Origin of the sequence: Agrobacterium sp. ST15.13.013 (assembly GCF_027956525.1) — a bacterium.
GTDB lineage: Bacteria > Pseudomonadota > Alphaproteobacteria > Rhizobiales > Rhizobiaceae > Agrobacterium > Agrobacterium salinitolerans.
In genome coordinates this window covers 113,317-169,012 of the sequence record NZ_JAQKGP010000004.1, presented here as the reverse complement: position 1 = coordinate 169,012, position 55,696 = coordinate 113,317, and the positions used below count along the sequence as shown (strand labels likewise).

Sequence of the window (55,696 nt, the reverse complement as noted above, 5' to 3'; positions counted from 1 at the left end):
CCTGCTCACCTGCCGCAGCGAGGCGGAGATCTTCCGCCCGCATGCCAACCGTCACCGACCCTGAGGCAGGTGCGAAACCGTTGAGCGCAAAGAGCGACGGACCGATGGCGAGGCTATCACCATGCAACTCTGCGTTCAGCAGGTTCATGGCGGGAGAGCCGATGAAACTCGCAACGAAGGTCGAGGCAGGGGTGTGATAGACATCGAGCGGTGCGCCGATCTGTTCGATACGACCGCCATTCAACACCACAAGACGATCGGCCAGCGTCATCGCTTCCAGCTGATCGTGAGTGACATAAATCGAGGTGGTGCCGAGACGTTTTTGCAGGCGCTTGATTTCGCCCCGCATGGAAACGCGCAGCTTGGCGTCGAGATTGGACAGGGGCTCGTCGAACAGGAAGGCCGCCGGTTTGCGCACGATGGCGCGGCCCATGGCCACACGCTGCCGCTGGCCGCCGGACAGGGCGCGCGGCTTGCGGTCCAGATAGGGTTCAAGCTGCAGCATGCGCGCGGCTTCAGCCACACGCGCATCGATCTCCTCCTTCGGCGTCTTGCGGTTCTTCAAACCGTATTCCAGGTTCTGTCGCACCGACATATGCGGATAGAGCGCGTAGTTCTGAAACACCATGGCAATATCGCGGTCTGCCGGATCGGCCTGATTGACCACCCGGTCGCCGATCTTCACCGTGCCTTCGGAAATATCCTCAAGCCCAGCAACCATGCGCAGGAGCGTGGATTTGCCGCAGCCGGAGGGGCCGACCAGAACGATGAATTCACCGTCCCTGATGTCGATATCGACGTGATGCACGGCACGCACGCCGCCATGATAATCCTTGCAGACCTGACTGATGTCTATCGCGGCCATTTCGGTCTCCTTATTTATCGCTTTCGGTCAGGCCCTTTATGAACCAGCGCTGGAAAATGACGACGATCAGCACCGGCGGCAGCATGGCCAGCACGGCGAGCGCGAAAGCTTCGTTGTAATCGGGAATTTGCGAACCGACCCAGACCTGCAGGATCGACTTGATGCCGCGCATCAGGGTGAAGAAGCCCTCATCCGTCGTCATCAGCATGGGCCAGAGATACTGGTTCCAGCCATAAACGAACATGATGATGAAGATCGCCGCCATCATGGTGCGGGACAGCGGTATGAGAACGTCGATGAAGAATTTCACCGGACCCGCACCATCGATACGGGCAGCCTCCAGCAACTCCTCCGGCACCGATTTGAAGAATTGCCGGAAATAGAAGGTGCCCGTCGCCGAAGCGAGAAGCGGCACGATGAGGCCGGTATAGGAGTTCAAAAGGCCGAGTTTGCTCATCACCTCATAGGACGGCATGATGCGCACTTCGAGCGGCAGAAGCAGCGTGGTGAAGATGATCCAGAAGGCGAGCGTTGCGAACCGGAAGCGGAAATAGACGATCGCATAGGCCGCGGTCATCGACAGCACGATCTTGCCGACGGCAAAACCGATGCCGAGGATCAGCGAATTCAACACCATGTTGAGACCCGTGATCTGCCCGGTAAAGCCGCCCTTCTGGGTCAGGACCTTTTCATAAGTCTCGATGAAATTGTCGCCGGGAACCATCGTCAGACCACTGCGGTGAATTTCCGCAGCGGTATGCGTGGAGGTCATGAAGGCCACGATGACCGGCAATATCAAGAACAGCGCGCCGATGATCAGCACGAGATGATCGAGGGGCTTTGTCTTGTACATGGTCTTTTCCCTCAATTGTAATGGATGCGCTTTTCGATGAAGCGGAACTGGATGATGGTGAGAACGAAGACGACCAGCATCAGAATGACGGACTGGGCGGAAGACCCACCGATGTCATTGCCGCGGAAACCGTCCAGAAACACCTTGTAGACCAGCGTGATCGGATTATTGGCTGCCTTGTCCTTCACCATCACGTCGATGACGCCGAATGTGTCGAAGAGCGCATAGGTGATGTTGATGATCAGCAGGAAGAAGGCCGTGGGCGCCAGAAGCGGCATGATCACCGTCCAGAACCGTCGAAAACCCGAGCGGCAGTCGATGGCGGCGGCTTCCCGCACCGAAACCGGGACACCCTGAAGCCCCGAAAGGAAGAAGATGAAATTGTAAGGAATCTGCTTCCAGACCGCAACGACGATCATGGCGAAGGCCGTATCGAAATAATTGAGGCCGACCTTCATGTCCCAGCCGAGAAACGCGGCCATTTTGACGAAGGGGCCGATATGCTGGTCGAAAAACATCATGCCGATGAGACCGGCGACAGGCGGCGCGATGGCATAGACGGAAATCAGCAGTGTCTTGTATGTCGAGCTGCCGCGAATGACCGCATCCGCCTTGACGGCGAGCAGCAAGCCAAGCGCCAGCGAAAAGAAGGTGACCAGCACGGTGAATACAACCGTGAATTTGGCGATGCTGAGATATTCGGGGCTGAAGATCGCATCGGAATAGTTGGCAAATCCGACGAAGGAGGCGCCAAAACCGAACGGGTCTTCAATATAAAAGGACGAATGTATGGCCTGAACCGACGGCCAGTAGAAGAAGATGAAAATCACCGCAAGCTGCGGCGCCAGAAACAGGTAGGGCACGTAGGACGAGGAGAACTGCACGCGCTTCATGCCGGCGTCGGCAGGTTTTGCTGGCTTTGCAGCCTTTGCGGACCAGCCGGACAAAAACCGACGCGGTTGAGACGATGAATAGGCCACGCTTGCGCTTCCTTATCCAAGAGCGAGCCCCCTTCCGTGGGAAAGGAGGCTCGGCAATGGTCATTGGTTTCGTAAAGATCGATCAGCCGGCCGTCTTGGCGAAACGGGCGAGCAGGTCGTTGCCTTCCTTCTCGATGATGTCGAAGGCGTCCTTCGGCGTGACTTCGCCGGAGAAGATGCGGTTATATTCGCGTTCCATGACAGCGCGGATCTGCGGGTAGAAGCCGAGGCGGTAACCCTTGGACCATTCACCACCCGGCAGCGACAGCTGCTGAATACCGACTTCGGCGACCGGCTTTTCCTTGTAGTAGCCTTCAGCCTTCGCCTTTTCGTAAGCAGCCTTGGTGATGGCGACGTAACCGGTTGCCTTGTGGTAGAAGACCTGGATTTCCGGCGAGGTCAGGAACTGGAAGAAGTCGGCCACGCACTTGTTTTCGGCTTCAGACTTGCCCGACATCGCAAAGAGCGCAGCGCCACCGATGAAGGAGTTGGTGCCGGCGCCCTTGATGGAACCCCAGTAGGGAAGGAAGGTTGCCGAGAACGGCATGGTCGCCGTCTTCTGCAGGCCGCCGAACGAACCCGAAGAACCGATCCAGAAGGCGACCTTGCCTTCTTCGAACGGCTTCTGGTTGTCGTTCCAGCCGGCGCCGTAATAGGCGAACAGGCCCTTGTCCTTCCAGTCCTTCAGCTTGTCGAACATCATGACGAGGTTCGGGTCGGTAACCTTGAGCTTGGTGTCGGTGACGCTGTCGTAGCCGTTATTGTTGGTGGCGAACTGGATGTTGTTGCGGGAGAAGAAGTTTTCCGTGAACTGCCAGGTCAGCTGCGACTGGACGAGCGGAATATAGCCGGCTTCCTTAAGCTTCGGCGCCACCTGCTCGAACTCTTCCCAGGTCTTCGGCGCTTCGACGCCGGCCTTCTTCAGGGCTTCGTCGTTGACATACATGATGGGAGCGGAGGAGTTGAACGGCATGCCGACGAACTTGCCGTCAGCGGCAGCATAGAAATAACGAACGCCGTTGATGAAGGCGTCGCGGTCGAACTTGTAGCCAGCCTTGTTGATGAGGTCTTCGGCAGGAATGACAGCGCCCTTGGCGTTGATGATGGTGGCGGCACCAGCGTCAAAAACCTGGAGGATATTCGGCTGCTCGCCGGAGCGGAAAGCGGCGATGCCGCTGGCCAGGGCTTCTTCATAGGAGCCCTTGGAAACCGGCGTCAGCGCACATTCTTTCTGGGCTTCGTTGAACTTCTGGGCAACTTCGTTGATGACTTCGCCATTGCGGCCGCCCATGCCGTGCCACCAAGTGATGTTGGTCGCAGCCATGGAAGATGTTGCCGACATGCTGACGGCCACCGCGGCCATGGAAATCTTCTTCAACATTACTAAATCCTCTCCACCATTTATTGGGATGAGGATGCGAATAGAGGCGTTCCATGACGCCTCTTTGACAGTTCCGTGTCAGATTTATTACAGCGCGTACGGACAATCTCAGCCGGCTATACGATTTATGGGTCGGGCCGGATTTCCCACGACCGTTGCACCTGGCGGCACATCGCGCGTCACCACCGAACCGGCGCCGACAATTGCGCCGTCACCGATGGTGATACCGGCCAGAATGATCGCTCCGCCGCCAATCCAGACATCGCGGCCAATCGTGACGGGCTTTGCGATTTCAATCCCCTGCGCGCGCGGAACCGGGTCCAGATGGTGCTCCGCACAATAGATCTGCACGGCGGGACCAAGCATCGCGCCGTCGCCTATCGCGACCTTCGCAGAATCGAGAATTGTGCAGCCGGCATTGAGATAGACATTCCTGCCCAGCGTGACGTTGAGGCCGTAGGCGCAATGAAACGGCGCCTCGATAAATGCCCCTTCACCCGCAGAAGCAAAAAGGGCCCGCAGTAGCGGCCCGATGGCACCGCGCTCATCCGGCTGCATGGTATTGTGCTGGTGAACCGCCCGTCGCGCATGGCCGCGCAGCAAATCCAGTCCGGCATCCATGCAGTTGTACCATTCGCCCGCGGCCATCTTTTCCCGCTCGGTGGACATTGGCTTTCCCCTCCCTCTTAAAATGCGTCGATAAAGTGCTGCGGCAGGCGTCGTGGCAGAATGGCGACAATATCGAAGCGCAGTGAAAGACGGTCGGCATCCTTGCGACGGGAGAGCCAGAGATCGGCAGCCGCGCGGATGCGCTGTTGCGAATGGAAACCGACGGCATTCACCGCGCTCTCACCCGAAGCGCGCGCCTTGACCTCGATGATGGCAACGAGATTCTTCTTGCGGGCGATGAGATCGATTTCCCCCAGCCGGGTGCGATACCGAATGGCGAGGATGCGATATCCTTTCGCCAGCAGATAAAGTGCGGCCCAATATTCCGCGGTGTGGCCGCGCCGCTCGGCATTACGCCTTTTGTCCCTTTGCGCGTCAGCCGCCATTCCTGTCCTTCATATCCAGCAGCCGCTGATAAAGCTCCTTACGCGGCAGGCCCGTCAGCTTCGCCGCTTCACCGGCAGCCTTGGCGGTGGACATGGTCGAGACAAGATCTTTCAGGAGCTTCTCGACATCCTCGATATCGGGAATGTCGTCATAGGAGGGTGGCTCCACCAGCAGCACGATCTCGCCCTTCACCACACGATCCTCGTCATAATAATCGGCAAGCTCGCTGAGCGTGCCGCGCCGGAATTCCTCGAAAGTCTTGGTCAGTTCGCGGCACACCACGGCGCGCCGGTCGCGGCCAAGTACTTCCGACGCCACCTTGACGGTGGCGCCAATGCGGCGCGGCGATTCAAAAAAGATCAAAGTGGCGGGGATTTTCGCAAGTTCGGCAAAACGGTCGCGCTTGCCGCGATCCTTCACCGGTAGGAAACCCGCAAACAGAAATGCATCGCTCGGCATACCGGAACCAACAAGAGCGGCAAGCGGCGCCGATGCGCCCGGCACCGGCACGACGCGATGGCCTGCCTCAAGTGCCAACTGGCCAAGACGATAACCGGGATCGGAAACCAGCGGCGTTCCGGCGTCCGATACCAGCGCCACGGATTTTCCGGCCTCCAGCGCGGCAATGAGCTTCGGTCCCGCTTCATTGGCATTGTGTTCGTGATAGGCGAGCGGACGCGTGCGGATGCCATAACGCTCAAGCAGGATGCGGGTGACGCGGGTATCCTCGCAGGCGAGAACATCGGCCGAGGCCAGCGTTTCCAGCGCGCGGATGGTGATATCGCCGAGATTGCCGATGGGTGTGGCGACGAGATAAAGCGCCGGCTCCAGCGGCCGCGCAGGAACGGTGGCCGTGCCGATCCTGAATTCCTTCGCCGCCTGTCTGGCATCGCTGTTCGATATTTCCTGCGTCACACGGCTTCCAATCATTCTGGCCGACCCTTGCCGGCCGGTCGCTCCGGTTTTTTCCTTTATGGGCAATAGAAAACCGGCGAACAAGGTCCATCGGCGGTCCCAACCTGTGGATCATGTTGTATAGCAGTAAAATGAGCCGAGGCAGATGAACTCGGCTCTTGCATTTTCTGCAATAACTCTGCCATTTTGCCCGTCCACATTGTCCGGCCTTTGCCGGTGAAGACTCTTCTTGCCGATCCGGCGGTGGCCGGTTCGCAACGTTGAAAGCGGTAGCGTCCATGCGTATTACTCTTGAGCGGTCGAACCTTCTGAAATCGCTGAACCACGTCCACAGGGTCGTCGAGCGTCGCAACACGATCCCGATCCTGTCCAACGTTCTGCTGCGCGCCTCCGGCGCCAATCTGGACATGAAGGCGACCGACCTCGATCTCGAAATCACCGAAGCGACGCCGGCCATGGTGGAACAGGCGGGCGCCACAACCGTGCCGGCGCATCTGCTTTATGAAATCGTGCGCAAGCTGCCGGATGGTTCCGAAGTGCTTCTGGCCACCAACCCGGACGGCTCCTCGATGACGGTTGCCTCCGGCCGTTCGAAATTCTCGCTGCAATGCCTGCCGGAAGGGGACTTCCCCGATCTGACCGCCGGCACCTTCAGCCACACCTTCAAACTGAAGGCGACCGACCTGAAGATGCTGATCGACCGCACACAGTTTGCGATTTCGACCGAAGAGACGCGTTATTACCTCAACGGCATCTTCTTCCACACCATCGAGAGCAATGGCGATCTGAAGCTGCGCGCTGTCGCGACCGACGGTCACCGCCTGGCCCGCGCCGATGTGGATGCGCCGTCCGGCTCCGAAGGCATGCCGGGCATCATCATCCCGCGCAAGACCGTGGGCGAACTACAGAAGCTGATGGACAACCCTGAACTGGAAGTGACGGTTGAAGTATCGGATGCGAAAATCCGCCTGACAATCGGCTCTGTCGTTCTGACCTCGAAGCTGATCGACGGCACCTTTCCGGACTACCAGCGCGTGATCCCTACCGGCAACGACAAGGAAATGCGGGTCGATTGCCAGACCTTCGCGCAGGCTGTCGACCGCGTCTCGACCATTTCTTCCGAGCGCGGTCGCGCCGTGAAGCTCGCGCTCACCAACGGCCAGCTAACGCTGACCGTCAACAACCCGGATTCGGGCAGTGCGACGGAAGAAGTGGCTGTCGGTTACGACAATGATTCGATGGAAATCGGCTTCAACGCCAAGTATCTCCTCGACATCACCTCGCAGCTTTCCGGCGACGACGCGATTTTCCTGCTGGCAGACGCCGGCTCGCCGACGCTCGTACGCGACACCGCCGGCGACGACGCGCTTTACGTTTTGATGCCGATGCGCGTTTGAAACGGGAATTTTCCGCAAATTTCATCGAAAAGCCGGTGGAACGCTTCACCGGCTTTTCTTGATTCGGCATGACTTCTTAAGCCGTAGACGAATTTTTCCAGTTACGACATTTTGCCTTGTTTTTGCGCCAAATGGGATCAACATTGCGTAACAGTTTTTTGACAATGACCAAATGCATCTGAGGGAACTATGGCACTTAACCTGAAGCAACGGCTTGAACAGAAATTTGAGGAAGAAATCCGCTTTTTCAAAGGCATGGTCAGCCAGCCGAAAAAAGTCGGAGCCATTGTTCCGACATCGACAATCACGGCGAAAAAAATGGCGAGTGTCATCAATCCCCATTCCGGCCTGCCGGTTCTCGAACTCGGCCCGGGCACGGGCGTCATCACCAAGGCCATTCTGGCGCGCGGCATCAAGCCGGAGAACCTCACCGCCATCGAATATTCCACCGATTTCTACAATCAGCTGCTCAGGAGCTATCCGGGCGTCAATTTCGTCAATGGCGACGCCTTCGATCTCGATTCCACGCTTGGCGAACACGCGGGCCAGATGTTCGACAGCGTCATTTCCGCCGTACCGATGCTGAATTTTCCCATGGCCGCCCGTATCAAGCTTCTCGACGAATTGCTGAAGCGCGTCCCCCATGGCCGCCCCGTCGTGCAGATATCCTACGGTCCGATTTCCCCGATCGTCGCGCAGCCGCATCTCTATCACATCCGTCATTTCGATTTCATCGTGCGCAATATTCCGCCGGCGCAATTGTGGACCTACACGCGGGCCTGATAGTCGACAGAGCGCCGGAACCCGTCATTTCCAGGTCACGACGGATGGTTAGGGTATTGATTTGCCCTTTCCGCCGCCCTTGAGGACCGATTGCCATGCATGCGCTCTACATTACCCACCCGCAGGTCAAGATCGATCCGGCCGTTCCCGTTCCCGAATGGGGGCTTTCGGAAAGGGGTGCCGAGCGGACGCGCGAGGCAAGCCGCCTGCCCTGGGCACGGTCATTGCGCCACATCGTTTCCAGCGCCGAGACCAAGGCGATCGAAACCGCCCGCATCCTGGCTGAAGCCTCCGGGGCGGACGTGGACATCGTCGAGGCGATGCATGAAAACGACCGGTCCGCCACCGGCTTCCTGCCGTCGCCGGAATTCGAAAAGGCGGCGGACTGGTTCTTCGCCCATCCCGAAGAAAGTTTTCACGGCTGGGAGCGGGCAATCGATGCGCAGGCGCGGATCATGGGAGCCGTCAAGGCCATTCTCGACCGACACGACCCCCGGCAGCCCATCGCCTTTGTCGGCCATGGCGGTGTGGGCACGCTTCTGAAATGCCACATCGAGGGCCGCGGCATCAGCCGCGCCGAGGACCAGCCGCCGGGCGGCGGCAACCTTTTCCGCTTTTCCATCGCCGAATTTTCACTTGCAGCCTCGTCCCCCACATGCGACTGGACGGCAATGGAAACATGGCAGGGATAAGACAATGACCGCGCGCGAAAAACTCATCGTCGGGCTGGATGTTCCGACTGTGCAGCAGGCCGAAGACATCGTTTCGAAAATCGGCGACGAGGTTCTGTTCTACAAGATCGGTTATCAGCTGGTCTTCGCCGGCGGTCTCGAATTCGCGCGTGACCTTGTCCAGAGCGGCAAGAAGGTCTTTCTCGACATGAAGCTGCTCGATATCGACAATACCGTCGCCTCCGGTGTCGAAAACATCGCCCGCATGGGCATGTCGATGCTGACGCTGCACGCCTATCCGAAAGCGATGCGCGCTGCCGTCAAGGCCGCTGAAGGCTCCGGCCTTTGCCTGCTGGGCGTCACCGTGCTCACCTCGATGGACGACGTCGATCTCGCCGAGGCGGGTTATGCTTCTGACGCCCGTTCGCTGGTGCTGCGCCGGGCGGAGCAGGCACGCGAGGCGGGCATGGGCGGCATCGTCTGTTCGGCGGAAGAATCGACTGCCGTGCGCGAAATCCTCGGCCCAGACCTTGCCGTGGTCACCCCCGGCATTCGCCCAGCCGGCGCGGATATCGGCGATCAGAAGCGGGTGATGACGCCCTATGACGCCATCAAGGCCGGTTCGAGCCATCTGGTTGTCGCCCGCCCCATCGTCAGGGCGGAAGACCCGAAAGCGGCGGCCCGCGCCATTCTGGACGATATGCTGCGCGCCAGCTTTCCAGCCAATCAGTAACCGCAACCGGAGGAGATGAAATGGCAAAGGGATATTGGATCGCCCAGGTCGATGTACGCGACAGCGAGCGTTACAAGGACTATGTCTCCACAGCCAAGCCCGCCTTCGAGCGGTTCGGCGCCAATTTTCTGGCTCGCGGCGGTTCGGTGACGGAACTGGAAGGTAAGGCGCGTGCGCGCAACGTTGTCATCGAATTCCCGTCCGTCCAGCATGCGATTGACTGCTACAACTCTCCCGAATACCAGGCGGCGGCTAAAATCCGCCAGGAAGTGGCAGATGCGCAGATGATGATCGTCGAAGGAATTTGAGGACCGTCAACCGCATTTCCCAAACTAGCCTCAAGCCTTGCGACAACCGCTCTTCACGCGCGCGTAGCTTTGGGCTAAGAGACTGAAAAACGCTTTATCGACAGCTTCTGAGGAGCCTCCCATGACCTTGGCCAACCTTCCACCCCTCGTCACCGTTTTCGGCGGTTCGGGTTTTGTCGGGCGGCATGTCGTGCGGATACTTGCGAAGCGCGGTTACCGCATCCGCGTCGCCGTGCGCCGCCCGGATCTCGCCGGTTTCCTGCAGCCGCTCGGCAATGTCGGCCAGATTTCCTTCGCCCAGGCGAACCTGCGTTATCGCGATTCCATCGTCAAAGCCGTGGAAGACGCCGACCATGTGGTCAATTGCGTCGGCATCCTGACCGAAAGCGGTCGCAACACGTTTGACGCCGTACAGGAATTCGGCGCGAAAGCCATTGCTGAGGCGGCCCGCGACGCGGGTGCGACACTGACGCATATCTCCGCCATCGGCGCGGACGCCAATTCGCCGACCGGTTATGGCCGCACCAAGGGCCGCGCCGAGGCCGCCATTCATTCCGCCCTTCCTGACGCCGTGATCCTGCGCCCGTCGATCATATTTGGACCGGAAGACGATTTCTTCAACAAGTTCGCGAAGATGGCCCGCAGCATGCCGTTCCTGCCGCTGATCGGCGGCGGAAAAACCAGGTTCCAGCCTGTTTATGTCGAGGATGTCGCGGAAGCCGTCGCCCGTGGCGTCGATGGCAAGCTAAAGCCAGGCGCGATCTATGAACTCGGCGGTCAGGATGCCATGACGTTCCGTGACTGTCTCGAGGCGGTTCTTGCCGCGACCTACCGGCAGCGTCCTTTCGTCAACCTGCCTTTCGGCGTCGCGTCGATGATTGGCAAGATCGCTTCAATGGTACCTCTGATTGCGCCGCCGCTCACGCCCGATCAGGTAACCATGCTGAAAAAAGACAATGTCGTTTCCACTGACGCCGAAAAGAACGGCTTGACGCTGGAAGGTATCGGCATCACCCCTGTTCGCGTTGCATCGGTTCTGCCTTCCTACATGGTGCAATATCGCCCACACGGCCAGTTCTCCAATGCCGGAAAAGCGGCCTGAGGCCTGCCTTCAGCCTCATCGCTCATAAACGAAAGCGGGAGCCATTCCCGCTTTTTGTTTTTGCGCAATTCAATCGCAACCAAACCGCTATTCGCGCATTTTCCCCTCAACTGCAGGGGAGGTGTTGAATGAACTAAGGCTGCGTTGCAAAGCCGGGTAAAAGTTAACGGTCGTCCGGGCTCCACAGGCAAGCGTGGCACAAGCGCAACTGTGGAAAAGACTTCGCATTAACCCGGTATTCAACAAGCTGCTTTATTGATATTCGCCACATTCCAAACATATCCCGAACCCTCAATTCACACACGGCGGCATGATCCGCGCGAACGAACGTCTGAAAGGCAATCATAAAATGGGCAGATCTATCGCACTCTTTTTTGCGTGTGCGGCTTTGGTGGTTCTGGCGGGTTCTTTCATGGCGCCGGGAACGGTTGCAGCGGGCAAGAGCGGTTGCGCTCCAGCCTATGGCGTCGACCCCTGCGCAACGGCTTCGATCAGCACCAACTGATCGGACTTTAAAAGTTTCAAAGAAAAAGCGCCGCCGGTTCTCCGGGGCGCTTTTTTGTTCGTTGCGAGCGCAGATTATTGCCGCCGATGGCTCACCCCAGCACAAGAAGCGCGATCAGTCCCAGCGAACCGATGACGATGCGCCACCATGCGAAGGGTGCAAAGCCTCGCCGCGATACGAAATCCAGCAGAGAGCGAACGACGAAGAGGCCTGAGACAAAAGCGGCGATGAACCCCACGGCGATCAGCGCGCCGTCATCGAAGCTCAGCGCATCGCGGTTCTTGTAGAGATCGAGCGTGAAAGCACCGAGCATGGTCGGCATTGCCAGAAAGAACGAAAACTCGGCGGCGGAGCGCTTGTCCGTTCCCATCAGCAGCGATCCGACGATTGTGGCGCCAGACCGCGACGTGCCGGGAATCATCGCAAGGCATTGAAAGAGGCCGATCTTGAAGGCAAGCGACGGCGGATAATCCATGATGTCGGTATATTTCGGTTTCAGCGGCATACGATCAACCGCAAGCAGGATGACGCCGCCGACGATCAGCACCGCACAGATGAGCATCGGCGTTTCAAACAGCACGGTCTTGATGAAGTCATGCGCCAAAGCCCCGATGATCGCCGCCGGCAGGAAAGCGAGAGCAACGGCCAGCACGAAGCGGCGCGCTTTCGCGCTTGTCGGCAAAGCGAGCGCAATCGACACAAGCTTCTGAAAATAAACAAGGAGGATCGCAAGGATCGCACCAAGCTGAATAAGAACGGCAAAGGTGTTGCCGGGTGATTTGAAGCCTAGGAAATGCCCGGCCAGCAGCACATGCGCCGTTGAGGAGACGGGGATGAACTCCGTCAAACCCTCGATAATGCCCAGCAGAAGTGCGCTGATGATCGACTGGTCACCCATGAGATATCCTTCTTTTCAGGGGAAAGCGGCAATGGAAGGTAATAAAGCGCGACGCGTTCGACCGAACCGGTGCGACGCACTTTAAATTTTTGTTTTTATGCACGTCTTTGCCCCAAAACCGCTGCACACTTTTGGGAGACATGCCATAGCGTTAAACTTGTTTTAAAGTAGCCGAGTTCTTATAGCGTCTTGATGAAGCGAAACTGAAAAAGTTTTTCGGCAATGCCGATCATGACAACCAATCGTAAAAATTGAGTACCGATGCCAACTCTCTATCACTCTCCGATGTCGACCGCATCCCGGTTCGTTCGTCTGATCCTTGCGGAATACGGGTTCCAGACCGATCTCGTGGAGGAGCAGCCATGGGAAAGACGGCGAGAGTTTCTGGCGCTCAATCCTGCCGGTACCTTGCCGGTCTATCTGGACGACAATATGCGCTCGCTGAGCGGGCCCTATGTGCTTGCGGAATTTCTTGACGAAACGCACGGGGTTCTGAAGCGCGACCGTCGGCTTCTTGCCGAAGACCCGTTTCAGCGCGCTGAAATCCGCCGGCTGACGGAATGGTTTCTGCAGAAGATGGAAAAAGACGTGACCCGGCCGCTGGTGCGGGAACGGGTCTATAAATTGCAGATGACGGCGGCGCAGGGTGGCGGACCGCCGGATTCCAAGCTGCTGCGCACCGCCCGCAACAATATTCGCCAGCACATCAAATATCTGGAATGGCTGGCCGGCTCGCGCACCTGGCTGGCCGGCGACCGGTTGAGCTATGCCGATCTTGCCGCGGCTGCCGCGGTCTCGGTGCTGGATTATCTCGGTGAGATCAACTGGCTCGAAGCGCCGATTGCCAAGGAATGGTATCAGCGGGTGAAATCCCGGCCTTCCTTCCGGCCGTTCCTCAGCGAACGCATTCCCCGACTTGCCCCTTCTTCCCACTACGCCGATCTGGACTTCTAAGGTCTGCCCATCCGGTTATTTGCTGCGGCGTGCGGCTGTATGTAAAGCATGTCGTTGTCCCGAAACCGCTGCACACTTTCGGGCGACATGCATTATATATGCCGCAGATTAACCCGCAGGAGAAACGACCATCGACGTCGCGAGCGAAAAGCAGCGAATACGCGCGCATAAGCTGACGGACTTCGTTCGTCGGGAAGCGCTTTCACTTGGCTTCGATCTCTGCCGCATCACTGCCCCAGACAGCATTCCGCTCGCACCCGAAAGGCTGAGACAGTTTCTGGACAATGGCTATCACGGCACGATGGCGTGGATGGAGGAAACCGAGGCCCGCCGGGCAGAGCCGAAAACGCTCTGGGGAGACGTTCGCTCCATCGTCATGTTCGGGCTGAACTACGGTCCGGAAGAAGATCCGCGCGGCCTGCTTTCCCAACCCGACAAGGCGGCCATTTCGGTCTATGCCCGCAATCGCGATTATCACGACGTCATCAAGGGGCGGCTGAAAGAAATCGCTACCCGTTTTGCCGCGCGTGCCGGCGAGCACGTAAAGGTCTTTGTCGACACCGCACCCGTAATGGAAAAACCGCTTGCCGCCGCCGCCGGTCTCGGCTGGCAGGGCAAGCACACCAACCTCGTCAGCCGCACCCATGGTTCGTGGCTATTTCTCGGCAGCATGTTCACCACGGCCGAACTCTGTCTTGACGAGGCTGAGAGGGACCATTGCGGGTCGTGCCGCGCCTGTCTCGATGCCTGTCCGACGGCCGCTTTCCCCGCGCCCTATCAACTGGATGCGCGCCGCTGCATTTCCTATCTCACCATCGAGCACAAGGGGCCGATCCCGCACGAATTTCGGCCGATGATCGGCAATCGCATCTATGGCTGCGACGACTGCCTTGCCGCCTGTCCGTGGAACAAATTCGCAGCCAGCGCCTCCGAGATGAAATTGCAGGCGCGCGAGGATTTGAAGGAGCCTTCCATCGCCTCCCTACTCACGCTCGATGACGCCGCCTTTCGCAGTTTCTTCAGCGGCTCGCCCGTCAAGCGCATCGGCCGCAATCGCTTCATCCGCAACGTACTGATCGCGGCGGGCAACTCTGCCGACCGGCAATTCGTGGAACAATGCAAGGCGCTTGCCGAAACAGACCCTTCGCCGGAGGTGCGCGGCATGGCCGCATGGGCTTTGTCACGGCTTATGGACAGGGACGAATTCCGTACATACTCTGCCGGTCGCGCCCCGGAGCCTGATCCGGAGGCGGAAATGGAATGGCAACTGGCAGAGGCGTGACGCATGCATGTGATGATTTTCGGCGCGGGATATTCAGGAAAAGCAATCGCTAACGCGCTAAAGACCGAAGCAGCAAGCGTTTCCGGCACCACACGCAGCCAGAACAGGTTCCCAGACCTCGCCGCCGCAGGCATGACGCCGTTGCTCTTCGACGGTGTTCAACTCAACGACGAACTCGTCGCCGCAATGGGCAATGTTACCCATCTCGTACAATCCGTCGCGCCGGGCAAGGATGGCGATCCGCTGCTTGCGCTTCTGGGCGGCGATCTGAAAAAGCTCATGCCCGATCTGAAATGGGTCGCTTATCTTTCCACTGTCGGCGTTTATGGCGATCATGGCGGCGCCTGGGTGGACGAGACAACGCCCTGCCGCCCGGTCTCCGCGCGATCCGCGGAACGGGTGGCTGCGGAAACCGCCTGGACTGCGGCGGCGGAAAAGGCGGGTGCGCCGCTTTCCATCCTGCGCCTTTCCGGAATTTACGGCCCCGGACGCAATACCTTCATGAATTTCGAGAAGGGAACGGCGCGGCGGCTAGTGAAGAAAGATCAGGTATTCAATCGCATCCGGGTCGAGGATATCGGTGCAGCACTTGCCTTTCTTGTAGCGAAAGACGAACGTGGCATCTTCAACGTGACCGACGATGAACCCTGCCCGCCGCAGGATGTGGTGAGCTTCGCAGCAGCGCTGATGGGGGTGGAACCGCCACCCGAACAGGCCTTCGAGACCGCCGATCTGACGCCGATGGCGCGCTCTTTTTATGGCGAGAACAAGCGCGTTTCCAACGCCAGAATACGCGATCTCGGCTTCGATTTCCGCTTTCCGGAGTACAGGCTCTCCCTCAGACAATTGTGGGAAAACGGCGTCTGGCGGGGCTGAAAAATCCCCTGTCGAAAAGTGATGAAAAATCCTTCCAAGCCCGCTTTTGCGGATGGTTTTCGTCTCATTTCAGCCAATTAGGATTTTATTAACCGCCCAAAAATCAGTAAATTCAGAGTAATTAGAAAAATATTTCACTTACATTTCGTGAACCAGATTCACGAAGTCGTGACCTGCAACAGCATTTCGATTAACTATTGATTCCGCGTTATTTTTTCCACTTTTTTCTTAAAGCACGCTCTGACAGGCTCCCGGCTAACGATCACGAATATTACAGGCTGTAACGGTTCGTGATTTGAGCTCAGCTTTTTTTCGCCATTTTTCCCTCGCCCTACAATCTCGCATCAAAAGGCGTTCAGGCCAGTTCATGGCCGTTTAGCAAGGGCACAATCAATCGGCGCGGGGCCGATTTTCAGGGAAGTACAGTTTGTTGAATATCCGTCGTATAACTTTCACCGCTGCAACTATCGCCGCCTGTTCCATCATTGCGCCTCTTCAGGCGAATGCGGCAAATGGTTGTGGAGGCGCATCGTGGTATGCGTTGACCTCCAAGACTGCTTCGGGTGAGCGCATGAACGCTGCCCACCTGACCGCTGCCCACCGCTCTTTGCGGTTCGGCACCAAGATCAAGGTGACCAATGCGCGCAATGGCAAGGCCGTTGTGGTGCGTATCAATGACCGCGGGCCGTTCATCAAGGGTCGCGTTCTCGATCTTTCCAAGGCGGCCGCCAAGAACATCGGCATGATCAATTCCGGCACCGCCAAGGTCTGCTACGAGATCGTCAAGGCCGATTGAGCCTTGCCCTCGCCGCCATTCGCGTCTACCAACCGGGCTTAGCACAAGAACGAGGTAGACAATGCGTTTAGGCGGGCGTTTGGCCGGAGCAATCGAAGTATTGGCGGATATTGAGGGACGCAGGCGTCCCGTCGCCGATGCTCTGAAAGATTGGGGCCTTGCCCATCGTTTCGCCGGTTCCGGCGACCGGGCCGCAATCGGCAACATCGTTTATGACGCGCTGCGCATGAAGCTCTCGCACGCCTGGCTGATGGATGACGACAGCGCCGCCTCTCTCGCCTATGCGGTTCTATTGCGGCAGTGGGGCAAAAGCTTTTCGGACCTTGAGGCGGAATTCGACGGCGACAAATTCGCGCCCACCGCACCCGATGCGGAAAGGCAGAAGGCCTTCCTCTCCCGTTCCCTCGGTGACGCACCGGCCTATATCCAGGGCGACATACCCGAATGGGTACAATCTTCCTTCGAAACCGCCTTTGGAGAGCGCTGGCTCGCCGAGGCGCAGGCGCTGAATGAGCGGCCCACGCTTGATCTGCGCGCCAACACCTTGAAAGCGACCCGCGACAAGGTGCTGAAGGCGCTGGAGGAGAGCGGCGCGGAAGCCACGCATATCGCCCGGCAGGGTGTGCGCATTCCCGCCGGCCAAGGCCCATCCCGCCTACCGAATGTCACCGCCGAACTGTCCTTCCAGAAGGGCTGGTTCGAAGTGCAGGATGAGGGCTCGCAGATCGTCGCCGATCTTGCCGGTGCTCGGGAAGGCGAGCAGGTCCTCGATTATTGCGCCGGTGGTGGCGGCAAGACGTTGGCCATGGCCGCCAGCATGAACAATAAAGGTCAGGTCCACGCTTTCGATGCCGATCGCAAGCGGCTCGCGCCGATCGTCGAGCGGCTGAAGCGTGCCGGTACGCGCAATGTGCAGGTGCATGACCGCGCAGCGGGCCTTGCCCCGTTCCAGGAAAAATTCGACCGCGTTCTGGTCGACGCACCCTGCACCGGCACCGGAACCTGGCGCCGCCGTCCCGACACCAAATGGCGCCTGACGGCGCGCAATCTGGAAGAACGCGTGCAGCAGCAGGGCGAGGCGCTTTCGCAGGCCAAGGGTTTCGTGCGGCCCGGCGGCGAGCTGCTTTATGTCACCTGTTCGGTTTTGCCTGAAGAAAACGAACAGCAGGTCGGACGTTTCTGTGAGGAAAATCCAGAATTTACGATCGGTTCTGCACTGGAGCGCTGGCATTTGACTTTCGGCGGCCACGCGAACAAACCGCATTCCTCCGACGGCAAGACAGTGACGTTAACGCCTGCAACCACAGATACGGATGGCTTCTTCTTCTGCTTGATGAAGCGCAAAGCATAGTACCGTCTTTGCAAGCACCGATTTTTCTTGGAATACGACGCCGGATCTTGTTTCTAAGCATTCTAAACTAGAATGTTTGACACAAGTTTATGATTGGGTCAGAACTCGCTTGCCGCGGCGCGAAGTCATTTCGCGCCTGTCGAAGGAGAGGGATCATGATCCGCAAAACCATTCTCAGCGCGTCTCTTGCGCTTCTTGCCGCATCTGCGGTTTTCACCGCGCTTCCCGCCCGGGCTGCCACCGATGCGGCGGCCGTCGTCAAGCATTACGCCGATGTCGCGCATGCGAAATATGAGGATTCGCTGACCACGGCGAAGGCGCTGGACAAGGCCATCGATGCGCTGATCGCAACGCCGAGCGAAGAAGCCCTGAAAGCCGCCCGGGAAGCATGGATCAAGGCCCGCGTTCCCTATCAGCAGTCGGAAGTCTATCGTTTCGGCAACCCGATCGTCGACGATTGGGAAGGCAAGGTGAACGCCTGGCCGCTGGATGAAGGCCTGATCGACTATGTCGACGGCTCCTACGGGACGGAAAGCGACGAGAACGAGCTTTACGTCGCCAACATCATCGCCAATCCGAAGATCAAGATCAGCGGTGAAGAGGTCGACGCCTCCAAGATCACCCCCGAGCTGATCGAAAGCCTGCACGAGGCGGGCGATGTCGAAGCCAATGTCACGACCGGTTACCACGCCATCGAATTTCTGCTCTGGGGTCAGGATCTGAACGGCACCGGACCGGGCGCAGGCAACCGCCCCTACACCGACTACGACAAAGCAAAATGCACGAACGGCAATTGCGACCGTCGCGCCGATTACCTGAAATCCGCTTCGACCCTGCTGATCAAGGATCTTCAGGAGATGGTGGATGCCTGGGCGCCGGAGGGCGAAGCCACGAAGACATTGGAAGCCGATCCGAAAGCGGGCCTCACCGCCATCCTCACCGGCATGGGTTCGCTCTCCTATGGCGAGCTGGCGGGTGAGCGTATGAAGCTCGGCCTTCTGCTGCACGACCCGGAAGAAGAGCATGATTGCTTCTCCGACAACACCTACAATTCGCATCTTTACGACGCGATCGGCATCGCCTCGGCCTATACCGGTGACTACACCCGCGCAGACGGAACGAAGATGACGGGCGCCTCGCTGTCTGAACTGGTCGGCGCTAAGGACAAGGCTCTGAACGACGAGATGCTGGCGAAGCTGAACAAGACGCTCGACGCCATGCACGCGATGGAAAAGCGCGCGCAGACCGTCGAGGCCTATGACCAGATGATCGGCGAGGGCAACAAGGAAGGCAACGCCGTGGTTCAGACGGCCATCGACGGCCTGCTCGACCAGACGAAGACTGTCGAACGCGTCATTGCGGCGCTCGATCTGGGCAAGATCGAGCTTGAAGGCTCCGACAGCCTCGACAATCCTAACACCGTCTTCAAATAAGCGGTAAAGCGGGCCGTGGATCGCCGCGGCCCGTTATTCTCCATCCACCCTTGTTTTCATGCAATTTTTGCCGCCGCCGATCCGCAAGCCATTCTTCTTCGCCGCGGCAGCCTGCCTTGCAGCGTCGATGGCGCTTGCCGAACCGCTGCGGGACGATCTGACGGAAAAAGATCGAAGTCGCGTACTGGCCGTGACCGCGCCAACGACGTATTTTACCAGGCCGGAACCTTTCGAGGCCATGTCAGGCGGAGCGACGACAAGTGTCGGCAAAGCCGACAGCAGCGCGTTTTCACATCCTTCCACCACCATGCCGCTCGAGCGAAAGCAGGATTTCAAGCTCGGCAATGCGCTGTTCCAGAAGCTCTGGGTCTCCTCCCCTTCTTCCACACAGGCCTCGGATGGGCTCGGGCCGCTTTTTAACGCACGTTCTTGCCAGACCTGCCATGTCAAGGATGGCAGGGGTCGACCGCCCCTTGCCGGAGAAGACGCCGTCTCGCTGTTTCTGCGGCTGGCGCGACCGGCCCGCAACGAAGCCGAACGACAGGCCATTGCCAGCCACCAAGTGCTGAATTTTCCCGATGAGACCTATGGCCGGCAGCTTCAGAACCTGGCCATTCCCGGCCTTGCAGCCGAAGGCAAGCCAGTCATCACCTATAGGGAAGAGCCGGTTCAATTCGCGGATGGCGAGGTGGTGATGTTACGCAAGCCCGACTATGCCGTGGCGAATCTGCAATATGGCCCGCTTGGCGCCGACACGGCGCTTTCAGCGCGCATTGCCATGCCCACCCTCGGGCTGGGCCTGATTGAGGCCATTGCCAAGGCTGATATTCTGGCCAAGGCCGACCCGAACGACAACGATGGCGACGGCATTGCCGGGCGTCCCGCATGGGTCAAAGACCATCGCACTGGCGAGGTGAAACTCGGGCGGTTTGGTTGGAAAGCGCAAAATGCGAGCGTGCGCGACCAGAGCGCCAGCGCCTTTTCCCACGATATCGGCATTTCCACGCCGGATGCGCCGAATGCCTATGGCGATTGCACCGAGGCCCAGAAGGACTGTCTTGCCATGCCGACCGGCGTGCAGCCCAGGCTCGGGCCGGTGGAGGCGCCCGATCCGGTTCTCGATCTCGTGACCTACTATACCGAAAACCTCGCCGTGCCGCGCCGCCGCAACGTCGATGATCCGACGGTCCTGCAGGGAAAGCAGCTTTTCTACGCCTCCGGCTGTACGGCCTGCCACACCCCGAAATTCGTCACCCGCCGCGACGCCGCCGACCCCATGCATGCTTTCCAGCTGATCTGGCCCTATTCCGATTTTCTGCTGCACGACATGGGCGAAGGACTTGCCGATGGCCAGCAGGTGGGCGAAGCCAGCGGACGGCAGTGGCGAACCCAGCCGCTCTGGGGCATAGGCCTCACCCAAAAGGTCAATGGCAACGGTTTTTACCTGCATGACGGCCGGGCGCGCAGCCTGCCGGAAGCGATATTGTGGCATGGCGGCGAAGGGCAAAAAGCGCGAAACGCCTTCGCCGCCTTGCAAAAATCCGACCGGCAGGCTTTGCTGGCCTTTCTGGAGTCCCTTTGATGAAAAATACCATGCGAAAAATTTCCGGCGTCATGTCCGTATTGGTGCTTCTGACCACGCTTCCGGCGAGGGCGCAGGATGTCGAACTGATGCCGCCACCGCCGCTCGACCCGGTTAAGGTGCAGAGTGTGATGGAAAAGGCGGTAAACGGCTTTATCCGTCCCGGCTATGACCGCTTCCGGCAGTCGGCGAAGAGGCTGGAAGGCCGCATGAAAGCTTTCTGCACCGCTCCCTCGGAAACGACGGCGGCGGCTGCCAAGGCTGCCTTTGTCGATACGGTGTCAAGCTGGTCGACAATCGAGATCGTACGTGTCGGCCCTGTCATTGAGAAGAACCGTTTCGAGCGGGTGCTTTATTACCCCGACAAGAAGGGTCTCGGGCTGAAACAGGTGCAGCGCTATCTCACCGAAAAGGATGAAAGCGTCACGAGTGCGGACGGCCTCAGCGGCAAGAGCGTTGCGGCGCAAGGGCTCGGCGCTCTTGAGTTCGTGCTTTACGGAACAGGAGCGGAAGAGCTGCTCGACAGGAAAGGTGATTTCCGCTGCCGCTACGGCGCAGCTATCGCCGGCAATATCGCCAATGTGGCGGCGGAACTTTCCGACAGCTGGAATGCGCCCGATGGTGCTCAGAAAAACTGGACGGAGCCCGGAGCGGACAACCCCGTCTTTCGTGATGAGCGCGAGGCGCTTGTTGCCCTGCTCGGTATTCTCGTCCACGGCTCCGAAGCCATCCGCGACCAGCGGATCGAAACCTTCTACAAGGGACCGGACAAGGCAGGTTTTCCCCGCACCGCCATTTATTGGCGCTCCGGCCAGACCTGGCAAAGCATTTCCACCAATATCAAGGCGGTTCAGACCCTGCTGCACACGGCGGATATGGTCGAACTCGTACCGCCGGATCAGCGCTCCATCGTCAACTCCATCGATTTCATCGCCAAATCGATGATCCGCGTTGCCGGGACAATCGATACGGATGTGCAAAAAGCGCTGGATCAGCACGATCAGCGCGCCAAGGTGGATTATCTGCTGCTCAATGGCAAAGACCTGATCTACCGCCTGAACGATCAATATGGCGGCGCGATCGGCCTCAGTTCCGGCTTTTCCTTCGCCGATGGAGATTGAACCGATGATCTCCGGCGCCAAACGGATGCTGATAGATCGGCGCAGCTTCATCAAGGCGGCAGGAGCTCCCTTTCTCGCCGCGCTGGCTCCCCGTTCACTTTATGCGCTCGAACGGGCGGACGCGGTCTTCGCTTCCGCCTTTCGCGCCCGTGACGGGTCCTACGGCATTGCGACGGTGAGCGAAGGCGGCGAGATCATCGACCGCGTCGCGCTTCCTGCCCGCGCCCATGGAATGGCGACGAACCATGCGACCGGCATGACCGTGGCCTTTGCGCGCCGGCCCGGCACCTTCTTCATGGCCTTCGATCCCGCGCGGCGCGGCGAACCGATTGTGATGCACACACCGGAAAACCGCCACTTCTACGGCCACGGGCAATTCTCACCCGATGGCGCGATCCTTTACGCCAGCGAAAACGACTTCGACGGCAATCGCGGCGTTATCGGTCTCTATGACGCCCGCAACGGCTTTGCCCGCATCGGCGAATATGATGCGCATGGCATCGGCACACATGACATGACGGTAAGCGATGACGGCCGGCTGATCGTGATCGCCAATGGCGGCATCGAAACCCATCCGGATTTCGGCCGAACCAAGCTCAATATCGACAGCATGCAGCCGTCCCTCGTGCTTCTGGACGCCTCGACCGGGCAGTTGATCCAGAAACACGCCATGCCGGAGCAGCTTCGGCAGCTTTCCACCCGTCATGTCGATCTCGGCGATGACGGCCGTATCTGGTTCGCCTGTCAATATGAAGGACCGCGCAACGATCTTCCGCCGCTTGTCGGCCATTTCTCCAAGGGTGAGGATGTGGCCTTCGTCGATCTGCCGGAAGAAACGACGGTGCGTCTCGCCAATTATGTCGGGGCCATTGCCGTCAACCGGCGCGATGGGCTGGTGGGACTGACCTCGCCCAACGGCAACGCCGCCGTGACGCTGGATGCGAAAACCGGGCGCGTCGTTTCCGAGACGACCGTGCGAGAAGCGGCAGGCGTCGCGCCCGCCGCGAGAGGCATTGCGGTATCTTCCTATGACGGATTTTTCGAAACCCGGCGCAGCGACGTGGCGTGGGACCAGCACATCGTGCGTTTGCCCAGCTAAAATACTGAAAAGAAAGGGGAACAAAAGCCCGCCCTTTGCATTGGACGGACTATGAGAAACCTTGCCGTCTATATCGTTTTTGTGGTTGTCGTTGTTGCCGTGGGGGGGCTGATTGGCGTCAACAATGTGCCCGGCGAATGGTATCAATCGCTGCAGAAGCCTTTCTTCAATCCACCCAACTGGATTTTCGGGCCCGTCTGGACCGCGCTTTACGTGCTGATCGGCATTGCCGGCGCACGGACATGGATCCGCAAGCCGATGGGGACGCGCATGCGGCTCTGGTTCACGCAAATGGTGCTGAACTTCCTGTGGTCTCCGATTTTTTTCGGAATGCAGAGCCCGGCAGGTGCGCTCATCATCATCATTCCGATGCTGATCTGCATCGTCGCCTTTGTGGCGCTCACCTACCGCCGTGACCGCATATCCATGTGGCTTTTCGTGCCCTATGCCGTATGGGTCGCCTTTGCCACGGTATTGAATGCGAGCATAGGCATGCTCAACTAGACTGTTTTCGTATTCCCGAAAGGAAACCGGGCTCCACTTTTTCTGGAAATGTTCTAATTCTCCGCACCGCCCTTGCCTTGCCTGCCGCCACGCGCCATGTCAGTTTGCGATGAGGCAGAAGCAGGCAGGTAGGCCATGGAGATCACGGATCCCGGCGATTTTCGTCAGCGGATAGAAAGAAGCTTTGCGCGGCAGGGCGTGGTGCAGGCGATCAGCGCCGAGATCAGCCGTATCGAACACCGCCTGGTGGAAATCGAACTGCCTTTTCATGAAAAGCTGACACAGCAGCACGGCATATTGCATGCGGGTGTCATCGCCGCGGGTCTGGATACGGCCTGCACCTATGCCGCCTATACGATCATTGAGCCGGAAGCCTCGCTGCTGACCATCGAATTCAAGGTCAACCTCATGTCGCCCGGGCGCGGTGAGCGGTTCCTGTTTCGCGGCGAGATCATCAAGCCCGGCAACAATCTGATCGTGGCGGATGGTCGTGCCTATGCCCTGTCCGATGGGCCGGCAAAGCTGATCGCCTCCATGACGGGCACGATGATGGTGGTGAAGGGTCGCGAGGATATTATCGGATGAGCTACCGGCTTTCGCATGTTGCGGATAAATCCGTCCTCTTCGTCATGGCGGCCTCCCCCGAATACGGGCCCCATCTTCAGGCACGCATTGCACCGCTGATGACCGGTATCGGCCCGGTCGAGGCGGCGATTGCAGTCACGGCCGTTCTTGCCGGTCTCGATGCGGCCGATCACCTGCCGGACCTCGTCGTTTCGCTCGGTTCCGCCGGTTCGCGGACGCTGGAGCAAACCGGCGTCTATCAGGCCATTTCCGTTTCCTATCGCGACATGGATGCCTCCGCCTTCGGTTTCGAAAAGGGCTGCACGCCGCTGCTCGATCTGCCCGCCGAAGTGGCCTTGCCTTTGCGGATACCGGACATTGCCGAGGCGCGGCTTTCCACGGGCGCCAATGTCGTTTCAGGCGAGGCCTACGGGCTGATCGACGCCGATATGGTGGAAATGGAAACCTTTGCGGTTTTAAGAGCCTGCCAGCGCTTCGGCGTACCGCTCGTCAGTCTGCGCGGCATTTCCGACGGCAAGGAGGATATGAACCATGTGGACGACTGGACGGAGTACCTGCACGTCATCGATGAAAAGCTGGCGGATGCCGTCGACCGGCTCTGCCGCGCCATCGAGGACGGCGTGATTGCCCTTTAGAACCTTGCGATTTTCGCAAATTTCCGCCCTTTGACGCCCGCTTCCGGGTTGCCTAAAGCCCCGCTTTTCTTTAAAGGCTCGCCATGACCCAGATAGCCCATCCCGACAGCATTCTCATCATCGATTTCGGCAGCCAGGTGACGCAGCTGATTGCGCGCCGCATCCGCGAAGCCGGGGTCTATTGCGAAATCCATCCGTTCCAGAATGCCGCAGAGGCGTTCGAGAAGCTTCAGCCCAAGGGCGTGATCTTCTCCGGCGGCCCCGCATCCGTGACGGCCGAGGGCAGCCCGCGCGCGCCGCAGGCGGTGTTCGACAGCAAGATTCCGATCCTCGGCATCTGCTACGGCCAGCAGACGCTCTGCACCCAGCTCGGCGGTACCGTTGAAGGTGGCCACGCAGCCGAATTCGGCCGCGCCGATATCGACATCAAGAAGGCAAGCCCTCTGTTCGACGGTTTCTGGGAGCAGGGCAAGAGCTATCCTGTGTGGATGAGTCACGGCGATCGCGTCACGAAGCTGCCGGACGGTTTCGAGGTGATCGCGACTTCCGAGAATGCACCTTTCGCCATAGCCGCGGACGAGAAGCGTCACTATTACACCACCATGTTCCACCCGGAAGTGGTGCATACGCCTGATGGCGGCAAGCTGCTTTCCAACTTCGTGCACAAGATCGTCGGGCTCAAATCCGACTGGACGATGGCCGCCTATCGCGCCGAAATGATCCGCAAGATCCGCGAGCAGGTCGGCACCGGCCGCGTGCTCTGCGCGCTTTCCGGCGGCGTCGATTCCTCCGTTGCGGCCATCCTCATTCATGAGGCGATCGGCGACCAGCTGACCTGCGTTTATGTCGACCATGGCCTGATGCGGCTTGGCGAAAGCGAGCAGGTCGTCGGCATGTTCCGCGATCATTACAACATTCCGCTGGTGCACGTTGACGCCGCCGATCTGTTCCTCGGTGAACTCTCGGGCGTTTCCGATCCGGAAGTGAAGCGCAAGACCATCGGTCGTCTGTTTATCGAAGTCTTCGAGGCCGAAGCGGCCAAGATCGCTGCCGATGGCAAGGGGGCACCGAAGTTTCTGGCGCAGGGAACGCTGTACCCTGACGTCATCGAAAGCGTCTCCTTTTCCGGTGGCCCTTCGGTCACCATCAAGAGCCACCACAATGTCGGCGGTCTTCCCGAGCGCATGAACATGCAGCTCGTCGAGCCGCTGCGTGAGCTCTTCAAGGATGAAGTCCGCGCACTTGGCCGTGAACTCGGCCTGCCGGAAAGCTTCATCGGCCGCCATCCCTTCCCAGGTCCGGGTCTCGCAATCCGCTGCCCCGGCGCGATCACCCGTGAGAAGCTCGATATTCTGCGCAAGGCCGATGCGATCTATCTCGACGAAATCCGCAAGGCTGGTCTCTACGACACCATCTGGCAGGCCTTTGCCGTGCTGCTGCCGGTACAGACCGTGGGCGTGATGGGCGATTACCGCACCTACGACTTCGTCTGCGCGTTGCGCGCCGTAACCTCGGTGGATGGCATGACGGCGGATTTCTATCCCTACGACATGAATTTCCTCGGCCGTGCCGCAACCCGCATCATCAACGAAGTGCGCGGCATCAACCGCGTCGTCTACGACGTGACGAGCAAGCCGCCCGGTACGATCGAGTGGGAATAAGCGAAGGCGGAGCAATTCCGCCTTCCGTTCATCTTTTGTTCTTTATTTTATCACCGCACAATGATAGGTTTCCGGCCTTGGCATAAGGCTGTGGAGCATCGTCATGGAGTGCGAGTTGACGGACGAAAGAGCCTTGAGGCAGCTTTGCTTTGATGGGCTGGAGCCGCAGAAAATACGACGCGTCAATCCACGCTTTCGAAACAAGCTCCTGTTGCTGCTGAAGCCGCCACGGCAATTGGCGGAAAGAATGTTTGCCGATGCGTCGCATCATGCTCTGGGTCGGACAACCCGTGAGGCATATCCCGCCGAGCTTCTGCACATAACCCTGCTGTGTTTGGGATGTTTCGAGACGATCCCTCACGGACTGACAAGCAGACTGAAGGCGGCAATGGGTGCGGTAAGCGCGCGGCCTGTTCCGGTCACCCTGGACGGAAGTGCACTTTTTGGCAATCGCAACAGTTTGGTCCTACGAAACGGTGGTGATCAGCCGGAGATCCATGCCCTGGTGAGGCTGCTGCAACGGGCGCTTCGACAGGCGAACCTTCCCTATATCCCTGCACCATCTTTTACACCGCATATCACAATGATTTATAGCTGCGGGAAGATGGAACCGATGCCGGCCGGAAAGCCATATAGCTGGCTTGCGAGTAATTTCGAGCTTGTTTTCAGCCATAATGGCGAAACCCGACATGAGTCCCTTGGACGCTTCGCACTCTCCGCAAAAGCGGATCGGTATGAGCCGCTCGAAAGTCAGCTACATCTACCGCACAAACTGATCGGTCCTAGAAAACGACCGAACCGGAAGCAGTCGGAACGCTAAGGCGCGCCAAAATATACTCACGGGCGAGGCGAAATCGCCTCGCTACAAACGATAGCAGCTTAGAGCTGAACCTTGTCGAAAGCCTTGCCGTCGATGCCGAGAGCTTCTAGATCGGCACGGGCGGGCTTGCGATGTGCGCGAACAGCGGCCGAAACCGAGAGCGCTGCACCGAGAACGGCGAAGGTTTCACCGAAGAAGTTACGCGATGTCTTTGCAACCTGACGCATTTTAATCTCCATCTTTGCTGCCCAGATAATGGGGATTTCAGGCATCTTCTACAACTCTCGATGTAGCAGGGAAGCCATGCAGCTTTGCTCGCGCTCGTTTGGATGTCAGCCACCTCGATTTTGCATAGCTCAAGCATTATGAGGGATGAATCGACGCAAGGCGCCTCAGGCGGCAGCTTGAATAAGATGGATCTTTTTTGTTATGCCGGAAGGCTTGAAGACGAAGAGGCGATAGCATGACGGTCACGATTTACGGCATCAAGAATTGCGACACGATGAAGAAGGCCAGAAGCTGGCTGGAGACGAACAGCGTCGATTATTCTTTCCATGACTACAAGGCAGCCGGTATCGACCGCGCCCATCTGGAAACATGGTGTGATGCCGCCGGCTGGGAAACGGTTCTCAACCGGTCCGGCACGACATTCAAGAAACTCGACGACAGCCAGAAGGCCGATCTTACACGAGAAAGGGCCATCGGGCTGATGCTGGAACAGCCCTCCATGATCAAGCGGCCCGTGCTGGAAGCGAAGGGTAAGATAACCGTCGGCTTCAAGCCGGAAATCTACCAGACGCTTTTTGCCTGAACGCAACCCACCATGTCCAAAACAACCCGCGCCACCCAGATGCTGACTAAAGCCGGCATTGCCTTCACCACCGTGACTTATGATTACGACCCGAATGCCGATCGCATCGGGCTGCAGGCGGCCGAGGCGATCGGTGAGGCGCCACATCTGGTGCTGAAGACACTGATGGCGGAGCTGGACGGCAAGCCGGTCTGCGTCATTGTCCCCTCCGACCGCGAGGTGAGCATGAAGAAGCTTGCCGCCGCCTTCGGCGGCAAGTCCGCCAGCATGATGAAACCCGCCGATGCGGAGCGGGCGACCGGTTACCATGTCGGCGGCATCAGCCCTTTCGGGCAGAAGAAGCAGGTGCCGACGGCCATCGAGGCCGCGGCCATGGCGCATGATTGTGTCTACATGAACGGCGGGCAGCGAGGCTTGCAGGTAAGGCTTTCGCCACGCGATGCCCAAAAGGCGCTGAAGGCCATTGCGGCACCGCTGGTCGCCGATTGACGCGCGAGGGGCACGCCTGAAAGCATTTGGCTTTCGGAAGGAATGGGCTATGGTCGGCGCCTCCTATTGAAATAGACGAAGGCAGATCATGACCGTTTCCCCCATCGATCCCGTCAAACTGGAAAAACTCGCGGAAGTCGCCGTCAAGGTCGGCTTGCAATTGCAGAAGGATCAGGATCTGGTGATCACTGCACCGCTGGCGGCCCTGCCGTTGGTCAGGTTTTTGACCAAGCATGCCTATATGGCGGGCGGCGGGCTGGTTACCACTTTCTATTCCGACGAGGAAACCACGCTTTCGCGCTACCGCCATGCCAGCGACGCGAATTTCGACCGGGCTTCCGGCTGGCTCTATGAGGGCATGGCCAAGGCCTATGCCAATGGCGCAGCGCGGCTGGCGATTGCCGGCGACAACCCCATGCTGCTGGCCGAAGAGGACCCCGCCAAGGTGGCGCGCGCCAACAAGGCCAATTCCACCGCCTATAAGCCGGCGCTGGAGAAGATTTCCAACTTCGATATCAACTGGAACATCATTTCTTACCCCAATCCGTCCTGGGCAAAGCAAGTCTTCCCCGGCCTCACCGAAGATGAAGCGGTGCGCAAGCTCGCGGATGCCATCTTCGCCGCCTCGCGGGTGGATGTGGCCGATCCCGTCGCCGCATGGGCGCAGCACAATGCCAATCTTGCCAAGCGCTCCGAATGGCTGAATGGCGAACGCTTCTCCGCGCTGCATTTCACCGGCCCGGGCACCGACGTAAAAATCGGTCTGGCGGATGGCCACGAATGGCACGGCGGCGCTTCCACGGCCAAGAACGGCGTGACCTGCAACCCGAATATTCCGACCGAAGAAGTGTTCACGACGCCGCATGCGCTGCGTGTCGATGGTTATGTGTCCAGCACCAAGCCATTGTCGCATCAGGGAACCCTGATCGATGATATCCAGGTGAAGTTCGAAGCCGGTCGCATCGTCGAAGCCAAGGCTTCCAAGGGCGAAGCTGTGCTGAACAAGGTGCTCGACACCGATGAGGGCGCGCGACGTCTCGGTGAAGTGGCGCTTGTGCCGCATTCCTCACCGATTTCAGCAAGCGGCATCCTGTTTTATAACACGCTGTTCGATGAAAACGCCTCGTGCCACATCGCGCTTGGCCAATGCTATTCGAAATGTTTTCTCGACGGCGCCTCGCTGTCGCAGGATCAGATCAAGGCGCAGGGCGGCAATTCCAGCCTTATCCACATCGACTGGATGATCGGTTCCGACAAGGTGGATATTGACGGCGTTAAGCCAGATGGCTCCACGGTTCCTGTCATGCGCAAGGGCGAATGGGCCTGACGGCCCCCTACCTCGGCAACTGGCTGCGCTGACTGAGCCAGATGCTGAAAAGCACGGCAATGAACCCGGCGATCTGCGTTGGCGCAAGGCTTTGACCGAGCGCCAGCCAGCCCAGCAAAGTTGCAACGACCGGACTTAAGAAGCCGAGCGATGCGGCCGCGGAAGGTTCGATGCGGGCAAGCCCACGAAACCACAGAAGATAGGTAAGTGCTGCACCGATGAGGCCAAGATAGGCCATGCCGAGAACATTGGCCGCCGTTGGCGCCGGCAAAGCCGGCTCCAAGAGATAAGCGACCGGCAAAAGAAGAATGCCGCCGGCCGTCAATTGCCACGCGGTGAAGGTGAGGTTCGAGACGGGCGGGCGCCATTTGCGGGTCAGCACCGTTCCGAAGGCCATGGAGACGGCGCCGGCAAGGCCTGCGGCAACACCGATACTATCAAGTGCCGCGCCGGGCGTCAGCACCAGAAGCGCAACACCGGCAATGCCGAGAAAACCGGCGACGATGGCGAGCGGCCGCACCGGTATTGAGAGAAAAAGCCGCGACAGAGCGATGACGATGAGCGGCTGCACCGCACCCACCGTGGCTGCGACACCGCCCGGCAGTCGATAGGCTGAAACGAAGAGCATCGCCCAGAAAAACGAAAAATTCAGCGCACCGAGAATGAAGCTGCGCGGCCACCAGATACCCTGCGGCAGCTTTCGGACGAGAAGCAGCAGCAGGACACCGGCCGGCAAGGCGCGCAGCATGGCGACATGCAGCGGATATCCATGCGGCAGGAATTCCGTTGTGACAAAATAGGTGGTTCCCCAAATGGCGGGAGCAAGTGCTGTCACCAGCACATCGGCTAAGTAGGTCGTATTTTTCTTCATATCAAGAATCTCTATATCAAGATAAATCCAACTTAGTCGATTTTATCTTGACGTCAAGATATCAATTGTTATGCCTTGGTGATGAGCGAAGAACCGTTGGACCACGTCGATCACATTCTGGCGCAGTGGCGCAGGGAGCGACCCGATCTCGATGTCGATCCCATGGGGCTGCTCGGGCGCCTGAACCGTCTTTCCACCCATCTCGGCCGCGAGGTAGAGGCGGCGCTGCTGAAGCACGGGCTTTCCTCTTCCGCTTTCGATGTACTGGCGACATTGCGGCGCTCCGGCTCACCCTACAGGCTCTCCCCCGGCGATCTCCTGGCCATGACGATGGTGAGTTCCGGCACCATGACCAACCGAATCGACCAACTCGAGAAAGCCGGCCTGGTGGAACGTATCCACAACCCGAACGACCGGCGCAGCGTCCTGATATCGCTGACGGAACGGGGCCTTGCGATTGTCGAGGAAGCGGCAGGCGCTCACGTCGAAAACCAGCAGCGCCTGGTCGCCGGCCTCAGCGAAGAAGACCGTGCGACGCTGAACCGACTGCTGAAACGGTTTTTGCGAGATTTCGAAGAATAGGCCTTTTTGGCCGACAAACACACAATGGCTCCGTGATGGCGCTTGTTTCGCTTCAGAAAATCCTGTAAGCAATTTCTCATAAACCTGTACTACAGGTTGGAGGAAAAATGTTAAACGCCATTTCGCATGAAGCCGGTCTCGTCAGCAGCACGGTCGGCGCTATCACCCGTCATATCCGCGAAAACGAACTCGCACCCGGCGCGAAGCTCCCTAGCGAGCTTTCGCTCTCGCAGCAGCTCGGTGTCTCCCGCACCGTCGTTCGTGAGGCTTTCCGGTCTCTGTCTGCCATGCGGCTGATCGACGTGAGCGCCGGCAAGCGGGCCACTGTGGCGACGCTGGATCACGGTGCAATGTCATTGATGTTCGAACATGGCATTCACACCGAACAGATCAACATCCAGCAGATTTACGACGTACGCCGCACCATCGAAGTCAGAACCGTGACGCTTGCGGCGCTGAGGCGCACCGATGCGGAGGCGCTGACCATTCTCGACCATGCCAACAATATGGAGCGGGATTTCGGCGACAACGACAAGGTCATGGAACACGATCTTGCTTTTCACATCGCCATAGCCAGGGCCTCCAAGAACCCGGTTTTCGAACTCATTCTCGCCGCCTTCCAGAATGTGACGCGTCAGACCTGGCCGATCGGCTGGAAAAGCCGCACATCCGATGCGCAGCGCCATGCCGCAAGCGAGCTTCACATCGCCATCGGACAGGCCATTGCCGCCGGCGATCCGCAAACGGCTTCAACACTGATGGCGCGGCATTTCGATGAAAGCGTGCATGCGCTTCTGGCCGCCGGCATCGCCTGATTTTTCAAACACCGTTCCAGGCGGAACACGACCTGCCTCTGGAGGAGATACTTCATGAAAATCACGAAACTTGAGACCGTCCGTGTGGCGGAACGAGCAAACCTGCTCTGGGTTCTGGTCCATACGGATGAAGGTATTACCGGGCTTGGCGAAACCTTTTATGGCGCCGAGACGGTGGAAACCTATGTCCATGAATATATCGCGCCCCGGGTAATCGGTCGCGACCCGCTGCAAATCGACCTCTTGGCGCAAGACCTTGTCGGTTATCTCGGCTTCCGTTCCTCGGGCGCGGAAGTGCGCGGCAACTCCGCTTTTGACATCGCGCTGTGGGATATTTTCGGCAAGGCCACCAACCAGCCCATCGCCCAGCTGCTCGGCGGTTTCAGCCGCAGGGAAATCCGCACCTACAATACCTGCGCAGGCACCGAATACATCAAGAAAGCGACCGGCCAGCAGACAGCCAATTACGGCCTTTCCGGCGGCAAGGACTATGACGATCTGAACGGCTTTCTGCACCGGGCCGACGAGCTTGCCCATTCGCTGCTGGAAGACGGCATCACCGCCATGAAGATCTGGCCCTTCGATGCGGCGGCGGAAAAGACGCGCGGCCAATATATCTCGATGCCGGACCTGAAAAGCGCGCTCGAGCCATTTGAAAAGATCCGCAAGGCGGTGGGCGACAAGATGGATATCATGGTGGAGTTCCACTCGATGTGGCAGCTTCTGCCCGCCATGCAGATCGCCAAGGCGCTTACCCCCTACCAGACCTTCTGGCACGAAGACCCGATCAAGATGGACAGCCTTTCCAGCCTGACGCGTTATGCCGCAGTGTCGCCAGCGCCCATTTCCGCATCCGAAACGCTCGGCTCCCGCTGGGCCTTCCGTGACCTGCTGGAAACAGGTGCAGCCGGCGTGGTGATGCTTGACATCAGCTGGTGCGGCGGACTTTCGGAGGCGCGCAAGATCGCCTCCATGGCGGAGGCCTGGCATCTGCCGGTCGCGCCGCATGATTGCACTGGCCCGGTCGTGCTCTGCGCCTCCACGCATCTGTCGCTCAATGCGCCGAATGCGCTGGTGCAGGAAAGCGTGCGCGCCTTCTACAAGACCTGGTATCGCGATCTCGTCACCGCATTGCCTGAGGTGAAAAACGGCATGATTACCGTGCCGCCGGGCGCCGGCCTTGGCATGGAACTGCACCCCGATATCGAAAAGACCTTCACTGTCAGCCGCCGTTTTTCGGATACGGCGTCGATCTGATCAGAACAGGCTGCCCTGATTACCCGGATCGGAAGAAGCCGGTTTCGCCGGCTTCTTTTTTGGCACTATGGGGTTATCGGGGGACGGTGCGCCCTCCCCCGTCGTGATGGCCGAGACGCGGCCATCGGCAAATTCCATCGAGACCACAGCACCTGAAGCGATAGCTGCCGCACGCGTCAACGGCCGGTTCTCTTCGTCACGGATCACGGCATAACCGCGTTTCAGCACGTTTTTATAAGACAGAGATTGCAGGATGCGGTCATGAGCGGCAAGGCCCGCGCGGTTCTGCACCATGCGGTGCAATACGGCGGTATCGGCCCGACGCACAGCAGTGACGACCCGCTCCTTCTGCCGCTCCACCTGGCCGAGCAACCGGGCGGGAAGCGAACGCAGCGCGGAATCGAAGGCATCGACGCGGCCTTTGCCCTGCAGCAAACGGCGCTCCACCAGGGTCTCGGCCCGGTGCATACGTTCGGTGACGCGTTGCCTGTGGTGTTTGAGACCGTTTAGCAGGGTCTCCGGTCTCAGCCCCGAAGCGGAACGTTCGAAGGCACGGCGCTTGTTCAGCGTCGTCAATTCCAATCCCCGGCCAAGACCGCTTGCAGCCTCATCGAAACGGCGGCGCGGCAGGGCCAGAAGCTGATCGAGTGACGGCAAGGCACGCACCAGCGCCCGCACGCCCTGGCGGCGATTGTCCATCTGCCGCGATACCGAGCCGGCAAGGCGCGCGGCAAGGCCGGAAAGCTGCGCTTCAAGTTCCGCACGCACCGGCACGGCCATTTCGGCGGCGCCCGTCGGGGTTGGCGCACGCACATCGGCGGCGTAGTCGATCAAGGTCGTATCGGTTTCATGCCCGACGGCGGAAATCAGCGGGATTTCGCTTTCGGCAGCGGCGCGTACGACGATTTCATCGTTGAAACTCCAGAGGTCCTCCAGACTGCCGCCGCCGCGTGCGACAATCAGTACGTCGGGCCGCGAGATCTCACCGCCGGGCTGAAGTGCGTTGAAACCGCGAATGGCGTTCGCCACCTCCTCGCCCGAACCTTCACCCTGCACCTTGACCGGCCAGACGACCACATGGACCGGAAAGCGATCGGAAATGCGGTGAAGGATGTCGCGAATGACAGCGCCCGTCGGCGAGGTGACGACGCCGATGACATACGGCATGAAGGGCAGCCGGCGCTTGCGAGCCGCATCGAACAGCCCTTCCGCCGCCAGCCGCCGACGTCGATCTTCCAGAAGCGCCATCAGCGCGCCGGCACCGGCCGGCTCGAGACTTTCGATGACGATCTGGTATTTCGAGGAGCCGGGAAAGGTTGTGACCTTTCCGGTGGCGATGACTTCCATGCCCTCTTCGGGGCGGAACTTCAGCCGCGAGAAGGTGCCTTTCCAGATCACCGCGTCGATACGGGCGCGGTCGTCCTTCAGCGAGAAATACGCGTGCCCGGACGAATGCGGACCACGATAGCCGGAAATCTCGCCGCGCACCCGCACCTGCTCGAACGCAGTCTCCACCGTGCGCTTGATGGAACCCGACAGTTCGGAGACCGAGAACTCGGCAAGATTGCTCAATGCTGCGTGGGAGAAAATATCGCTCATGCCCGTTTGTAACCAAAACCCGCCGATTCGGAAATGCCGGCGCCGACCAGCCTCATTTTAACGACGTTGAAACCATATCCTCAACTAACGAGTTAGGAAGATGAGGATGGGAGGAGGAAACAAGGGTTCGTTAGGGAAAACGGCGTTAAGCCTTCCCTCAGGCCCGACAATCAAAGAGGAGGCGGCATCATGATTTTTCTTACCGCCACAGTGCTCGGCGTAACCGCAGTTGCACTCCGTTCGGTTTTCAGCATCGTTTTCATCTGCATGATGGTTATCGGTGCCTATGGCGTGGCGATTGCACTTTCTTCCACGGCCGTGCCCTTGATCTCGCTGCTTCTGGCGCTCGCCGGTTACAATTTCGGTGTCGTGGGTGTCGTTATCAGCCTTCTGGTGCTGCAGCGCCCGCGTTCCACCAAGCCAACCCTCTAAAAGTCCATCGCCTTGAGGCTTCCGCACTTTGCACTGACCGAGATCGGCGGACTGGCCGTTGATCTCGTCGTTACCTGTCTGCTTATTTTCTATCTCGGCGTCGATCCGCTTGCCGCCCGTTTGCCGGGCGCCGCAACGGGGCTTGCAACAAGCTGGCGGCTGAACCGTTCGTATGGTGAGGCATCAGCCAGGCTGAACAGCTTCCTGACAAATGCCGTCACGCTTACCTCACGGATCGTCAGCGTCGGGCTGTTTGCCCTGCTGCAATGGCGCAACCCGCTGGTGCAGCCGCTCGTCCCGCTTGCTTTTTCAGCACTCGCAGCATTTGTGCTGGCGCTTTACGGCTATTGGCGGCTTCAAAAGCAACGGCAGGATCAGGACTAAACCGTCTCCCAGCCATCCTTTTCCGCTGCACGGTAGATAGCGTCGATGAAAAGCTGGTTCTTTCTCGAGCTTTCCAGCGTCACGACCTCGCCCTCACCCTTCGCCGCACGGGCAAAGGCCTCCGCCTCCAGTTTGTATTGGCGGCTATCCTGAAACCGGAAGATTTGCGACTGATTGTGGGCCTGATTGGTCAGCTCGATCTCTTCCGCACCCCAGCGATTGGCGTTGAACGGAGACTTGACCTCGATATACCCCTCAGTGCCATGGAAAACCATGAGCTGACGGGCGGCAAGCTGTGTGGCCAGATAAAAACTCAGTTCGAAATCGCCAAAATCGGCCCGGACACTGGAATAGATATCCGTGCCGAATTCTTTATCGCGCTCGACGGTGGCCTGTACGCGCCGGGGTTCCGCGCCGGTAGCGAAGCGGGTAACGATGGTCGGGTAAACGCCGATATCCGGCAAGGCGCCGCCACCCAGTTCGGGAATATTGCGCATATTGCCGGGATCGCGATTGAAATAGCTGAAAGCGCCCTGAACATGCTTCAGTGTGCCTATCGCGCCGGACGCCAGCAGTTCCTTCACCTTCGCCCAGACGGGCGCATAGGTGACCATGAAGGCTTCCGAGATGATAACACGGTTGCGGTCACGCGCGGCGATGAGGGTATCGATCTCCTCGGCCTTCAGTGCAATCGGCTTTTCGCACAGAACATGCTTGCAGGCATCGGCGGCCTTGACGGTCCATTCCACATGCTGCGAGGTCGGAAGCGGAATATAGACGGCGTCGATAACATCCGACGCCAGCATCTCCTCATAGGAGCCGAAGGCGTGGGGCACGGAAAAACGATCCGCCACCGCGCGGGCCTTGGCGAGGTCACGGCTGGCGATGGCGCTGACCACGCAGTTTCGCGCATCCTGCATCGCCGGGATGACGTGATCCTGAGCGATTTTCGCCGTTGAGATTATTCCGAAACGCAGCATTCCATTCTCCCGCTCTGCCATCGTTGGAAACTTACCATCGTCACACGGCCTGGCAAGCCGCGCATGCATGACAGAGCAGCGTATGGCTGAATTTGTCCTGTCTTTGTCGGAATACCTGCTTTTCTCCAAGCTAGATAAGAGGAATTATGCTATGCATGAACCCAATGGAGAAACATGAAATGTCCTCTTCTCGTACAGCGCTGCTTGTCATCGACGTTCAGGAATCCTTTCGGCACGCCCCTTACTTCGAAGAAAGCGAGCTTGCCGCTTATCTGGAGAAGCAGCAGGTGCTGATCGACGGCGCCAAGGCTGCGGGCATTCCCGTCGTGCAAATCTTCCATGTCGATGGCGACAGGGCTTTTTCAAAAGACAGCGGCCATATCCGGGCGCTGGAGGGTGTGCGGATTACCCCGGATATCACCTTTCACAAGAACCGCCATTCCGCTTTTGCCGGCACCGGCCTCGAAATCTGGCTGACGCAGAAGGGTATCAACCGGCTGATCGTCTCCGGTATCCGCACCGAACAATGCTGTGAAACCACCACCCGGCACGCTTCCGATCTTGGTTATAGCGTCGACTACGTCACCGAAGCGACGCTGACTTTCCCGATGACACATGCTTCCGGCACCGTCTTCAGCCCGGACGATATCCGCAAGCGGACCGAGCTGGTGCTGGCTGGCCGCTTTGCGCGCATCGTGACCGTCGATGACGCACTTGCCACCGTGGAAGAGGCGGCCTGATGGATAAAGGCGGCACACGCACCATTCCCTTTTATACGCTTGTGCCGCCCCATGCGCTGTTGCTCGATATTGCCGGTCCGCTCGAAGTGATCCGTTATGCCAACGGGGAACAACGGGACATCCATTTCGACTGCCGCTACATTGCTGCGACTGACAAACAACAATCCTCCATCGGCCTTGCGCTTTCAGGGCTGGAGAGCTTGCCCGCCACCCTGCCGGAAAATGCTTTCCTGCTGATCTCGGGCAGCACGTCACGCTTCGACAACGATCCGGAGACACGGCGAGAGCGGCAGGCGCTGGTGGCATGGCTGCGCCGCGCGGTGCGCCCTCATACGACAGTCATTTCCATCTGTTCCGGCGCGCTGCTGGCGGGCGAAGCCGGGCTTTTCGACGGGTGCAACTGCACGACCCATGCCGATTGCGTTGAAGGGCTGCGCCGCGTCGCGCCGCTGTCCCAGGTGGCCGAAAACCGCCTTTTCGTCGAGGATGGCAACCGCTTCTCAAGCGCCGGCATTTCCACCGGTATCGACCTGATGCTGCATGTGGTTTCCCGGCTGACATCCCCGGCGGTCGCAGCGCGTATTGCCAAAACCATGGTGGTTTATCTCAGGCGCAGCGGCAGCGATCCGCAAATCTCCCCGTGGCTCACCGGCCGCAACCACATCCACCCCGCCATTCATCGGGTTCAGGACCGTGTGATGGCCGAGCCGGCGCAGGACTGGTCGCTGGAACGGCTGGCCGATATTGCGGCGCTCAGCGAAAGGCACCTGTCGCGCCTGTTTCGCGAGCATACGGGCATCAGCGTCATCGACTACGTCAACCTGATGCGGGTCAATCTTGCCCGCGACATCCTTGCAAATAGCCGTCTGGATATGGAAGCCATTGCCGAGAGGGCCGGTTTTGCCTCCGCCCGGCATTTGCGGCGTGTCTGGCAACAGCATAATCGCTTCCCTCCCAGCCACTATCGCGATTTTCAGGCCTGATAATCTCAGACCCTGCCGCTGCCTGATGAATGCCATCAAAGGAATTGAATGGTTATGCAGACTGGCAGTTGCTAACCTTGGGGCAAAGTCAGCAACAGGAGCATTCCTCGTGGAAAAACGAAGCCTTGGCCGCACCGGCCTCTCCATCGCCCCGATCGTCTTCGGTGGCAACGTCTTCGGCTGGACAGCGGACGAGAAGACTTCCTTTGCCCTGCTCGACGCTTTTTTCGACGCCGGGTTCAACGCCATCGACACGGCAGATGTCTATTCCGCCTGGGCGGATGGGCATGTGGGCGGCGAGTCCGAGGCGATCATCGGCAAATGGCTGAAGCAATCGAGCGTCAAGCGCGAGGACGCGGTGATCGTCACCAAGGTCGGTTTCGACAATCGCGGCCAGAAGACAGGGCTGAGCGCCAGGTGGATCGCAGAGGCTGTCGAGGCTTCGCTGAAGCGATTGCAGACTGACTATATCGACCTCTATCTCGCCCATAAACCGGATGCGGACGTGCCGCTGGAGGAGACGCTTGCCGCCTTCGCAAAGCTGAAGGAACAGGGGAAAATCCGCGCCATCGGCTGCTCCAACTATTCCGCGAGCCAGCTTCAGGCGGCGCTGGACGTGGCCGCGAAGAACAATCTTCCGCGTTATGATGTGCTGCAGCCGGAATATAACCTCTACAACCGCGCGGATTTTGAAGGTCCTCTTGCCGATCTTTGCGTCAAGGAAGAGATCGGCGTCATCAACTATTACAGCCTCGCCGCCGGCTTTCTGACCGGGAAATATCGCGCCAAGGCCGATACGGAAGGCGTCGCCCGCAGCTATCGCGTCGGCGAATATGTCAACACACGTGGTCTCGCCGTTTTGGGCGCCATGGATGCTGTGGCGGTACAGACCGGGGCCAAGCTCGCGGATATCGCACTGGCGTGGCTGTTAAGGAAAAAGGCGATAACTGCGCCGATTGCCAGCGCCACCAGCCTGTCGCAGCTTGAAAGCTTCAAACGCGCCGTCGATCTAAAGCTCACGGATGAGATGATGACCCTTCTCGACAAGGCAGGCGTATAAGATGGAACTTACGATTCGCGACGCAGAGCCGGCTGACCGGGCGGAATGGCTGCGCCTCTGGAACGATTACCTCGCCTTTTACGAGGTTGATCTTGCCGATGATGTGACGGAACACACCTGGGCGCGTATCCTCGATCCCACATCCCGTGTTTCCATGCGGGTGGCCATGCTCGGCAAGCGCATGGCCGGTTTCGCCGTCCACCATTTCCATGATTCCACCTGGGTGAAGACACCGGACTGCTATCTGGAGGATTTATTCGTCGATGGCGAAATCCGTGGCAAGGGCACGGGCCGGGCGTTGATGGATGACCTGATCACTATTTGCAAGGACAAGGGCTGGTCACGGCTTTACTGGAATACGGACGAGCATAATCATCGTGCCCAGAAGCTTTACGACAGCTACGTCAAAAGCGACGGCCATATCCGCTATCGCATCAAGTTCTGATCAGCCCCGGTAGCGGAAAAAATCCACGAAAGCCCTCAGCGCCGGACGCATCTGCCGGCGTGAGGGATAATAAATGTAAAAACCGTCGAAGGGCGCACACCAGTCCTCCAGCACGCGGATCAGCTTTCCCTCCCTGATATCGTCCTCGACACGCTGCTCAAAAACGAAGGCAAGCCCTGCGCCGTCAATCGCCGCCCGTCGAATGAGGCTCTGGTCCGACAGGATCAGCGGCCCTTGCACATCGACCACCAATGGCTTGCCATTCTTCTCCAGTTCCCAGCGATAGATAAGGCCGCTAGCGAAACGCCGGCGAATGCAGCGATGCCGAATGAGATCCCTGGGATCGCGTGGCGATGGATTTTCCGCAAAATAGGACGGAGAGCCAACAATTGCGCCGCGCCACGCGCCGCTGGCTTTAACCGCAATCATATCCGCATCGAGGTGCTCCCCAAGCCGCAGCCCGGCATCGAAACCCTTTGCGACAATATCCTCGAAGCGGTCGTCGGTTGAAATTTCGAGTGAAATATCGGGATAGAGCCGCAGGAATTCACCCAGCCGTGGCACGATGAGGTCCTCGGCGGCCAGTCTCGGCAGAGTGATGCGCAGGGGGCCGGCCGGTCTCCCGCCATGCTCGGCGAGGGTCTCGATGACCGCATCGATATCCGCAAGTGCAGGGCCAAGCGTCTCGAGAAGCCGCCTGCCCTCCTCTGTCGGTGAGACGCTGCGGGTGGTACGATGAAGCAGGCGTAGCCCAAGGCTCGCCTCCAGCGATGACACCGCATGGCTGACGGCGGAAGGGGCAATGGCAAGTTCGGCGGCGGCCTTGCGAAAGCTGCGGCCTTCGGCAACGGCGGCCAGAACGGCCAGCTGGGAGAGTTGCACACGGTTCATTGTTCTAAATGATAGAACAACCCACACGGATTTGCAGCGATTATTTTTATCGCCATGAGACGCTATTTTCTAACCACGCCCCTAGCGATGGGCGGTTCCTTATGGAAGGACGTACAAATGAAAAAAAGAACCCTCGGAAACAACCTTTCCGTTTCGGCGCTTGGCCTCGGCTGCATGGGTATGACCCATGCCTATAGCCCGACCGGCGATGAGAGCAGCGCAATTGCAACGCTGCACCGCGCCGTCGAACTCGGCGTTACCTTTTTCGATACGGCGGAGGTTTACGGGCCTTACAACAACGAAATCCTTGTCGGCAAGGGTTTGAAGCCCTATCGCGACAAGGTGGTCATCGCCACCAAGTTCGGCTTCAAAATCGACACCACCAAACCCGCTGGCCAGATGATGGTAGGCACCGACAGTCGCCCGGAAAATGTGCGCGCCGTCGCCGAAGCCTCTCTCAAACGCCTTGGCGTCGATGAGATCGACCTGTTCTACCAGCATCGCGTCGATCCGAATGTTCCGATCGAAGACACGGTCGGCGCCATGGCCGAGCTGGTGCGACAGGGCAAAGTGAAGCATCTCGGCCTGTCGGAAGCGAGCGCCGAAACACTTCGCAAAGCGCACGCTGTTCATCCGATTGCGGCCATTCAGAGCGAATATTCGCTATGGACCCGCGACGTGGAGGAAAACGGCGTGCTGGAGACCTGCCGCGAACTCGGCATCGGTTTCGTCCCTTTCAGTCCACTTGGACGCGGCGCTTTGACTGGCGCATTGAAGACGCTCGACGGACTTGCATCGGACGACTTTCGCCGCGGCCTGCCGCGTTTTCAAAGCGAAAACTTCGACGCCAATCTGGCGCTCATCAAGCTTCTGGAGGACATGGCGACTGAGAAGGGCGTGACCGCCGGACAACTGGCTCTGGCCTGGGTTCTGGCGCAGGGCGACTTCATCGTTCCTATTCCCGGCACGACAAAAATCGCCAATCTGGAGAAGAATGTTGCCGCGGCGGAGGTATCGCTGACGGCAGAAGAAGCCGCCAGCCTCGGCGCGCTACTTTCGCCCGCAAAAGTCGCCGGCGCGCGTTACCCAGAACAGATGTCACGGATGGCCAATCGCTAGAAACAAAAAGCCGCGGCAACCGCCGCGGCTTTGTTCATTCCGACAGATGCCCTCAGGCTCAGGCGCGCAGGACGCCGCCCGTCGATTTCTCGACATTGCCGACGATCTTGGCCGTCAAGGCTTCGAAATCCTCGTCCGTCAGCGTCTTGTCGACCGGCTGGATCTGGACCTCGATGGCTACCGACTTGCGGTTTTCGCCGAGCGAGGCGCCTTCAAAGATGTCGAAGACGTTGACGCCGGCGATCAGCTTGCGGTCGGCGCTTGTAGCCGCCTTGATGATGGCGCCCGCTTCCACCGACTTGTCGACCACGAAGGCGAAGTCGCGCTTCACCGCCTGGAAGGGTGAAAGCTCAAGCGCAGGCTTGGTGCGGGTTGCCTTCTTCTTCGGCTCCTGCATGGCGTCGAGATAAATCTCGAAACCGCAATAGGCGCCGGAGACATCCAGTTCGGACAGCGTCTTCGGGTGGAATTCACCGAAATAACCGAGCACGACCTTCGGACCCATCTTGATGGTGCCGGAACGGCCGGGATGATACCAGGAGGGGCCGCCGGCCTCAATCTGCACATTGGCCATAGGCAGGCCGCAGGCTTCGAGCACCGAAAGCGCATCGGCCTTGGCATCATAGACATCGACCGGCTTACCGCCGCCCTTCAAAGCATTGGACCACATGCGGCCGCTACCCGCCAGCGAGGCCGTTCCACGGCGAACGCCGCCGGCAACGCGGCGTTGCTTATCAGGTGTATCGCCCTCATAGGTGCCGGAAACCTCGAAGATCGCGACGTCACCATAGCCCTTGTCGGCATTGCGCTGTGCGGCGGTCAGCAGGCCGGGCAGCAGCGAGGGCCGCATGTCAGACATATCGGCCGCAATCGGGTTTGCGAGCTTCAGGGCCGGCGAACCACCGCCGAAGAGTTTCGCCTGCGCTTCCGGGATGAAGGACCAGGTGACGGCCTCGAGCATGCCGCGGCTTGCCAGCGCACGGCGCGCGGTGCGGGTGCGGATCTGCAGCGTGGTCAGGATACGGCCGTTGACGGCACCGAAGCTTTCCAGCGGTTCCGGCTTGATGTTATCGACGCCATGAATTCGCATGACTTCTTCCACCAGATCGGCCTTGCCATCAACATCCGGGCGCCAGGACGGCACGGTGACGGATACGCGCTCGCCCGTTCCCTCGACGCCGAAACCGAGCCCCTTGAGAATGGTGAGACTCTCCTGCGCCGACACTTCCAGACCTGTCAGGCGCTTCACCTCCGTCAGCGGGAAATCCACGACCTTTGGCTGATGGCCCTTGTAGCCAACGACTTTGGCTTCCCCGGCAATGCCACCGCAGAGTTCCAGAACCAGCTCGGTGGTGCGTTCCAGACCCGGAACCATATATTCCGGATCGACACCGCGCTCGAAACGATAACGCGCATCTGTGATGATGCCGAGCGAACGGCCGGTCTTGGCGATGTTGATCGGATCCCAGAGAGCGGATTCGATCAGCACGTCGACGGTGTTTTCATCGCAGCCGGAATGTTCGCCGCCCATAACGCCGCCAATGGACTCGAGGCCTTTTTCATCGGCGATGACGACATTGTTCGGACCGAGCTTATATTCGCGCTGGTCGAGCGCGAGGATGGTCTCGCCTTCTTTCGCACGGCGAACCGTGAGATCGCCTTTGACCTTGGCGGCATCGAAGACGTGCATCGGCCGACCCTGATCGAAGGTCATGTAGTTGGTGATGTCGACAAGCGCATTGATGGGGCGCAGGCCGATTGCCATCAGGCGCTGCTGCATCCATTTCGGGCTTGGGCCATTCGTCACGCCGCGCACGATGCGCAACGAGAAGCCGGGGCAAAGGGCAGTGTCGTCCAGTTCCAGCCTCACGTCCACAGGCGTTGCGCCTTCCACCTTGAAGGACGGCGCGGGTCTCGTCTTCAGCTTGCCGAGACCGGACGCGGCGAGATCGCGGGCGATGCCATAGATCGAAGTGCAATCCGGACGGTTTGGCGTCAGATTGATCTCGATGACCGGATCGTCAAGTCCGGCATAGGTCGCGAAAGACGTGCCGACCGGCGCGTCTTCCGGCAGATCGATGATGCCGTCATGATCGTCGGAGATGTTGAGCTCCTTTTCGGAGCACATCATGCCGTGGCTTTCCACGCCGCGTATCTTGCCGACTGCAAGGGTGACGTCGATGCCCGGAACATAGACGCCCGGACGCGCGAGCGCACCGACGAGGCCGGCGCGTGCATTCGGCGCGCCGCAGACGATCTGCACCGGTTTGCCGTCTCCGGCATCGACCATCAGCACCTTGAGGCGGTCGGCCTCGGGGTGTTTTTCAGCGGAAACCACCTTGGCAATGACGAAAGGCTTGTAGGCCGCCTTGTCATCGACGTCTTCGACCTCGAGGCCAATTGCCGTCAACCGTTCGCAGATCTCGTCCAGCGTCGCATCCGTTTCGAGATGCTCTTTCAGCCAGGAAAGAGTGAATTTCATGTCTTTGCTCCTTGGCTAACCGGATTAAACGCTCAGACCGCCGAATAGCGTCGGCATGTCGAGCGGGCGGAAGCCGTAATGGGTCATCCAGCGGACATCGGCGTTGAAGAAATCACGCAGGTCAGGCATGCCGTATTTCAGCATTGCGATGCGGTCGAGGCCCATGCCCCAGGCAAAGCCCTGATATTCATCCGGGTCAAGCCCGCCAGCGCGCAGCACATTGGGGTGCACCATGCCGCAACCGAGGATTTCCATCCAGTCCGTGCCTTCGCCGAACTTCACGATTGGGCCAGAACGGTCGCACTGGATATCCACCTCGAAGCTCGGCTCCGTGAAGGGGAAGAAGGATGGGCGGAAGCGCATGACGACGCTGTCGACCTCGAAGAAGGTCTTACAGAACTCTTCCAGCACCCAGCGCAGATTACCAACATGCGCCTTCTTGTCGATGACAAGACCTTCGACCTGATGGAACATCGGCGAATGGGTGGCATCGGAATCCTGACGATAGGTCTTGCCCGGAATGACGATGCGGATCGGCGGCTTCTGGCTTTCCATGGTGCGGATCTGCACGGGCGAGGTGTGCGTACGCAGCACCTTGCGCTCGCCGTTTTCATCCGGTGGCAAGAAGAAGGTGTCGTGCATTTCGCGGGCCGGATGACCTTCCGGGAAATTCAGCGCCGTGAAGTTGTAATAGTCGGTTTCGATATCCGGACCTTCGGCGATCGAGAAACCCATATCCGCGAAGATAGCGGTGATTTCATCGACGATCTGGCTGATCGGATGAATGCGGCCGCGCTCGGCCGGAGACTGGCGCACCGGCAGGCTGACATCCACCGTTTCCGCCTTAAGCCGGGCGGCGATGGCCTCATCCTTCAGCGCGTTCTTGCGCTCGCTAATGAGGTCGGTGATTTCGGTCTTGAGCTGGTTGATGGCAGCGCCACGCGTCTGCCGCTCTTCCGGCGTCATGCTGCCAAGCGTCTTCAAAAGCTCCGAAACCGAGCCTTTCTTGCCAAGCGCAGAGACGCGCACGGCTTCGATGGCCGGCTCGTCGGCAGCGGCGGCGATCTCCGACATCAGTTGCGATTTCAAGGTATCAAGTTCAGTCATCTTTTCCTGCCTTGCTGGACTTTTTTACAGCGGCGTCGGTGTTCACAGCATTCATCAGATAGTCGGTCGCCATGATAAAGCGTCGCAGATCACTACCCATCCGCACGCGCCCGATCAACCGGGCAAGCGGTAAAAATCGCCCGAGAATGCGGGTCAGGCGGCTTAATTCTTCGACTGCCCGCAGTGGGGCGTTTTCAAGCCAGCGTGAAAAGGCCGCATCGCGGGTTTTAGGGGCATCACAGGCACGGGTCGCGACCTGCAGAAACAGCAGCCAGATATCGCGGGCCTGCGCCGTTTCAAGCGGCATGACCTCCTGCGGGCGCTCCTCGAAATCCATGAAACCGACACGGCCGTCCTTTAAAAAGAAATCACGCACATGCGGGCGACCGTGGCAGAGGCCCGCAGCATGCAGCTCGCCGAGCGCTTCTGCGGATTTCACAAGCAAGGCGTCATGCTCTACCGGATCGGACGACTTCAGCGCATCCATCCGCTCCATGAGCGTTGGGCCGACATCTCCCAGCACCACCGCCGTGCGTGAAGAATAGATCAGCGGCGGAACCGGGAAGCCGCGTTGCTGGAACTGCTGCAATGTTTCCAGTTCTCGCTGCATGAGGCCCGCACCGTCAAGCGGTTCGGAAGGACGAAGAAAAGTGTAGGGCAGAAGTTTCGACAGCAGCTTCTGCATTTTCATCCACCAGGTCACCCGTTCCGTGCCCTGCCGTTTGATCCACACCGTCAGCTGCGAAAGCTCGACCTTCTGAATGCGCCGGTCACTTTTCAGGAGGACGCGCATCACGGTTGCGATATCATCGTCTTCGAGATGAACGCGAAAACCTTCCGCTTCCACAACCTCACTTTTATTGACCAGCATTTCCATCCACCAAGGGTTTCGCTCCAAACGGCGTGAATACTCCAACTCTTCTAAATTTCTAAATTAAAAAATACCGATGGAAATTATCAGCAGCTCAAAACGAAAAACCCGCGCCGGTTTCCCGACGCGGGTTTCAAATGAACAACAGATTGTCCGCGCCGTAATTACTTTACAGCGGTTTCAAACTCGTTGGCCGTGCCGGCATCCTTGAGGTACTCAAGCGCCTTCTTTGCTGCTTCGACGAGCGCGCCGAATGCTGCCGGCTCATGGATAGCCATGTCGGACAGAACCTTGCGGTCGACTTCGATGCCAGCCTTGTTCAGGCCGTCGATGAAGCGGCCATAGGTCAGGCCGAATTCGCGAACAGCAGCGTTGATACGCTGGATCCACAGAGCGCGGAAGTTGCGCTTGTTAACCTTGCGGTCGCGGTAGGCGTACTGCTTGGAACGATCCACGGCGGCCTTTGCTGCGCGGATGGTGTTCTTGCGGCGGCCGTAGAAGCCCTTGGCTGCCTTGAGTGTCTTGGTGTGCTTGGCGCGGGAAGTTACGCCACGTTTTACGCGTGCCATGTCATGATCTCCTTAAAGTGTCCAAAAGTGCGGAAAAGTCTCAGAGACCGTTCGGCAGGTAGTTCTTGACGACCTTCTTGCCGTCAGCTTCGGCGAGAACCATGGTTCCGCGCGCGTCGCGAATGAACTTGTTGGTACGCTTGATCATGCCGTGGCGCTTACCGGCGGCAGCTGCAACAACCTTGCCGGTGGCGGTGATCTTGAACCGCTTTTTTGCAGCGGACTTCGTCTTCATCTTGGGCATTTTGCTACTCCGTTTTTGTATCGAAACAGGCAGACGAGGCCTATTTCAAGCTATTCAGGAACGGCCTCGGCATGCCCTGCCGGACCGTTCGGACGCGCGCTTATAACCGCAGTCGGCTAAAAGCGCAACGGGGAAAGCAAACTTCCCCTTGCGATGGCTATTCATGCGGCCTTAAAAGGCTGGCGCAAGTTATTTCGGGGCGAGAACCATCATCATCTGACGGCCTTCGAGCTTCGGCTCGGCTTCCACCTTGGCAATCGCCTGGGTGTCTTCCTTCACCTGGAGGAGAAGCTTCATGCCGAGTTCCTGGTGGGCCATTTCACGGCCACGGAACTTCAGCGTCACCTTCACCTTGTCACCTTCGTCAAAGAAACGGTTCATCGCCTTCATCTTCACGTCATAATCATGCGTGTCGATGTTGGGGCGCATCTTGATTTCCTTGACTTCGACGATTTTCTGTTTCTTGCGCGCTTCAGCGGCCTTTTTCTGGGTCGAGTACTTAAGCTTGCCGAGATCGAGGATCTTGCATACCGGCGGCTCTGCGTTCGGCGAAATCTCGACGAGATCGAGACCGGCCTCTTCCGCCATTTTCAAAGCCTGATCCGTCGGCATGCTACCGAGGTTCTGGCCCTCTTCATCAATAAGCTGAACTCTGGGAACCCGAATTTCCCGGTTGGAGCGCGGCCCCTCCTTGACGGGGGCATCGGCTTTGAAAGGTCTGCGAATGGTCGTATTCTCCTGATCTGTTTCTGGATCACGTCAACAAAAAACAGCTTGTTTGGTACAAGTGGCGGAAATGTCGTTATTGCCGCGGCGAAGTCAATAGCATATCTGCCCGAAAAGATCACCTGTTGCCACGGATTTTGCAAATACGCCGCCGATATTGCAGGAAAATCAGGAGAATTGCATATACATGACCGAACAAGCCATTGAATTTCTGCATATAGGAATGGGCGATGACGCCCGCAACATTGCCTTCCTTCATCGCCGCGCAACATCGCAACAGGACGCGCCCATGCTCGTCTGGTTGGGCGGATACCGTTCCGATATGACGGGCACCAAGGCAATTGAGCTTGACCGCTTCGCCGCGGAAAACGGCCTTGGTTGCCTGCGCCTCGATTATTCCGGGCACGGGGCTTCCGGCGGTGATTTCAACAAAGGCACGATCTCGAGATGGCTCGAAGAGGCACTAGCGGTGGTGCGTGCAAAAGCGCCGTCACGGGTCATTCTCGTTGGCTCGTCGATGGGTGGATGGATTGCATTGCGCATGGTCGAGGAGCTTCGCAAGGCGGGCGGCGCACCCTCCGTCGCCGGTCTGGTTCTCATTGCGCCTGCGCCTGATTTCACGCAGGAACTGATAGAGCCGAGCCTTTCGGATGCGGAAAAAGCCTCTCTCGCAGAACGGGGTTACTTCGAGGAACATTCGGAGTATAGCCCCGAGCCCAACATCTTCACCCGCGCACTGATGGAAGACGGAAAGCAGAACCACGTGCTCACGGGCATCATCACCACCGACTGCCCCGTCCACATCCTGCAGGGCATGCGTGACCCAGACGTTCCCTATCAGCATGCTTTGAAACTCATCGAACATCTTCCTGCCGACGATGTGGTGCTGACGCTGATCCGCGACGGAGACCATCGGCTTTCCCGACCGCAGGATATCGAGCGGATGCTCGCAGCTGCCAAAGCCCTTGCAATATAGGCATTTGCGCAACGCTCTTAACCATATTCAGCGAGTCTTGAGGACCGCCGTTTGCTAATGATTGACTCGCACCCCCGATCCCTCTTAACTTTTCATTAAGAATTTAAGGGACGGGTTTCATGATGAACGCACCGCTGGCGCGTGCGCTGCTGTTTGCAGTTGCCGCCGGGCTAATGACTGCCGCCTCCGCCACCGCGGAAACCAAGGGAAGCCCTTCCATGGTGACGGGCGGTATTACCTCCCAGCCGATCGGCCATTACGAGTTCTGTCAGAAATATGCCGACGAATGCAACATCCGTAGCAAGGTCACGCCGCCGCCGCGCGTTACCGAATATGGCTGGGGCGTCATTCGCGAGATCAATACGTCCGTCAACACGACCATCGTGGCGATGACCGACCAGGAAATCTACGGCAAGGACGAGGTCTGGGAATATCCGACGACCGCCGGCGACTGCGAAGATTTCGTGCTGCTGAAGCGCAAGAAGCTGATCGAGCGCGGTTTTTCCGTCGCCGATCTGCTGATAACAGTCGTGCGCAAGCCTGACGGCGAAGGCCATGCCGTGCTGACGCTCCGCACCACGGACGGTGATTACATTCTCGACAACCTCACCGACGACGTGAAGCTGTGGACCGACACCAACTACACCTATCTGAAGCGACAGGCGTCCTTCAACACGGGCCGTTGGGTCTCCATCGAGGATGGCCGCGACGTTCTGGTTGGCGCATTGCGCTGACGCTTAAAGTTCCGCGTCTGAGAGATTGGAGCCCGCGGTAGCGGGCTCTTTCTTTTCTCACCCGTTACCGATGATAATACCCGCCGCGAGCACCAGCGAACCACCCAGCACCACCTGAAATACGGCGCGAAGAAACGGCGTTTCCATGAAACGGTTCTGAATGAAGGCGATAGCCCAGAGCTCCACGAAAACAACGATGGCGGCAATCGCCGTTGCTGTCCAGAAATGCGGAATGAGATAGGGTAGCGCGTGGCCGAGACCGCCAACGGCCGTCATGATACCCGAGGCCAGGCCGCGCTTCAGCGGTGATCCACGGCCGGAAAGCTTGCCATCGTCGTGGGCGGCCTCTGTGAAGCCCATGGAGATACCCGCACCGACGGAGGCGGAAAGACCGATGAGAAAGGTCTGCCAGGTATCCTGCGTTGCAAAGGCGGCCGCAAAGATCGGCGCGAGCGTTGAAACGGAACCATCCATCAATCCCGCGAGACCGGGCTGCACATAGGTCAGAAGAAATTGCCGCCTTGCGGTTTCCGCCTCTTCGGTCTTGCCATCCTCATCGAGATGTTTCTCTTCCAGCATCTGCGCGATGTCTTCATGCCCCCGCTCCGCCTCGGCCAGATCGCCGAGAAGCTTGCGCGTCGAGGCATCGCTGGTGCGTTTGACGGCCTCATCGTAAAAACGGATTGCCTGGGCTTCCATCAATTCGGCCTGGCCGCGGATTTTTTCCAGCGACAGATTCTTCACCAGCCAGTCCGGGGTGCGCTCATAAAAACCACGTACATGTTCGCGACGGATGAGCGGGATCGTCTCTCCGAAACGGCGGCGATGCATGTCGATCAGCACGTTTCGATGCTGCTGCTCAACCTCGGCCATATCATCGAAGACTTTCGCCGATTGCGGATATTGCACACGCAGATGATCGGCATAGGAACGATAGATGCGGGAATCGTCTTCTTCAGACGAAATTGCGAGCGCTAGGATTTCCTGTTCGCCAAGGGAAGAAAAGGGACGTTTGGACAGGGAGAAAAGACTACGAAACATGGCTGAAACCTTTTTTAGAATAATTCTAAATACATCTCCGCCGCGACAGGATCAAGTCATTTTAGAATAATTCTAACAAGGCAAAGGGTCGCATTGCGGGTCGCATCGCAGCAGGGTAAATTCGCCCAAAAAGGAAACACCATGCAGGACGACATTGCGGCCAGAGCCACCCACAGCGCGGAAATTCAGGACAGGGCGGAAAAAGCCATGGCTGCGATCGGCGTGGATGCCGGATTTATCGATGTGTTGGTGGAAACATTTTACGGACGCGTTCTCGCCCATCCCACGCTCGGCCCGGTTTTTGATGCACGGCTTGACGGGCGCTGGCCGGAACATATGACAAGGATGAAACAGTTCTGGGCGGCAGTGGCCTTCAAGAACGGCGGTTACGGCGGCAAGCCCGTGCAGGCGCATCTCGGCGTAAAGGGCATGTCGGCGGAGCTTTTCCCGCAATGGCTTGCGCTTTTTTCAACCACGCTCGACGATATCGCGCCGAGCAGACAGGCCCATGACTGGTTCATGGAAACGGCCGAACGCATCGCCAGAAGCCTGACACTTTCGCTGTTTTACAATCCCGCACTGGACGACCCGGCGTTGATGCGCAGCAAATGATACGGAGAGACGTGAAGAAGCAACATTCGCCAAGCATTACCGATGATCACGCAAGTTTCGAACATTCCCTCTTGATGACCGCAAGGATAAATGATTAGTAGCCGGCGGGAGGCGTACCGTACGGTTCGCCCGTCATATGCAGACATAGCAGGGCTTATCGACATGGATCGCAGATCATTTATCCGCAAGGCGGGCGCTCTTAGCGCCGGTGTTACAGCAACGGCGCTTGCCGCTCCGGCCATTGCACAGGAAAATCCCAAGATCACCTGGCGCATGACATCGTCCTTCACCAAGGGCCTCGACATTCTTTTCGGGGCCGGCCAGATCGTCGCCGACCATGTCAAGGAAGCCTCCGGCGGCAACTTCGTCATTCAGCACTTTGCCGGCGGTGAAATCGTGCCAGCGTTGCAGGCGGCGGACGCGGTGACGGCCGGAACCGTCGAAATGGCGCATACCTGCGCCTATTATTACGTCGGCAAGGACCCGACCTTCGCACTCGGCACCTCGGTTCCCTTCGGCCTCAACGCGCGCCAGACAAATGCCTGGTTCAATCAGGCCGGCGGCAATGAGCTGCTCAATGAATTCCTTGCCCAGCACAATATCTATTCGATCCTTCTCGGCAATACCGGCGCCCAGATGGGCGGCTGGTTCCGCAAGGAAATCAACACGATCGATGACCTCAAGGGTCTGAAGATGCGCATTGCCGGCCTCACCGGCCAGGTGATGCAGAAGGTTGGCGTGACACCGCAGCAGATCGCCGGCGGCGACGTTTATGCCGCGCTGGAAAAAGGCACGATCGACGCTACCGAATTTGTCGGCCCCTATGACGACCAGAAGCTCGGCTTCTACAAGGTCGCAAAATACTACTACTATCCGGCATGGTGGGAAGGCGGCCCGGCCGTTCATGCCTTCGTGAACCTGCAGAAGTTCAATGAACTGCCCGAGAACTACAAGCGCATTCTGAAGGATGCCTGCGCCGCCGGCAGCGCCAGCATGCTGGAACGTTACGATGCGCGCAATCCGCAAGCCCTGAAGGAACTCGTGGCGCAGGGCGCTATCTTGCGCCCGTTCAGCCAGGAAATCCTCGATGTCTGCCATAAGGCGGCGCAGGAAACCTACGCGGATATTTCGGCCAAGAACGAGAGCTTCAAGAAAATCTACGAGAGCCAGCAGGCCTTCAAGAAGGACGCTTATCTCTGGGCGCAGATCGCTGAATATACCTACGACACCTACATGATGATCCAGCAGCGTAACGGCACGCTCTGATTCCCATCATTTCCCGACGATCTTCAAACGGTCATCCGGCATCTGCCGGGTGGCCGTTTTGTTTGGCGAGACCAGCTTCCATACCTGCCGTTCACGCCAGTCCACCGGGCTCATGCCGGTGACGCGGCGGAATTCCCGGTTGAAGTTGGACTTGGTCTGGAAACCCGAGGAAAACATGATCGCCGTTACCGATTGCTCCGTCTCTTCCAGCAGCCGGCACGCTTCGCGGATACGAAGTTGGTTGACATATTGCGAGACATTGATGCCGAGGGAACGATTGATGGCCCCGGAAATCTGCCGGCTTGGCAGGCCGAGGCGTCTGGCCAGCCGCGTCAGATTGAGGTTCTCGTCACGGTAAAGCGCCTGTGTTGTCATCAGTTGGTCGAGGCTTGCCACAATGTCTCGATCCTGTTTCGATGGTTCCACCGAAAGCGGCGATTCCTCAGCAAGCTCTATAGCCGCTTGCGGTGCTTTGCTTTTTCCAGCCATAGCGGCCATCAGACCGATCAACAACAGCCCGAAAAGATTGGCATTGCTGACGAGTGCGGCGACATTCTCTCCGTGCGCCCCTTCAAAATCGAGAAACACCAGAAGGTCGAACAGTGCCGAAACGCAAAGGGCAATGGCAGCAATGATGAGCGCCCCATGCGCCGAACTGACGCTGGCGAATTGCGCCTCGTCCAGCCCATCCGGCCCCCTTCCTCCAAGAAGAAGCAGTGCGGCGGCATGGCCGACAAAGATGAGGATCAAGGCAAGATCGATCGCCACCGGCAGGGCGAACTCGAGAACGATGATCAACAGAGGCGAGAGCACAAGACCTGCCAGCATCGTCCTTCTGCTGTCTGCCCCGACCCTCATCAAGCCGCGAAAGGCGATATAGACAAGTGGTGGCAGGCAGGCGGCGAGAACCGGCAGGACATAACGCACGGCATTGACGCCATACCCCCAGCGCAGGCCGACAAGAACCGATTGCGCCGCACAAAGCGCGATCAGGGCCAGAAAGGCGCGGTTCGTCCGCACATCGTCTCCGCTTCGGAAAAAGACGATGAACATGACGACCAGCAGAAGCGCCACGACGAATGGCAGGGGAATGAAAAGCACGAAAGAATATCCCGGATCGACGATCTATTGCCCTGTCATGGACCAAATCGCGTTTCGGTACGACCTCAAACGTGATCAAGGACGCATTTATACGTCCAAAAAAGAGAACGGGAGCATCCACCTTGTCAAACGGAGAAGCTCTCATGACACTGAAAAACACCCTCGTCGCACTTCTGGTATGCGCGGCGTTTTCCTCGCAGGCATTGGCTGCTGATGACGTTGGACTTCTGAACGTCCCGGTGTCCTCCAAGGCGCGCAACACGGACCTTGATGTGACAATTTGGTATCCGGCCAAAAGCGGGACCGGCACGCCCGCTCTTTCTGGCGATAACCGCATATTTCAGGGGATGGCAGTGCGGAAGGACGCGTCCATCAAGGACGGACATTTCCCACTCGTGCTGATCTCCCATGGTTCCGGCTCGCGCGCGGAGGCCATGGCGTGGATTGCGGCGAAGCTCGCTAGCGAAGGCTTCATCGTTGCTGGAACCAACCATCCCGGCACGACCAGCGGCTATTCCACACCTGCGGACACGCCGAAAATCTGGGAACGGACAGACGATCTTTCCTCGATTCTCACGGCGCTGACGACGCAAGGCAAATGGTCAAGCGTCATTGATGCGCAGAGGATCGGCGTCCTTGGGTTTTCGCTGGGCGGCAGCGCGGCAATGGAGATTTCGGGCGCACGCGCCGATCTCAACGCGTATAGGCGCTATTGCGAGGATTATGCGGCGATGATGGATTGCCAGTGGTTCGCCGGCGGCCGGGGTTATGTCAATAACGAGCCGGTCAGCGTGCCGAAGCTCGACCTCAGAACCATCGATAAGACGCAGTTCGAGCAGCAGAACCGCGATCCCCGCATCCGTTCCGCCGTGCTCGTCGATCCCGGCCTGGCGCTCGCCTTCCAGCTGGAGGGCCTGAAACAAATCGATATTCCACTGACCTTCATTAATCTCGGCGGCAAAGGGAAAATACCGCCGGCTGTGCTGGCTGACAAACTCGCAGCCGAGGTGCCCGGTTCAACCTATCAGCAGGTGGATGAGGCAAACCATTTCAGCTTTCTGCCCCTTTGCAAGCCGGAAGCCGATGCGTTTCTCAAATCCGTCGGTGAGCGCGATCCGATCTGCGAACCGGCCGGGCCGCGCGACCGTGCAGATATTCATGCTGAACTGGAAAAGATGATTGTTGCCGCCTTCAACCGCACGCTGAAGCCAGGGCAATAGGCAGCCTAAACGCTCTGGCCGATCCGCTTGTAAAAAAGGGTCGTGCCGCAATAACGCCCATCGGGAAACAGGGCGTAGTCAGGAATGACGCCGACCCGCTCCCACCCGAGACGGGGATAGATCGCCTCCGCATCGCTGCCCGTGGCCGTATCCAGCACCAGAAGGGTGCGGCCACGCTTCGCCGCCTCTTCTTCCACCTTCTGCATGAGTTCGCGGGCAAGTCCGAGACCGCGCGCCGAGGGATGCACGAGAAGCTTCATCAGATCGCCGCGATGCGGCTGGTTGGGTTTGGAAGCGAGGCCCACCTGTACGGTGCTCACCACCATGCCATCCACTTCCGCCACCACATGAATTGTGCCGCCTAGTCCCACGGCAGCTGCCACATCCCGCCAAAATGACTCGGCGTCCCGTGGGGAAAAGGGCAACATGAAACCAACGGATGCGCCGCCGTTCACGCAGGTGGAGAGGACTTCGCAGAGTTCCGGCAGGACGTCGAGCGTCTCTTGCCCGTTCAACACGCGGATTGTGGCCATAAAAACTCCTGTCAGGAAAAATCAGCGCTGTCTTTGATCCAGCACGACGGCATAACGGGCGGGTTTTTCGGAAGGATTGTGAAAGACATGCCCTTCTCCAACCGGCATGAAAAGGCAATCTCCGGGTTCCATCAGATGCACGACATCGCCGCTCGTCATCTCCAGAACGCCTTCGAAGAGCCAGACATATTGCGTCATGCCCCGGCTTGCCGCATGCGGCGGAAAACCGACACGCGTGCCTGCTGGAAATTCGACTTCAACGATATCAACGTCAGACCCCATA

60 protein-coding genes and 2 pseudogenes (2 of these 62 running past the window's edge) are annotated in these 55,696 nt (G+C 58.8%); 38 read left to right on the top strand and 24 right to left on the bottom strand.

The window, feature by feature from the left end:
* The 8 genes and pseudogenes from PL597_RS06205 to rsmI form a co-directional block, all read right to left on the bottom strand.
* A protein-coding gene (locus PL597_RS06205) for a sn-glycerol-3-phosphate import ATP-binding protein UgpC (protein ID WP_271364774.1) crosses the window boundary here: on the bottom strand, positions 1 to 865 show its 5' portion. It extends 236 nt beyond the left edge of the window; the window shows 865 of its 1,101 coding nt (coding positions 1-865); it begins with the start codon at positions 863 to 865; its stop codon lies beyond the left edge, outside the window.
* Positions 866 to 875: 10 nt separating this feature from the next.
* Positions 876 to 1,718 carry a sn-glycerol-3-phosphate ABC transporter permease UgpE gene (gene ugpE / locus PL597_RS06200; protein ID WP_003520108.1) on the bottom strand — a complete coding sequence of 281 codons (843 nt, stop codon included), beginning with the start codon at positions 1,716 to 1,718 and terminating at the stop codon, positions 876 to 878.
* 11 nt (positions 1,719 to 1,729) lie between these two features.
* On the bottom strand, positions 1,730 to 2,698 hold the full coding sequence (locus tag PL597_RS06195; protein ID WP_170985433.1) for an ABC transporter permease subunit: 969 nt from the start codon (positions 2,696 to 2,698) through the stop codon (positions 1,730 to 1,732).
* Between the two features lie 82 nt (positions 2,699 to 2,780).
* Complete coding sequence (locus tag PL597_RS06190) at positions 2,781 to 4,079, bottom strand: extracellular solute-binding protein (protein WP_077983740.1); 1,299 nt, start codon at positions 4,077 to 4,079, stop codon at positions 2,781 to 2,783.
* Between the two features lie 132 nt (positions 4,080 to 4,211).
* Positions 4,212 to 4,364, bottom strand: a pseudogene (locus tag PL597_RS26305) (DapH/DapD/GlmU-related protein); the annotation flags it as partial.
* 222 nt (positions 4,365 to 4,586) lie between these two features.
* A pseudogene (locus tag PL597_RS26300) lies at positions 4,587 to 4,727 on the bottom strand (maltose acetyltransferase domain-containing protein); the annotation flags it as partial.
* A 38-nt stretch (positions 4,728 to 4,765) separates the two neighbouring features.
* Positions 4,766 to 5,134, bottom strand: a complete 369-nt coding sequence (locus PL597_RS06180; protein ID WP_137409648.1) for a YraN family protein — start codon at positions 5,132 to 5,134, stop codon at positions 4,766 to 4,768.
* Complete coding sequence (gene rsmI, locus PL597_RS06175; protein WP_271364772.1) at positions 5,124 to 6,065, bottom strand: 16S rRNA (cytidine(1402)-2'-O)-methyltransferase; 942 nt, start codon at positions 6,063 to 6,065, stop codon at positions 5,124 to 5,126. Before rsmI ends, PL597_RS06180 begins: the two co-directional genes overlap by 11 nt.
* Before the next feature lie 263 nt (positions 6,066 to 6,328).
* Between rsmI and dnaN the strand changes: the two genes are divergently transcribed.
* The 6 genes from dnaN to PL597_RS06145 all read left to right on the top strand — a co-directional run bounded on the left by dnaN (position 6,329) and on the right by PL597_RS06145 (position 11,044).
* Complete coding sequence (gene dnaN / locus PL597_RS06170; protein WP_065654600.1) at positions 6,329 to 7,447, top strand: DNA polymerase III subunit beta; 1,119 nt, start codon at positions 6,329 to 6,331, stop codon at positions 7,445 to 7,447.
* Between the two features lie 189 nt (positions 7,448 to 7,636).
* A complete protein-coding gene (pmtA, locus tag PL597_RS06165) occupies positions 7,637 to 8,230 on the top strand; it encodes a phospholipid N-methyltransferase PmtA (RefSeq protein ID WP_077983743.1) in 594 nt (197 codons plus the stop codon).
* Positions 8,231 to 8,325: 95 nt separating this feature from the next.
* A complete protein-coding gene (locus PL597_RS06160; protein WP_271364771.1) occupies positions 8,326 to 8,922 on the top strand; it encodes a histidine phosphatase family protein in 597 nt (198 codons plus the stop codon).
* Positions 8,923 to 8,926: 4 nt separating this feature from the next.
* Positions 8,927 to 9,634, top strand: a complete 708-nt coding sequence (gene pyrF, locus PL597_RS06155; RefSeq protein WP_142913716.1) for an orotidine-5'-phosphate decarboxylase — start codon at positions 8,927 to 8,929, stop codon at positions 9,632 to 9,634.
* 20 nt (positions 9,635 to 9,654) lie between these two features.
* Entirely contained in the window at positions 9,655 to 9,942 is a 288-nt protein-coding gene (locus tag PL597_RS06150; protein WP_077983790.1) for a DUF1330 domain-containing protein, read from the top strand.
* 121 nt (positions 9,943 to 10,063) lie between these two features.
* Positions 10,064 to 11,044, top strand: a complete 981-nt coding sequence (locus PL597_RS06145) for a complex I NDUFA9 subunit family protein (RefSeq protein ID WP_271364770.1) — start codon at positions 10,064 to 10,066, stop codon at positions 11,042 to 11,044.
* Between the two features lie 596 nt (positions 11,045 to 11,640).
* On the opposite strand, the gene PL597_RS06140 is transcribed toward PL597_RS06145, so the two are convergent.
* Positions 11,641 to 12,447, bottom strand: coding sequence for an undecaprenyl-diphosphate phosphatase (locus PL597_RS06140; RefSeq protein ID WP_077983748.1), 807 nt, complete (start codon positions 12,445 to 12,447; stop codon positions 11,641 to 11,643).
* A gap of 261 nt (positions 12,448 to 12,708) precedes the next feature.
* Between PL597_RS06140 and PL597_RS06135 the strand changes: the two genes are divergently transcribed.
* The 14 genes from PL597_RS06135 (at position 12,709) to PL597_RS06070 (ending at position 27,146) form a co-directional block, all read left to right on the top strand.
* Positions 12,709 to 13,401 carry a glutathione S-transferase family protein gene (locus PL597_RS06135; RefSeq protein WP_271364769.1) on the top strand — a complete coding sequence of 231 codons (693 nt, stop codon included), beginning with the start codon at positions 12,709 to 12,711 and terminating at the stop codon, positions 13,399 to 13,401.
* 130 nt (positions 13,402 to 13,531) lie between these two features.
* Complete coding sequence (gene queG, locus PL597_RS06130) at positions 13,532 to 14,683, top strand: tRNA epoxyqueuosine(34) reductase QueG (RefSeq protein ID WP_271364823.1); 1,152 nt, start codon at positions 13,532 to 13,534, stop codon at positions 14,681 to 14,683.
* A 3-nt stretch (positions 14,684 to 14,686) separates the two neighbouring features.
* The gene (locus tag PL597_RS06125) at positions 14,687 to 15,559 is read left to right on the top strand and encodes an SDR family oxidoreductase (protein WP_271364768.1); all 873 of its coding nucleotides are present in this window, start codon (positions 14,687 to 14,689) and stop codon (positions 15,557 to 15,559) included.
* A 427-nt stretch (positions 15,560 to 15,986) separates the two neighbouring features.
* The gene (locus PL597_RS06120; RefSeq protein WP_077983751.1) at positions 15,987 to 16,355 is read left to right on the top strand and encodes a septal ring lytic transglycosylase RlpA family protein; all 369 of its coding nucleotides are present in this window, start codon (positions 15,987 to 15,989) and stop codon (positions 16,353 to 16,355) included.
* Between the two features lie 61 nt (positions 16,356 to 16,416).
* A complete protein-coding gene (locus tag PL597_RS06115) occupies positions 16,417 to 17,706 on the top strand; it encodes an RsmB/NOP family class I SAM-dependent RNA methyltransferase (protein WP_269826150.1) in 1,290 nt (429 codons plus the stop codon).
* A gap of 155 nt (positions 17,707 to 17,861) precedes the next feature.
* Positions 17,862 to 19,139: an imelysin family protein gene (locus tag PL597_RS06110; RefSeq protein ID WP_077983753.1), complete on the top strand. Its 1,278-nt coding sequence runs from the start codon at positions 17,862 to 17,864 to the stop codon at positions 19,137 to 19,139.
* A gap of 58 nt (positions 19,140 to 19,197) precedes the next feature.
* Positions 19,198 to 20,721, top strand: coding sequence for a di-heme oxidoreductase family protein (locus tag PL597_RS06105; protein WP_271364767.1), 1,524 nt, complete (start codon positions 19,198 to 19,200; stop codon positions 20,719 to 20,721).
* On the top strand, positions 20,721 to 21,842 hold the full coding sequence (locus PL597_RS06100; protein WP_269826152.1) for an imelysin family protein: 1,122 nt from the start codon (positions 20,721 to 20,723) through the stop codon (positions 21,840 to 21,842). Before PL597_RS06105 ends, PL597_RS06100 begins: the two co-directional genes overlap by 1 nt.
* A gap of 4 nt (positions 21,843 to 21,846) precedes the next feature.
* Positions 21,847 to 22,941, top strand: coding sequence for a DUF1513 domain-containing protein (locus tag PL597_RS06095; protein ID WP_137409637.1), 1,095 nt, complete (start codon positions 21,847 to 21,849; stop codon positions 22,939 to 22,941).
* Between the two features lie 51 nt (positions 22,942 to 22,992).
* A complete protein-coding gene (locus PL597_RS06090; RefSeq protein ID WP_137409636.1) occupies positions 22,993 to 23,445 on the top strand; it encodes a TspO/MBR family protein in 453 nt (150 codons plus the stop codon).
* 135 nt (positions 23,446 to 23,580) lie between these two features.
* Positions 23,581 to 24,030: a PaaI family thioesterase gene (locus PL597_RS06085; protein WP_077983757.1), complete on the top strand. Its 450-nt coding sequence runs from the start codon at positions 23,581 to 23,583 to the stop codon at positions 24,028 to 24,030.
* Positions 24,027 to 24,665 (top strand): 5'-methylthioadenosine/S-adenosylhomocysteine nucleosidase, encoded by a 639-nt coding sequence (locus tag PL597_RS06080; RefSeq protein WP_271364766.1) that lies wholly within the window; start codon positions 24,027 to 24,029, stop codon positions 24,663 to 24,665. The genes PL597_RS06085 and PL597_RS06080 overlap by 4 nt, the downstream gene beginning before the upstream one ends.
* Before the next feature lie 83 nt (positions 24,666 to 24,748).
* Entirely contained in the window at positions 24,749 to 26,326 is a 1,578-nt protein-coding gene (gene guaA / locus PL597_RS06075) for a glutamine-hydrolyzing GMP synthase (protein ID WP_271364765.1), read from the top strand.
* A gap of 103 nt (positions 26,327 to 26,429) precedes the next feature.
* Positions 26,430 to 27,146: a 2'-5' RNA ligase family protein gene (locus PL597_RS06070; RefSeq protein WP_173987926.1), complete on the top strand. Its 717-nt coding sequence runs from the start codon at positions 26,430 to 26,432 to the stop codon at positions 27,144 to 27,146.
* Between the two features lie 59 nt (positions 27,147 to 27,205).
* Here the strand turns inward: PL597_RS06070 and PL597_RS06065 are convergent, their stop codons facing one another.
* Complete coding sequence (locus PL597_RS06065) at positions 27,206 to 27,373, bottom strand: hypothetical protein (protein WP_003503889.1); 168 nt, start codon at positions 27,371 to 27,373, stop codon at positions 27,206 to 27,208.
* Between the two features lie 236 nt (positions 27,374 to 27,609).
* Here PL597_RS06065 and PL597_RS06060 point away from each other — a divergent pair, with 236 nt between their 5' ends.
* The 3 genes from PL597_RS06060 to PL597_RS06050 all read left to right on the top strand — a co-directional run bounded on the left by PL597_RS06060 (position 27,610) and on the right by PL597_RS06050 (position 29,773).
* Positions 27,610 to 27,957, top strand: coding sequence for an ArsC family reductase (locus tag PL597_RS06060; RefSeq protein WP_271364764.1), 348 nt, complete (start codon positions 27,610 to 27,612; stop codon positions 27,955 to 27,957).
* Positions 27,958 to 27,969: 12 nt separating this feature from the next.
* Positions 27,970 to 28,446, top strand: a complete 477-nt coding sequence (gene ybaK, locus PL597_RS06055; RefSeq protein WP_137409625.1) for a Cys-tRNA(Pro) deacylase — start codon at positions 27,970 to 27,972, stop codon at positions 28,444 to 28,446.
* 88 nt (positions 28,447 to 28,534) lie between these two features.
* Positions 28,535 to 29,773, top strand: a complete 1,239-nt coding sequence (locus PL597_RS06050; RefSeq protein WP_142913729.1) for an aminopeptidase — start codon at positions 28,535 to 28,537, stop codon at positions 29,771 to 29,773.
* A gap of 7 nt (positions 29,774 to 29,780) precedes the next feature.
* Here PL597_RS06050 and pecM read toward each other — a convergent pair whose 3' ends face one another.
* Positions 29,781 to 30,644, bottom strand: coding sequence for a 4-hydroxybenzaldehyde efflux transporter PecM (gene pecM, locus PL597_RS06045; RefSeq protein WP_271364763.1), 864 nt, complete (start codon positions 30,642 to 30,644; stop codon positions 29,781 to 29,783).
* An 81-nt stretch (positions 30,645 to 30,725) separates the two neighbouring features.
* Here pecM and PL597_RS06040 point away from each other — a divergent pair, with 81 nt between their 5' ends.
* The 3 genes from PL597_RS06040 (at position 30,726) to PL597_RS06030 (ending at position 33,298) form a co-directional block, all read left to right on the top strand.
* Positions 30,726 to 31,226 carry a MarR family winged helix-turn-helix transcriptional regulator gene (locus tag PL597_RS06040; protein ID WP_162520571.1) on the top strand — a complete coding sequence of 167 codons (501 nt, stop codon included), beginning with the start codon at positions 30,726 to 30,728 and terminating at the stop codon, positions 31,224 to 31,226.
* Between the two features lie 107 nt (positions 31,227 to 31,333).
* Positions 31,334 to 32,041: a FadR/GntR family transcriptional regulator gene (locus tag PL597_RS06035; protein ID WP_077983772.1), complete on the top strand. Its 708-nt coding sequence runs from the start codon at positions 31,334 to 31,336 to the stop codon at positions 32,039 to 32,041.
* A gap of 54 nt (positions 32,042 to 32,095) precedes the next feature.
* Positions 32,096 to 33,298 (top strand): mandelate racemase/muconate lactonizing enzyme family protein, encoded by a 1,203-nt coding sequence (locus tag PL597_RS06030; protein ID WP_137409621.1) that lies wholly within the window; start codon positions 32,096 to 32,098, stop codon positions 33,296 to 33,298.
* On the opposite strand, the gene xseA is transcribed toward PL597_RS06030, so the two are convergent.
* Entirely contained in the window at positions 33,299 to 34,897 is a 1,599-nt protein-coding gene (gene xseA / locus PL597_RS06025; RefSeq protein ID WP_271364762.1) for an exodeoxyribonuclease VII large subunit, read from the bottom strand. It abuts the gene before it with no gap.
* A gap of 189 nt (positions 34,898 to 35,086) precedes the next feature.
* Here xseA and PL597_RS06020 point away from each other — a divergent pair, with 189 nt between their 5' ends.
* A complete protein-coding gene (locus tag PL597_RS06020; RefSeq protein WP_077983775.1) occupies positions 35,087 to 35,329 on the top strand; it encodes a hypothetical protein in 243 nt (80 codons plus the stop codon).
* Between the two features lie 12 nt (positions 35,330 to 35,341).
* Positions 35,342 to 35,713 carry a hypothetical protein gene (locus PL597_RS06015; protein WP_173987916.1) on the top strand — a complete coding sequence of 124 codons (372 nt, stop codon included), beginning with the start codon at positions 35,342 to 35,344 and terminating at the stop codon, positions 35,711 to 35,713.
* Here PL597_RS06015 and PL597_RS06010 read toward each other — a convergent pair.
* Positions 35,710 to 36,693, bottom strand: a complete 984-nt coding sequence (locus tag PL597_RS06010; RefSeq protein ID WP_271364761.1) for a Gfo/Idh/MocA family protein — start codon at positions 36,691 to 36,693, stop codon at positions 35,710 to 35,712. The two genes, PL597_RS06015 and PL597_RS06010, sit on opposite strands and share 4 nt — an antisense overlap.
* A 179-nt stretch (positions 36,694 to 36,872) precedes the next feature.
* Between PL597_RS06010 and PL597_RS06005 the strand changes: the two genes are divergently transcribed.
* The 4 genes from PL597_RS06005 to PL597_RS05990 all read left to right on the top strand — a co-directional run bounded on the left by PL597_RS06005 (position 36,873) and on the right by PL597_RS05990 (position 39,921).
* Entirely contained in the window at positions 36,873 to 37,433 is a 561-nt protein-coding gene (locus PL597_RS06005) for a cysteine hydrolase family protein (protein WP_271364760.1), read from the top strand.
* Positions 37,433 to 38,416, top strand: a complete 984-nt coding sequence (locus PL597_RS06000) for a GlxA family transcriptional regulator (protein WP_271364759.1) — start codon at positions 37,433 to 37,435, stop codon at positions 38,414 to 38,416. The genes PL597_RS06005 and PL597_RS06000 overlap by 1 nt, the downstream gene beginning before the upstream one ends.
* Before the next feature lie 109 nt (positions 38,417 to 38,525).
* Positions 38,526 to 39,476, top strand: coding sequence for an aldo/keto reductase (locus PL597_RS05995; RefSeq protein ID WP_271364758.1), 951 nt, complete (start codon positions 38,526 to 38,528; stop codon positions 39,474 to 39,476).
* Between the two features lies 1 nt (position 39,477).
* Entirely contained in the window at positions 39,478 to 39,921 is a 444-nt protein-coding gene (locus tag PL597_RS05990) for a GNAT family N-acetyltransferase (RefSeq protein ID WP_269825231.1), read from the top strand.
* On the opposite strand, the gene PL597_RS05985 is transcribed toward PL597_RS05990, so the two are convergent.
* Positions 39,922 to 40,812 (bottom strand): LysR family transcriptional regulator, encoded by an 891-nt coding sequence (locus PL597_RS05985; protein ID WP_142913739.1) that lies wholly within the window; start codon positions 40,810 to 40,812, stop codon positions 39,922 to 39,924.
* A 117-nt stretch (positions 40,813 to 40,929) separates the two neighbouring features.
* On the opposite strand from PL597_RS05985, the gene PL597_RS05980 reads away from it, so the two are divergent.
* Positions 40,930 to 41,931 (top strand): aldo/keto reductase, encoded by a 1,002-nt coding sequence (locus tag PL597_RS05980; protein WP_142913740.1) that lies wholly within the window; start codon positions 40,930 to 40,932, stop codon positions 41,929 to 41,931.
* Between the two features lie 58 nt (positions 41,932 to 41,989).
* Here the strand turns inward: PL597_RS05980 and pheT are convergent, their stop codons facing one another.
* From pheT to infC, 6 genes are all read right to left on the bottom strand, one after another.
* Entirely contained in the window at positions 41,990 to 44,413 is a 2,424-nt protein-coding gene (pheT, locus tag PL597_RS05975) for a phenylalanine--tRNA ligase subunit beta (protein ID WP_271364757.1), read from the bottom strand.
* Between the two features lie 24 nt (positions 44,414 to 44,437).
* Positions 44,438 to 45,520, bottom strand: a complete 1,083-nt coding sequence (pheS, locus tag PL597_RS05970; RefSeq protein ID WP_271364756.1) for a phenylalanine--tRNA ligase subunit alpha — start codon at positions 45,518 to 45,520, stop codon at positions 44,438 to 44,440.
* Positions 45,513 to 46,391, bottom strand: coding sequence for a lipopolysaccharide kinase InaA family protein (locus PL597_RS05965; protein WP_173987901.1), 879 nt, complete (start codon positions 46,389 to 46,391; stop codon positions 45,513 to 45,515). The genes pheS and PL597_RS05965 overlap by 8 nt, the downstream gene beginning before the upstream one ends.
* Before the next feature lie 164 nt (positions 46,392 to 46,555).
* Positions 46,556 to 46,960 (bottom strand): 50S ribosomal protein L20, encoded by a 405-nt coding sequence (rplT, locus tag PL597_RS05960; RefSeq protein ID WP_003493358.1) that lies wholly within the window; start codon positions 46,958 to 46,960, stop codon positions 46,556 to 46,558.
* 40 nt (positions 46,961 to 47,000) lie between these two features.
* Positions 47,001 to 47,204, bottom strand: coding sequence for a 50S ribosomal protein L35 (gene rpmI, locus PL597_RS05955; protein ID WP_003493355.1), 204 nt, complete (start codon positions 47,202 to 47,204; stop codon positions 47,001 to 47,003).
* A gap of 189 nt (positions 47,205 to 47,393) precedes the next feature.
* The gene (gene infC / locus PL597_RS05950) at positions 47,394 to 47,930 is read right to left on the bottom strand and encodes a translation initiation factor IF-3 (RefSeq protein WP_077224822.1); all 537 of its coding nucleotides are present in this window, start codon (positions 47,928 to 47,930) and stop codon (positions 47,394 to 47,396) included.
* A 187-nt stretch (positions 47,931 to 48,117) separates the two neighbouring features.
* Between infC and PL597_RS05945 the strand changes: the two genes are divergently transcribed.
* The gene (locus PL597_RS05945; protein WP_271364755.1) at positions 48,118 to 48,906 is read left to right on the top strand and encodes an alpha/beta hydrolase; all 789 of its coding nucleotides are present in this window, start codon (positions 48,118 to 48,120) and stop codon (positions 48,904 to 48,906) included.
* Between the two features lie 119 nt (positions 48,907 to 49,025).
* Entirely contained in the window at positions 49,026 to 49,640 is a 615-nt protein-coding gene (locus PL597_RS05940) for a transglutaminase-like cysteine peptidase (RefSeq protein WP_089153251.1), read from the top strand.
* 57 nt (positions 49,641 to 49,697) lie between these two features.
* Here PL597_RS05940 and mbfA read toward each other — a convergent pair whose 3' ends face one another.
* Complete coding sequence (mbfA, locus tag PL597_RS05935) at positions 49,698 to 50,681, bottom strand: iron exporter MbfA (RefSeq protein ID WP_077984483.1); 984 nt, start codon at positions 50,679 to 50,681, stop codon at positions 49,698 to 49,700.
* Between the two features lie 141 nt (positions 50,682 to 50,822).
* Between mbfA and PL597_RS05930 the strand changes: the two genes are divergently transcribed.
* A complete protein-coding gene (locus PL597_RS05930; protein ID WP_137409607.1) occupies positions 50,823 to 51,293 on the top strand; it encodes a group III truncated hemoglobin in 471 nt (156 codons plus the stop codon).
* A gap of 162 nt (positions 51,294 to 51,455) precedes the next feature.
* A complete protein-coding gene (locus tag PL597_RS05925) occupies positions 51,456 to 52,559 on the top strand; it encodes a TRAP transporter substrate-binding protein (RefSeq protein ID WP_077984484.1) in 1,104 nt (367 codons plus the stop codon).
* A 6-nt stretch (positions 52,560 to 52,565) separates the two neighbouring features.
* On the opposite strand, the gene PL597_RS05920 is transcribed toward PL597_RS05925, so the two are convergent.
* Positions 52,566 to 53,660, bottom strand: a complete 1,095-nt coding sequence (locus PL597_RS05920) for a helix-turn-helix domain-containing protein (protein ID WP_269833579.1) — start codon at positions 53,658 to 53,660, stop codon at positions 52,566 to 52,568.
* A gap of 143 nt (positions 53,661 to 53,803) precedes the next feature.
* Between PL597_RS05920 and PL597_RS05915 the strand changes: the two genes are divergently transcribed.
* Positions 53,804 to 54,880: an alpha/beta hydrolase family protein gene (locus PL597_RS05915; RefSeq protein ID WP_137409606.1), complete on the top strand. Its 1,077-nt coding sequence runs from the start codon at positions 53,804 to 53,806 to the stop codon at positions 54,878 to 54,880.
* Positions 54,881 to 54,885: 5 nt separating this feature from the next.
* On the opposite strand, the gene PL597_RS05910 is transcribed toward PL597_RS05915, so the two are convergent.
* Together PL597_RS05910 and PL597_RS05905 are read right to left on the bottom strand one after the other, a co-directional pair.
* A complete protein-coding gene (locus PL597_RS05910) occupies positions 54,886 to 55,413 on the bottom strand; it encodes a GNAT family N-acetyltransferase (protein ID WP_271364754.1) in 528 nt (175 codons plus the stop codon).
* A gap of 21 nt (positions 55,414 to 55,434) precedes the next feature.
* Positions 55,435 to 55,696 carry the 3' portion of a helix-turn-helix domain-containing protein gene (locus PL597_RS05905; protein ID WP_416372219.1) on the bottom strand. Its footprint extends 320 nt past the window's final position, so the window shows 262 of its 582 coding nt (coding positions 321-582); the start codon falls outside the window, past its right edge; it ends in the stop codon at positions 55,435 to 55,437.

Coding starts and splice junctions, on each gene's coding strand:
- ugpE (WP_003520108.1), bottom strand. CDS start 1,718: ATGTACAAGACAAAGCCCCTCGATCATCTCGTGCTGATCATCGGCGCG.
- PL597_RS06190 (WP_077983740.1), bottom strand. CDS start 4,079: ATGTTGAAGAAGATTTCCATGGCCGCGGTGGCCGTCAGCATGTCGGCA.
- PL597_RS06180 (WP_137409648.1), bottom strand. CDS start 5,134: ATGGCGGCTGACGCGCAAAGGGACAAAAGGCGTAATGCCGAGCGGCGC.
- rsmI (WP_271364772.1), bottom strand. CDS start 6,065: ATGATTGGAAGCCGTGTGACGCAGGAAATATCGAACAGCGATGCCAGA.
- dnaN (WP_065654600.1), top strand. CDS start 6,329: ATGCGTATTACTCTTGAGCGGTCGAACCTTCTGAAATCGCTGAACCAC.
- pmtA (WP_077983743.1), top strand. CDS start 7,637: ATGGCACTTAACCTGAAGCAACGGCTTGAACAGAAATTTGAGGAAGAA.
- PL597_RS06160 (WP_271364771.1), top strand. CDS start 8,326: ATGCATGCGCTCTACATTACCCACCCGCAGGTCAAGATCGATCCGGCC.
- pyrF (WP_142913716.1), top strand. CDS start 8,927: ATGACCGCGCGCGAAAAACTCATCGTCGGGCTGGATGTTCCGACTGTG.
- PL597_RS06150 (WP_077983790.1), top strand. CDS start 9,655: ATGGCAAAGGGATATTGGATCGCCCAGGTCGATGTACGCGACAGCGAG.
- PL597_RS06145 (WP_271364770.1), top strand. CDS start 10,064: ATGACCTTGGCCAACCTTCCACCCCTCGTCACCGTTTTCGGCGGTTCG.
- PL597_RS06140 (WP_077983748.1), bottom strand. CDS start 12,447: ATGGGTGACCAGTCGATCATCAGCGCACTTCTGCTGGGCATTATCGAG.
- PL597_RS06135 (WP_271364769.1), top strand. CDS start 12,709: ATGCCAACTCTCTATCACTCTCCGATGTCGACCGCATCCCGGTTCGTT.
- PL597_RS06125 (WP_271364768.1), top strand. CDS start 14,687: ATGCATGTGATGATTTTCGGCGCGGGATATTCAGGAAAAGCAATCGCT.
- PL597_RS06115 (WP_269826150.1), top strand. CDS start 16,417: ATGCGTTTAGGCGGGCGTTTGGCCGGAGCAATCGAAGTATTGGCGGAT.
- PL597_RS06110 (WP_077983753.1), top strand. CDS start 17,862: ATGATCCGCAAAACCATTCTCAGCGCGTCTCTTGCGCTTCTTGCCGCA.
- PL597_RS06105 (WP_271364767.1), top strand. CDS start 19,198: ATGCAATTTTTGCCGCCGCCGATCCGCAAGCCATTCTTCTTCGCCGCG.
- PL597_RS06100 (WP_269826152.1), top strand. CDS start 20,721: ATGAAAAATACCATGCGAAAAATTTCCGGCGTCATGTCCGTATTGGTG.
- PL597_RS06095 (WP_137409637.1), top strand. CDS start 21,847: ATGATCTCCGGCGCCAAACGGATGCTGATAGATCGGCGCAGCTTCATC.
- PL597_RS06090 (WP_137409636.1), top strand. CDS start 22,993: ATGAGAAACCTTGCCGTCTATATCGTTTTTGTGGTTGTCGTTGTTGCC.
- PL597_RS06085 (WP_077983757.1), top strand. CDS start 23,581: ATGGAGATCACGGATCCCGGCGATTTTCGTCAGCGGATAGAAAGAAGC.
- PL597_RS06080 (WP_271364766.1), top strand. CDS start 24,027: ATGAGCTACCGGCTTTCGCATGTTGCGGATAAATCCGTCCTCTTCGTC.
- guaA (WP_271364765.1), top strand. CDS start 24,749: ATGACCCAGATAGCCCATCCCGACAGCATTCTCATCATCGATTTCGGC.
- PL597_RS06070 (WP_173987926.1), top strand. CDS start 26,430: ATGGAGTGCGAGTTGACGGACGAAAGAGCCTTGAGGCAGCTTTGCTTT.
- PL597_RS06065 (WP_003503889.1), bottom strand. CDS start 27,373: ATGCGTCAGGTTGCAAAGACATCGCGTAACTTCTTCGGTGAAACCTTC.
- PL597_RS06060 (WP_271364764.1), top strand. CDS start 27,610: ATGACGGTCACGATTTACGGCATCAAGAATTGCGACACGATGAAGAAG.
- ybaK (WP_137409625.1), top strand. CDS start 27,970: ATGTCCAAAACAACCCGCGCCACCCAGATGCTGACTAAAGCCGGCATT.
- PL597_RS06050 (WP_142913729.1), top strand. CDS start 28,535: ATGACCGTTTCCCCCATCGATCCCGTCAAACTGGAAAAACTCGCGGAA.
- pecM (WP_271364763.1), bottom strand. CDS start 30,644: ATGAAGAAAAATACGACCTACTTAGCCGATGTGCTGGTGACAGCACTT.
- PL597_RS06040 (WP_162520571.1), top strand. CDS start 30,726: ATGAGCGAAGAACCGTTGGACCACGTCGATCACATTCTGGCGCAGTGG.
- PL597_RS06035 (WP_077983772.1), top strand. CDS start 31,334: ATGTTAAACGCCATTTCGCATGAAGCCGGTCTCGTCAGCAGCACGGTC.
- PL597_RS06030 (WP_137409621.1), top strand. CDS start 32,096: ATGAAAATCACGAAACTTGAGACCGTCCGTGTGGCGGAACGAGCAAAC.
- xseA (WP_271364762.1), bottom strand. CDS start 34,897: ATGAGCGATATTTTCTCCCACGCAGCATTGAGCAATCTTGCCGAGTTC.
- PL597_RS06020 (WP_077983775.1), top strand. CDS start 35,087: ATGATTTTTCTTACCGCCACAGTGCTCGGCGTAACCGCAGTTGCACTC.
- PL597_RS06010 (WP_271364761.1), bottom strand. CDS start 36,693: ATGCTGCGTTTCGGAATAATCTCAACGGCGAAAATCGCTCAGGATCAC.
- PL597_RS06005 (WP_271364760.1), top strand. CDS start 36,873: ATGTCCTCTTCTCGTACAGCGCTGCTTGTCATCGACGTTCAGGAATCC.
- PL597_RS06000 (WP_271364759.1), top strand. CDS start 37,433: ATGGATAAAGGCGGCACACGCACCATTCCCTTTTATACGCTTGTGCCG.
- PL597_RS05990 (WP_269825231.1), top strand. CDS start 39,478: ATGGAACTTACGATTCGCGACGCAGAGCCGGCTGACCGGGCGGAATGG.
- PL597_RS05985 (WP_142913739.1), bottom strand. CDS start 40,812: ATGAACCGTGTGCAACTCTCCCAGCTGGCCGTTCTGGCCGCCGTTGCC.
- PL597_RS05980 (WP_142913740.1), top strand. CDS start 40,930: ATGAAAAAAAGAACCCTCGGAAACAACCTTTCCGTTTCGGCGCTTGGC.
- pheT (WP_271364757.1), bottom strand. CDS start 44,413: ATGAAATTCACTCTTTCCTGGCTGAAAGAGCATCTCGAAACGGATGCG.
- pheS (WP_271364756.1), bottom strand. CDS start 45,520: ATGACTGAACTTGATACCTTGAAATCGCAACTGATGTCGGAGATCGCC.
- PL597_RS05965 (WP_173987901.1), bottom strand. CDS start 46,391: ATGCTGGTCAATAAAAGTGAGGTTGTGGAAGCGGAAGGTTTTCGCGTT.
- rplT (WP_003493358.1), bottom strand. CDS start 46,960: ATGGCACGCGTAAAACGTGGCGTAACTTCCCGCGCCAAGCACACCAAG.
- rpmI (WP_003493355.1), bottom strand. CDS start 47,204: ATGCCCAAGATGAAGACGAAGTCCGCTGCAAAAAAGCGGTTCAAGATC.
- PL597_RS05945 (WP_271364755.1), top strand. CDS start 48,118: ATGACCGAACAAGCCATTGAATTTCTGCATATAGGAATGGGCGATGAC.
- PL597_RS05940 (WP_089153251.1), top strand. CDS start 49,026: ATGATGAACGCACCGCTGGCGCGTGCGCTGCTGTTTGCAGTTGCCGCC.
- mbfA (WP_077984483.1), bottom strand. CDS start 50,681: ATGTTTCGTAGTCTTTTCTCCCTGTCCAAACGTCCCTTTTCTTCCCTT.
- PL597_RS05930 (WP_137409607.1), top strand. CDS start 50,823: ATGCAGGACGACATTGCGGCCAGAGCCACCCACAGCGCGGAAATTCAG.
- PL597_RS05925 (WP_077984484.1), top strand. CDS start 51,456: ATGGATCGCAGATCATTTATCCGCAAGGCGGGCGCTCTTAGCGCCGGT.
- PL597_RS05915 (WP_137409606.1), top strand. CDS start 53,804: ATGACACTGAAAAACACCCTCGTCGCACTTCTGGTATGCGCGGCGTTT.
- PL597_RS05910 (WP_271364754.1), bottom strand. CDS start 55,413: ATGGCCACAATCCGCGTGTTGAACGGGCAAGAGACGCTCGACGTCCTG.